The organism is Sphingorhabdus sp. (assembly GCF_035329025.1).
Taxonomy (GTDB): Bacteria; Pseudomonadota; Alphaproteobacteria; order Sphingomonadales; family Sphingomonadaceae; genus Sphingorhabdus_B.
On sequence record NZ_DAOLHN010000020.1, the window covers coordinates 1 to 52,880 of the forward strand.

Genomic DNA, 52,880 nt, shown 5'->3' on the forward strand with positions numbered 1-52,880 from the left:
TGGTAGCGGAGGAGGGACTTGAACCCCCGACCTACGGATTATGATTCCGCCGCTCTAACCAGCTGAGCTACTCCGCCAACCTTGCATGTCCGCGCGGGGCGCTGGACAGGAGGCGGCCTATAGGCATGCGCGTCCGCAGGGTCAATAGCCGGTTTGCAGGCTTGGGGCACAGAATAACACCCCGGCAGGTCGCGCCGCCGGGGTGTCGCTTGTGGGCTTCGCGGGACCAGACAGCGAAGCCCGGTGGGCTCTATGATTAGCGGAGCAGGTTGAGCACGCCTTGCTGGCTCTGGTTGGCCTGCGCCAGCATTGCGGTAGACGCCTGCGAAAGGATCTGTGCTGCCGCCAGCTTGGTCGATTCAGCCGAGAAATCGGCATCGGCAATGCGCGATTTCGATTCGGACAGGTTAGTCGCGGTCGAAGTGAGATTGTTGACCGTGGCGTCGAGACGGTTCTGCACCGCACCCAGATTGGCTCGCTGGGTTGCCACAGTGTCAATCGCCGTGCTGATCGCCGCCATCGAGGTCGAGGCGCCTGCCGTGGTCGACATATCAACGCCGTTTACGCCCAGCCCCGTCGCATTCATCGACACAAAGGCAATCGATACGGTCTGGCCGGTATCGACGCCGGTCTGGATGCTGAACGTACCGGCGGCGTTAAACAGGTTGGTACCGTTAAAATCGGTACGACCGGCAATATCGTCGATCTGGCCGAGCAAGGCAGTCACTTCGGTCTGGATCGCGGCGCGGTCCGATGTGGCCGTGGTACCGTTGGCAGCCTGCACCGACAATTCACGCATCCGGACGAGGATATTCGAAATTTCGCCCATTGCGCCTTCGGCGGTCTGCGCGAGCGAAATGCCGTCATTGGCATTGCGGATCGCCTGATTGAGGCCGCGCACCTTGGCATCCATGCGGGTGGCGATGGCGAGGCCAGCGGCATCGTCCTTTGCGCTGTTGATGCGCTTGCCGCTCGATAGGCGCTCCATTGCAGTGCCAAGCATGTTGCCGGCAACGCGCGAACTGTTCTGCGCCCGAAGCGCGCTGACATTGGTATTGATTACAGTCATCTTGGTTCCTTTCCGGATTAGCTGACCGGACTGCAGCTCTGGGCAGAGCGGCCACGAAAGCTGTAACGGCGCGGGGCAGTGAGGTTTTAGTCGAGCATGTCGATTTTCCGTCAGCCACGATGGCAGTTGGTATAGATTCCTCCACATTCCGTTGTTTTAAATTGCTTTTATGGATGATGGCACAAGCATTGCTTTGGTCAGGCGGAACCAGACCAGGACTAACAATGAACCCGATCGATCAAAACCGCCTGCTGCAAATGCGCTCTGCCATCGTCGCGCAGAACCAGGCACTACAACGCGCCGCAGGGCTGGACGCCCCGTCTCAAACCGAAGGCGCGTCGTCTTTCACGCAGACATTGTCCGACGCCGTACGCGCGGTCGACACGCAACAGGCCAAGGCATCCGACCTGTCAGCAGCCTATGAGCGTGGCGAAACGCACGACATCGTCAGTGTTATGGTCGAAAGGCAAAAGGCCTCGCTCGGTTTCGAAGCGACGCTGCAGGTCCGCAACAAGCTGCTCTCCGCCTATCGCGACATCATGAACATGCCGGTCTAATCAATGAGCGAGCAACAGATCATCCCGGCCGGAGCACCGACCCCTCTCCTCTCCAATGCTTCTTCGGTTTGGGGCGGGCGCATGGGAGGCGCACGCGCATTTCTGCGCCAGCCAGCGGTCGCACGAGCCTTGCCTGCCATTGCGCTCGCTGCGGTGCTTGGCCTTTCCGCCGCCGCATGGCTGGCGCTGCAAAGCCCGGCCCAGACCCCTCTTTATGCAGGGCTGGCGGAAGGCGACAAGGCCGCTGTCGCCGAAGCGCTTCAGGCATCGGGCATTGGCTATAGCCTCGATCCTGCAAGCGGTGCGCTGTCGGTCGATGCCGACAAATTGCACGAAGCAAAGATGATGTTGGCTGGCCAGGGTCTACCCAAGGCACAGCCTAGCGGCGACGCCATGCTCGCCGCACTGCCGATGGGTGCGAGCCGCGCGATAGAGGGCGAAACGCTGCGCGCCGCGCGTGAGGCGGACCTTGCGCGGACAATCGAAGCGATCGACTCTGTCAAGATCGCGCGCGTACATCTTGCACTCGCCGAGCCCAGTGTATTCGTGCGTGAGGAGAAACCCGCTGCGGCTTCGGTATTGCTGACCCTGCAACAGGGCCGTTCAATTGGCGAAGCACAGGTTCGGGCGATCCGCCATCTGGTCGCCTCATCGGTGCCCGGTCTGTCGGCCGAGCACGTGTCTGTCATTGACCAATCGGGCACACTATTATCCGGCGGTGAAAGCGCCAACAGCGCACTGCTGGATCTGCAAGGCCGGATTGAGGCGCGGTATCGCGAAGCCGTGATCAGCCTGCTCACGCCGGTATTGGGACGCGACGCCTTTTCGGTTGAAGTCAGCGCCGATGTCGATGCCAGCGAAAGCCAGGCGACGCGCGAGAATTTTCCCGAGGACAGCCGCGCGCTCACCCGCGAGGAAGGCAGCAATTCGCGCAACAGCAGCGCGGCGACCCCCGCCATAGGTATTCCCGGCGCACTCTCTAACCAGCCACCACCCGCAACCAGCCTGTCCACCACGCCGCCCACGGCTGAACCTTCGACGTCAACCGCGACGCAAGGATCGAGCGAGGCGAATTTCTCGCGCAGCTTTGCGCTGGGACGGGAGATTTCGGTCACGCACCAGCCGCAAGGGCAGTTGAAGCGCCTGTCGGTCGCAGTGGTATTGCGGCAGAAAGGCAAGCCATTGTCGGAAGCCGAAATCGCCAAGATTGATGGACTGGTGAAGGGCGCGGTCGGCTTCAATGCAGAGCGGGGCGATCAGGTCGCCATTTCCGCGCGACCCTTTGCCGAAATAGCGGCGCCCGAAGTTGCACCGTGGGACGAGCCCTGGTTCTGGCCGCTGCTGCGTCAGGCCGGTGCGGTTGTTGGTGCACTGGCGGTATTTCTCGTCGTCGGATTGCCCTTGCGCAAAGCGATGAAACGCCGTGCCGCTGAGGCCGGTGAACGCGCTGCCCTGATCGAAACCCAATTGCTGGAAGCAACCGGTAACGAGGCCAAGGCCTCCGACGGGTCCGGCGGGCAAGACATTACACTTGCGATGATTGAGGCGGCGCCCGGTTATGAGGCACGCGCTCAGCTGGTGCGCGCCTTTGTCCAGCAAGACCCCGAACGTGCCGCGCATATCGTGCGCCACCTGATGCAGGAGCGCGGTCGTGGAAGCTGATGGCGAACCGCAGATCGGAGGGGCTTCGGCGGCCGCAATTCTAATGCTGCTTCTTGAAGAAAAAGAGGCCGCGGATGTGTTGCGCCATCTGGATCCCGATGAAGTGCGCCAATTGGGCAGTGAGATGTTCGGCGCAGCCGAAGCGGACGAGAACAAGGTCGATTTGGCATTGGGCCGTTTCGTTTCGGGCAGCCGGGAAGTTTCGGCTCTAACCCCCGGCGCAAACCGCAAGATCCGCAATGTGATGACCGACGCATTGGGGGATAATCGGGCAGGCTCCTTGCTGTCTTCGATCGCGCCACAACCGCAGCGCGATGCGCTCGAAAGACTGCGCTGGATGGAAACCGAAACCATCGCCGATGTCATTGATGCCGAACATCCGCAAGTTGGTGCTGTCCTCCTTTCGATGCTCGCACCGGACATTGCTGCCGCTGTGCTGGCCGGCTTTTCGGGTGAGCGACAAGCCGATCTTTTGTGGCGTGCGGCGCGGCTGGGGCCGGTGCATACCGAGGCGATCGACGATCTTGAGGCAATCCTGGCCGAAGCCGAAGCGGCATCAGCCAAAGCGGTAACGCTGGAAATTGGCGGGCAAAGCGACGTAGCCAAAATCGTCAACAGCCTCCCTCGCACAGCAGGAGAAGAGCTGCTCAAAGCAATGCGCAAGAAGGATAAGCTGCTCGCAGCCGCCATCGAAGACGAAATGTTCGTGTTCGAAGATCTGAACCAGCTCGACGCCAAGTCGCTGGGTGCTGTGCTGCGCGGGGTCGAAGCGGCGACATTGGCGCTGGCGCTCAAGGGGGCCGGGGGCGCGCTCGCCGACCGCTTCCTCGCCACCATGTCTGCACGCGCCGCCGATATGATCCGCGACGAGCTGGCCGAAATGGCTCCCGTCAAGCGCGAAGAGGTCGACGCCGCACGCAAGGCAATCGTCGCGGTTGCGCGGGCCATGGCGGCTTCCGGAGAGATCTTGCTCGGCGGCAAGGGCGACGATTATGTCTGAACCCGCATTTGTACCGCTGGTTGATAGGGCCTCCGAAACATTTGATGGCTTTCGCAACTGGGCCGAACCGGTGGCCCGCGTTTCCTCGCCACCCGCCGACCCTTATGCGCTTGGATTGGCGGAAGGGCAGTTGCTCGCCGAGACGACCTTTGCCGAAGAGCGTGGCCGCCTTCTGGCGCTGGTCGCAGCAGCAAATGCCTTGCAGCCTGTCGAGCCTGAGGCTGTGCGGACATTGATTTACGAGGCTGTCAACCGGCTGGTTCGCGAAATAGTTGGCGCAACGCCGGTCGATGCCGACCATCTGCACCGTCAAGTTGAAGAGGCCACCGACTTAGCGGGCACCATAGGAACGGGTGCGGTGCTGCGTCTTTCGCCACAGGATGCCGCCTTGTTGGAAGATGCCGGTATCGAACTGCCCATCGTCCCCGATGCAGCGCTAACACCCGGCACGCTGCGTGTTGAAAGCGATGGCTGCACCGTCGAGCATGGCCGGGCTGTTCAACTGGAGGCGCTGGGTCTGCAATTGGGCCTTGCCAAGGAAAGACTATGACGCTGGCAGCAACGCAAGCGCTGTTGCCGTCGATCCGGCTGGACAACATCCCGCCCCGCCCTATCGGCAGGCTGGTCGCGCATGAGGCAATGGCGCTCGAGATCGAGGGCTTTCCTGCCCCGCTCCTCACCCCCATCCGCATAGCGTGCAGCGACGGGACTTCGGTTTCCGGCGAAATTGTCGGATTTCGCGGCCACCGCAGCCTCGCCTTGCCTTTGCAAACGAATGTCCCGCTGGCGGTAGGCGCGCGGATCGTTGCCGACGGCCAGGCAGGGCTTGCGCGATGTGGCCAACCGTTATTGGGACGCGTGGTCGATGCCATGGGGCACCCTCTGGATAGCCTACCCCTACCCCTATTATCCGACGCACAGCCATTGGCGGGGTCCGCTACCAACCCCCTTGATCGCAGCGGCGTCACGCAGTCCTTCGATTGCGGAGTCAGGGCGATCAATGCCCTATTGTCGTTGGGCGAAGGCCAGAGGGTGGCTTTGATCGCCGGTTCGGGCGTAGGCAAATCGGTGCTGTTGGGGCAGATGCTGTCCGGCTCCGATTGCGATGTGGTTGTTGCCGGGCTGATCGGCGAACGCGCCCGCGAAGTCAGCGATTTTGTCGAGGCACGGCTGACAGGTGAGATGCGGCGCCGCACGGTTGTCGTTGCAACCACAGCCGACGAAGCCCCACTGCTACGCCTGAAGGCCGCGATGCGGGCAACGGCAATCGCCGAATATTTCCGCGCGCTGGGCAAGCGTGTGCTCTTGCTGGTCGACAGCCTTACCCGCATCGCGCACGCCCAGCGCGAAATTGGCCTTGCGCTCGGTGAACCCCCGGCGATGAAGGGCTATCCGCCCTCTGCGCTCGGGTTGATCCCGCAACTTGTTGAACGTGCGGGAAATGACCGTCGCAGCGGCGGGTCCATTACTGCGATCTACACCGTGCTCGCCGATGGCGGAGACCTGGATGATCCGGTGGTCGACGCGGCGCGTGCGATAGTCGACGGGCATATCATCCTGTCACGCAGCCTCGCCGAAGCAGGTGTTTACCCCGCCATCGACATTGGCCGATCACTGTCGCGCACGATGGCAGATACCGTCGATGCCGAACACCGCTTGGCGGCGCAGCGCTTTCGCCAGCTCTGGTCGACCTATGAGGAAAATCGGGATCTGATCCTGATGGGGGCCTATGCCCCGGGGAGCGATCCTCTACTCGACGAAGCCGTGGCCCGTCAGTCAGAAATGCGCAGCTTCATTGCGCAGCGGGAGGACGCACTGGTTCCCTATTCCGACAGCCGGGCTGCCCTGATCGAAGGTTTTGGCACATGATCCGGCAATCGCAGCGCCTGCGTCGGCTATTGCGCAAATATACCCTCGACGCGCGCCTCGCCCGCATTGCGCAGATCAAGGCCGAGTGCGAGCGGGCCCATCTGTCAGCGACCGAAGGGCGCATCAAAGCGGCGCAAAGCGCTTTGGCCCGCAACGCGGCCTGTCCGACCGGTGGCGAATTGGCGGCCTTGGGCGAATGGAGTGGCCGACTGGTGCAGGCAGGGGCCAGCCTGCAGCCGGCAATCGAACGCGTCGCGGTCGATTGCAGCGAAGCGGGCTTGGCAGTTCGTCGAGCAAAGGGACGAATGGAGAAGGTCGATGAACGGATTTCGCAAGCCATTCGAACGGAAGAACGGCAATCGTCGGCCCGTTCTGAAGTACGGACAGTCCGGCCGGCAACAGGATGGAGCCAAAAGCGATGAATCCGCTAACGGCGATTTTTGCCATCAAGGCGGAAGCAGCGCTGCCTATCGTTACCGTTGCTCCAACTTTGCAATCTGCGGCGTTTGATGCCCAGATGACCCTGGCGTTCGACGCGAATGACAGCGAATCTGAGACATCTACAGCGCAGGAAACAGAGACTTCAAAAATCGAAATCCCTATAGATTCATCCATTTCGGTGGCCGCCCCACCACCTGTGGTTACAGCACATCTAGCCGTCGATCACAGACCAAAAGCGGCCAAGCCAGATGACATGCCTCCGCCCGCACAATCGGCCAGTCAGCCTCAATGGCTGGCAATTTTTGCTCCATTACCCACAACACCGTCCCCGACAGTTGAAATGGCAGGGCAGCGACAAATCAAAAGCCATGCTGTTGCGGATCTCGCGCCCAACAAGAGCAGGATCAGCCATATTGCTGCTCAGCCGCCCCTTCAGGCGGAAGCAAGGTCGGCGGAACACTTTGCCCCAGCCACCGTTACAGAGGCCCTACCCTTTGAGGCGTCGACCCTGTCCGCCGTAATCGAAGTGGCGCAAAAAACGAAGTTGCAACCTGAACGACCATTGCCGGACCTACGCTCAAACGAATGGGCAACGCGTCTTTCGCACGAAATCCTGCTCGCTCGCGAAAGCGCCAATTCGGAACTCGCCTTCCGGTTGACACCCAGGCATCTTGGAACGGTTGAAGTCGGACTGGCCGACACACCTCAGGGGCTGCTCGTTGAACTGCGGCCGTCAAGCGAGGAGGCCAAGGCTATAGTCGCGCGTGAAGAGCCCCGGCTGATTGAGGAATTACGCCAGCGCGGCGTGACCGTCGCCGACCCCACGCTCCAATCCGGAGCAAGTGGCGATGGCCGACACAGCCGAAACGGTGCAATTCCCCGACCGCTCCTGCCGTTCCCGGAAATAGACCGAAACACGGTCAAGGACGAGGATCAGCAACACGGCCAACCAACCGGCCGATATGCCTGATCCGCATTCGAGGATGTGGGATGAGCAAAACCGAGAAGGACAAGTCAAAGTCGGGCGGCAAGAAAAAGCTGCTGCTGATGGGAGGCGGCGCGCTGTTGCTTGCAGGGGGGAGCGCAGGCGCGGCGATTTATGCCACCGGCGGCTTCACGCCGAAAGCAGCAAAGGAAGACCCGACCCGGCCCAAGCTGGTAGTGCGTAGCGAGGAACCCGCCGAACCCATTGCCGAAGGCGAAGGCGACAAGGAAGCCCCGCTCAAAGAAGGCACAGTCTCGGTTCCCAATGACCGGATCAAGGTAGACCCGGCCAAATATGAAATTACCTATTTCCCGGTCGAGCAGCCCTTCACCGCGAACCTCGCCGATGGATCGGGATTCATCCAGATCGGGATCAGTCTGGCGACCTATTATGACGGCAAAGTCATCACCAATATCAGGCGGCAGAATGTGCCGATCCGTTCCGCGGTGCTGATGGTACTGTCCGAACAGGACCCTGCCGTGCTCTCTACCGCGCAGGGAAAGCAGATGCTGCAGCGCGAATTGACACAGGCGATCAATTCGGTGCTCCGCCAGAAAGAAGGCTTTGGCGGGATCGACAATGTCTATTTCAACAGTCTGGTGATCCAGTGAGCAGGCCCGGCGCCGCCCCTGAAAAGCTGGATTTGCTTGCTGCGCCATCGGGCCGAAAGGTTGCGGATGAAGGTGGCATTTCGACAGCACGGCTCACCGATGGCCTTGCTGCGCTGTTGCGGCGGCTGGCGGTGCAGCCGGAGGGAATCGCAGTTGTACATGCGGCTGCGGGTTGGGCTCCGGATAAGCCATCAACCTGGTTCAACTGCAAAAATGATGCTGGTCGGACGGGTGCTGTTATCGAAATGCCGTTGCAGCTGTTCGAACGCCTGTTCGTACAAATATACGGCGGTGATCGGATTGACACACACCTCGACAAGCCGAGCGGAACCCAGCTACGCTTTGCACAACGGCTCGGAAACCGGCTGTGCGAATGGCTGGAGGGCGCGCTTCCCGGCACAGAAAAGCCGTCGTTCACGCAATCTGAAATGCGCTTTGGTATCAATCCGGAAGGCTTCGATCCTGTTGTTGCCAAAGCACCGATCACATTTGAATTCGATATTGCGCTTTCCGCCGGTGCAACCTGGAAGATGCACGTCAGCGTGGCTGCAGATCTGATCACGGCCCGCGATGCACAACCAACGCAGCGCGAGCAGTCGATCGGCCCAGCCGAACGGGAGAGGCGCATCCTTTCACGCACGAGTCGGGTTCCGCTGCTTGCCCGCTCCGAAATTGCCATCGCCCACATGCCCGCATCCCGCCTGTTGGCGCTGCAGCCGGGCGACGTTCTGCCGATCACGATGCCGGTCTCTATTCCCATGCTCGTCGGTGAACGCCCCTTTGCCAGCGCCAGCATGGGCGAATGGCAGGGTAGCGTCGCCCTTCGTATCGAAACCCTCCATGAAAGCAGCCCCGCATGAGCGACTTGAGCGAAGCCCCGAAAATTGAGCGGGCGCCCAATAGGACCAGCCCCGTCAATCTGCTGGCGGGAATATCGGTTCGTGTATCGGTCGAAGTCGGCTCGACAATGATGACGATTGCTGAACTGGCAACACTCGAGGCGGGCAATGTCGTTGCGCTTGACCGCAAGGTGGGTGAACCGCTCGATATTTGCGCCAATGGCAGCCTGGTCGCACGCGGCGAAATTGTCTCGGTCGACGGTCGCTATGGCATTCGCATCACCGAACTTGTTTCGGCAGAAGGGCGCGGCTGATGCTAGAATATCTGCTGCGTCTGGCGCTTCTGTTGCCGCTGGTAGGCGGGCTCGCCTGGGCCTCGCTCTGGATGTGGAAACGTTTGCAATCCGGCCTGCCCGGTACAGCGCCGCAACAGCGGCTCGTCCGGTTGGTACAGGTCATGCCGGTTGGTGCAGGCAGCAAGCTCGCGGTGGTCGAGTTTGGCGGCAAACTCCATTTGCTCGCGATAGGTCGCGGTGCTGTCACCGCCATAGCCACAGATGACAGGGGTGAATTTGATGCAGGTTAGGCTGCTCTGGCTTACAGCTTTCTGTGCGCTGATCGCTGCCTTACTGCCGGATGCCGCGTTAGCGCAAAACAGCAACGGGGCGATGGACCGTGCATTGGCAGAGGTTGCTGGTAATGGCCGCCCGCTGTCACTGTCGCTGCAGATCCTGCTGCTCATGGGGCTGCTCACCATCTTGCCGTCGCTGGTGCTGATGATGACGAGCTTTACCCGGATCATCATCGTGTTGTCGATCCTGCGCCACGCGCTCGGCCTGCAACAGACGCCGCCCAATCAGGTGCTGGTGGGCCTAAGCCTGTTCCTGTCGCTGTTCGTGATGCAGCCGGTGCTGTCGGACATCAACCGCGCCGCGATCACGCCTTATGGCGAACAGCAGATCGGCATTGAAGAGGCGGTGTCGCGCGCGGGGGCTTCGTTGCATGGCTTCATGCTAGCCCAGACCCGCAAGGGCGATCTGGCGCTTTTCACCAAGCTGGCCAAATCGCCGCCGCTGGCAAGCCCGAAGGACGTGCCCTTTTCCATCCTCCTCCCCGCCTTTGTCACCAGCGAACTCAAGACCGCCTTCCAGATCGGGTTCCTGATCTTCCTGCCTTTCCTGATCATCGACCTGATGGTGGCCTCGGCGCTGATGTCGCTAGGCATGATGATGCTGTCACCCACCATCGTCTCAATGCCATTCAAGCTGCTGCTCTTTGTGCTCGTTGATGGCTGGGCGTTGACAATGGGGACGCTCGCCGCCTCCTTTGCGAGCGGATGAGATGGATCAGGACGCATTCCTCGCCGTGGCACAGCAAGCGTTGTGGGTGCTGGCACTCGCTTCCGCACCGATCCTGCTCCCTGCACTCATCACTGGCGTGTTGCTCGGCATGGTTCAGGCGGCAACGTCGATCAACGAACAGACTCTCAGTTTTGTGCCCAAGCTAATCCTTGTCGCGATTTGCCTGGCGCTGTTCGGCGGCAGCATCATGGTGCTGCTCACCGATTTTACCCGCGACATGTTCGACCAAATTCCACTGTTGCTGCGATGAGGCAATGATCGAATTCGCGTTCGGCAATATCGAGGCAACGTTGCAGCTTTGGTTGCTGGCAATGATCCGTCCGGGAGCCGCCATGCTGGCCGCACCCTTTTTCGGCGCGGCCAATGTGCCGGTGCAGTTGCGGCTGGTGCTGGCGTTGGCACTTGCCCTGCCCGCCGGATCGCTGATTGCGCCCGCAATGCCGGCTGAAGGTCTGGTCTCGATAGCATGCTTCGTAATGATCGCGGGTGAAGTGCTGGTGGGGCTGGCCATGGGTTTCACGCTGCAGATCGGCTTCGCCGCGGCATTGCTTGCAGGCGAGGTCATCAGCAACATGATGGGCATCGGTTTTGCCGCGATGGCTGATCCAGCCACCGGCCAACCCAGCCCGGCGATTGGCCAATATTTGTCAATGCTCGCGCTGGTTCTCTTCCTCGCCGCCGATGGGCATTTGCTGTTTTTCGAGTTGGTCTTCGCAAGTTATCAAAGCCTGCCCCCCGGCGCGGCATGGCTTTCGGCCGCCAGCCTGAAAGCTTTGGTCGATTTTGGTGGGCTGATGTTTGTTGCGGGTCTTGCCATTGCGATGCCAGTGCTTTCGGCCTTGCTTATGGTGCAGGCCGTATTCGCAATGGTCTCACGTTCGGCACCGACGCTCAATCTGTTTGCGGTTGGCTTGCCGGTGACCCTGTCGGCAGGGACCATATTGCTCGCCATTGCGACGCCCGTGATGGCGGAGGCATTGGCGAGGACAATGGTCGAAGCGATGGCAATGTCGGCCATGCTGGTGAAGGGCTGAGCCATGGCCGAGGCTCCCGATCGCGACCATCAAACCGAAGCACCTACCCCCAAAAGGCGCAAGGACGCGGCGGAGGAAGGCGATGTCCTGGTCTCTCGCGAACTGGCATCGGCACTGGTCATGTTGGCCGGGATCGGCTGGCTGGCGCTGGCAGGCCAATGGTTGGTCAATGCCGCCGTGACGATGCTGCGGAACGGGCTTGCCATCGAACGCAGCCATTTTACCGCTTTCGACATCTCCACGCGCCTGACAAACCTGCTGACCCCGCTCATTCTTCCCTTCGCCGCCTTGCTGCTTGCCAGCCTTGCTGCGGCAATTGCCGGGCCTGCCTTGCTCGGCTCGCTCGGCTGGCGCAGCAAGGCTATGGTATTCAAGGCAAACCGGCTGAGCCCGCTTTCGGGTATAAGGCGCATCTTCGGGATGCAGGGCCTGATCGAACTCGCCAAGGCGCTAGCCAAGGCCGGACTGCTGGGTGGTGTTGGCTGGTGGCTGGCAATGGGTGAGTTATCTAAATTGCTTTCGCTGTCCGCAGCCGATCCGCTGACGGCATCGACCAGCGTTGGCAGCAGCCTGATATCGCTTTTGCTGGCGCTGGGCCTGGCGATGCTTTTGATCGCCCTGCTCGATGTTCCGGCACAATATTTCCAACGCACCCGCCGCCTTCGCATGTCACGCGAGCAGGTGAAAGAGGAGATGCGGCAAAGCGAGGGTGCGCCCGAACTCAAGGCACAATTGCGCGCTCGGCAGCAGGCGATCCTCAGCCAGTCGGCCCGCAAGGCGATGACGGAGGCCAATGTCGTACTCAACAACCCCAGCCATTTTTCGGTCGCCTTGCGCTATCGCCCCGGCGCCGATGCCGCTCCGGTCGTGGTCGCACGCGGTCGTGACGACGTGGCGCTCGCGATGCGGGAATTGGCCTGCGAACGCGAGGTGCCGATGCTCGACTATCCGGTGCTGACCCGCGCGCTCTATTTCACCACGCGTGCGGGACAGGCCATCCCCGAGGACCTGTATCAGGCGGTCGCCATAATCCTTGCCTTCGTTTTCCGGCTTGACCGCGAATTGGGCGAGCAGAAGCAACCGCCTGTTGTGGACGTACCTCATTCAAAACGCTTCGACACCTCTGGCAAGCCTGAAGCGAACTAAATCCTCCGCTTTGTGCGTCGTTAAACCGTCCGAAGGAAGACGCACATGATCGGAAATATCGCCAACAGCCTTGGCTTCGGTTCAGGCATCAATGTCAGCCAGCTGGTGAGCGATCTTGCCACCGCTTCGCGCGCACCAAAGGCGGATCGCTTCGATGCGCTTGCAAAGGCTTCACAGGCAAAGATAAGTGCAGTCGCACAGGCGCGAGCCGATCTGGATCGCTTTGCCGATACGCTTGCCAATCTGGTTTCAACCGGCAGTCTGGGTAGCCAACCGACCGTGTCCGATGACAACGCACTCGCGGTTTCAGCACTGCCGAATGCGCAATTGGGAAATCTGGCGGCGGAGGTTGAGATCCGTCAATTGGCGCGCGCGCAAACCATGCGCAGCAGCCTGCTGACATCAGCGAGCAACCCAGTCGGCATCGGCAATCTGACGCTCACCGTAGGCGGAACCACGCATGCGATTACGATCGACGCCACCAACAACAGCCTCACCGGACTCGCCGATGCGATCAACGCGAGCGGGAGCGGCGTTCGCGCCAGTATCGTCGCGGACCAAGGCCAGGTCCGGCTGGTGCTGAAGGGCGAGACCGGGGCCGCAAAAGCATTTGCGCTGTCTGCTGATCCGGGCGCTGATCCGGCGTTGTCCGCATTGGCCACCACGGGTTTGATCCAATCACAGGCGGCATCTGATGCAGTTGTCCGCGTCGACGGCGTCGAGTTCAGCCGACCGTCCAATACGATCACCGATATCGTTCCCGGCGTATCGTCGACCTTGAAAAAGGCCGAGGTCGGTAGCTTTATCGCGCTTGGCAGCGCACGTCCTGCCGATGCGCTCAAACAGACAATTGCCGATTTCGTAACCGTCTTCAATCAATTGCAAACCAGCCTCAAAGAAGCCCGGCAGACCGTTGGCGGAGTCGGCAATTTGCGTGCTCTCGACCGGCAACTGACAGCGCTGGTGAGTAAAGCGCTGACTGGCAATTCAGCCATCAAAAGCCTTTCCGATATTGGCGTCAAAACCGACCGCAGCGGGACACTTGTCCTCGACACCGCCAAACTCGATGCCGCATTGGCGAGCCATCCCGACGCCGTCGAAGCGCTGTTCAATCCGCCACGCGATTCTACCCGCACGGTTTTGACCGACCCCGGCCTTGCCTTTGCGCTGGATGAAATTCGCGACAGTGCGCTGGCACCGGGAGGGACACTGGAAAGTCTGGGCAAAGCGCTGCAAGCAGAGGCAACGACGCTGACCAAAAACCGGGAGCGAATGGAGGCGCGCGAGGGTGCCTATCGTGCAAGGCTGGAGAAGCAATATGCCTCGCTCGACGCTCGACTAAGCGCGTTCAAGGCGACGCAGGCCTATCTTGAACAGCAGATCAAGCTGTGGTCGAACGAGAATTAAGCCGTGCTCCAACCAAATTACAGCAAGGCCAGCGCGCATTACCGGTCACTCGCTTTATCGAGCCAGGCTGAAAGTGCCAATCCGCATGCGCTGGTCGCGATGCTTTATGACGAACTGTTGTTGTGTATCGACGTGCTGACCTTGCGGGCCAGTCGGGTACAATCGTTGGCCGATGATGAACAGGCGCACCGTGCGCGTGGCATCGTCATTGCCCTGCGCGCGGGACTCGATTTTGAGTCGGGCGGGGAACTGGCGTTCACGCTCGACGGTCTTTATGATGCGCTGAGCGCCGAATTCGAGGAGCGGCTGGCCAATCCAGACCCCCAACGCTTCGCCGAACTGCGTGCCGGCATAGAATCGCTCGCATCGGCATGGCGAGCGATCGCAGACCCCTAGGTCAGCAACAACGCCGCCCCATTGTTGATCATATGCGCGATGATGTTGACCCGCAGCGATCCCGTCTTGTGATATAGAATGCCAAACACGGCCCCCATCACCATCAGGGCCGGAAAGGCGTGATAATCCATATGGACTGCACCGAAAATCGCCGATGCCCCCAATATGGCGCCCCAAGCGGGCAGCTTTTTCGCCAGTGCATTTTGCACCAGTCCGCGGAACAGGATTTCCTCAAGCAGTGGCGCAATACCAGCAATGGCGACAAACAGGATGACCGTGTTGAGCGGGGTGTCCGGTAGTGCCGCGAACATCTTGCGCAACGCTTCCTGCACCTTGATGTCGGGGATGACATAGGTCGCGTAAAGATGATTGAAGGCAAGGCCGAGCGCTATAAGACCAATCGCCAGTCCGACCGTCTGGATCAGGCTCAGTCGGCTCCAGCGCATCATGCCGATACGGGCGGCGCGATCCTCCTTGCCCAGATGCAGCCATAACAGGCCAAGCAACACGAGGCTGGAAGCCACCAACGACAGGATCGTCGGCGCAGCGATAAAGCTGGCATCGCGCGCCAGCTCCATCGGATCCCGACCGCTTTTGTCCATCCCGATAGCGATACCCAGCGCCATCACACCGGCTAGCACCTGCAGGAGGAGGAAGACGGCGACCCAGCCCAGCGCACCCCATATAGTTGGAAACCGGTGATCCGGATGGCTGGTGTCGTGCAAATCTTCGGTCATATGTCGCCCCCGTCTATTCAAACCCGCGCCTTGGCTATGCGAGGCTGGAGGCAAAAGCAATCACACCAGCCCCATTTTCATCAATTCGCCCAGCATCTTGGGCGGCATTTCATCGCGCGCGTCGGCATTCGCCCCGCCAAGGTCAGGCGGCGCATCCTTGTTCTCCAGATAGCGCCAACCCTGATGCGCGCGCTTCGGGATGCTTCTGACGGGTATGAGTTCCGGGCGCAGCCTGATCCATGTTCGCCCCTGCCCGTTATCCATGAAACCGAGGATCGGGCTGCGCCCGACCAGCATGTGGTTCAATATCCAGTATAGCGAGCCACCAACCATCTCCTCATGCCGTTTGGGCAGATAGCGGGTGGTCAGCCGGATTTCACCCGCCTCGGCGTAGGTTTCCAGCCGCTGGCGCAAATGTGCTGCGCTTTCGGCACCAAAGGCAATTTTGGTCATGTGCAATGGCATTATGCGTCGAACTTTAACCGTAGCCCTGAGCCTGTCGAAGGGCGCTTGTCTGCTGGGCGTGCTTCGACAGGCTCAGCACTGCGGTCTAAATAGGTCAGGCACCTCAGCCTGCAAGACCGGCAAATACCGCAAGTCCGAGGAAGATGAGGAAACCCATCGAGTCCGTGATCATCGTCACGAAGATTGAGCTCGAAACAGCCGGATCCTGATCGAGTCGGTCGAGTACGACTGGAATGACAACGCCTGAAAGCCCCGCAATCGTGATGTTGAACAGGATGGCAGCACCAATAACGCCCGCCAATGTCCAGTTCGAAAAGATCACCCCTGCCCCCAAACCCGCAATCACCGCCACCGTCGCCCCAATGAGCAGTGCGACACGAATCTCGCGCCAGATCGAACGCACCGTATTCGATTGGGTGAGCTGGTTGGTGGCAAGCGCGCGCACGGTCACGGCCAGCGTCTGTGTCCCAGCATTGCCGCCAATCGAGGCGACGATCGGCATCAGGATCGCGAGCGCAACCATCGTCTCGATGGCGGCGCCGAACTGTGCGATGATGAAACTGGCGACCATCGCAGTGCCCAGATTGGCGATCAGCCAACGCACGCGCGCCTTGTAGCTGTCGGCAATCGGCTCGTTGATGTCGCCCTCGCCCGCACCCGACAGGCGCAGAATATCCTCGCCCGCCTCTTCCTGGACGATGTGGACAACATCGTCGGCGGTGATCACGCCGACCAGCCGACCGGCATCATCGACGACCGCAGCGGAGATCAACGCATATTTCTGGAAACGCAGCGCCACTTCTTCCTGGTCCATATCGACCGGGATCAGCGTCTGCTCGCGCTTCATCACGTCTGAAATCGAAATGTTGCGCGGGGTGCGCAATATCCAGCTCAGCTGGCACGTACCGATCGGGCGATGCGCCGGATCGACGACGAAGATTTCCCAGAATTCGGTGGTCAGATCCTGATTGTCGCGCAGATAATCGATCAACTGGCCAACGGTAATATGTTCGGGCACCGCAACCAGCTCGCGCTGCATGATGCGCCCGGCGGACTCTTCGGGATAGGAAAGCGCGTCTTCGATGACCGCGCGATCTTCGGGATCGAGCTCGGCGAGGACCGCCTGCTGCTCTTCCTCCTCCAGATCCTCGATCATCGCGACCGCGTCGTCGGTCTCCATCTGCTCGGCGAGGTCGGCAATCTGCGCGGCGGGCAGGGCGTCGACGATGTCGTCGCGTACCCAGTCGTTGATTTCCGCGAGCACATCGGCGCTGAGCAGGTCGCCAAGCGCTATCGCAAGATCGGCGCGATCCTCGCGCTTGGTCAGTTCGAACAGGTCGGCAATATCGGCGGCGTGCAACGGCTGCGCGAGGCGATAGGCCTCTTCCCCGTCACCCCGTTCAACCGCATCAAGCACCAGCCGAACAAAGTCAGCCTTCAGGCGATTGTCCTCGTCGAGGGTTTCATCGGCGGTTTCGACTTGGGGGAAATCAGGATCGGATTCGGCAGTCATCGTTCCCCCTTTGCTGCTGATTGATGCGACCGCGCTTCTCCTACGCCCCGCCCGCGAAAATGCAATTTACTTTTGCCCTTTGGAGCCTATTGCGGCGGCAAAGTTTCAACGAAAAGGATTCCCAAATGGCCGAAACACTCACCATGCACCTTTCGACCGGCGATGTCGTAATCAAGCTGCGTCCTGACCTTGCCCCCAACCATGTCGCACGCATTGTCGAACTGGCGCAGGAAGGCTTTTACAATGGCGTGAAATTCCACCGCGTGATCGACGGTTTCATGGCGCAGGGTGGCTGCCCTAACGGTACCGGCATGGGCGGTTCGTCCAAGCCGAACCTGAAACAGGAATTCAACGATGAACCCCATGTGCGCGGCGCCTGCTCTATGGCCCGCACCCAGGATCCGAACAGCGCAAACAGCCAGTTCTTCATCGTGTTCGACGATGCGACTTTCCTCGATCGTCAGTACACCGTGTGGGGTAATGTGATCGAAGGCATGGAAAATGTCGACGCACTGCCCAAGGGCGAGCCGCCGCGCGAACCCGGCGTGATCCAGTCAGTCACGGTCGCCTAAGCCCTCAAATCCGGAAGGTGCCGTCCACGACGGTGACGCAGTCACCACCGACATGGACGGCATCTCGTTCTATCCGTATGCGAACGTGGCCATCGCGGCCAACCTGACGGCCTTGGCTGGCTGTATAGCTGCTGCCTGCGGAAACCTGGCCAGCCTTCATACGAAATGCGGCTACCGCACCATTGCCGCTGCCGCAAACGGGGTCCTCGGCGATGCCGTCGGCAGGCGCAAAGCTGCGGACGATGATGTCGCCATCCGGCTTTTCGGCATAGACGGTAAGCCCGGTGGTCGCTTGGGTGCGGTCATAATCTGCAAGCATCGGCAGGTCGGGTTGCAATTGTTCAACAACCCCCGCCGATGACAGTTCGGCAATCACCCAGCGCGGGCCGACATTGACGATTTCGGGCACGCCCTTGATTGCGCCTTCACCAAGCGCTGCAGCAAGTTTTTCCTGCTCGGGCGCCACTTCATAGGCATAACGCGGCAAGCGGAAGGACAATCCGGTGCCAACAACACTAACCTCGACAAGGCCCACCGCGCATTGCTGCACCACCTTACCGTCTTTGGGAATAGCCAGACCCGCCTCGATCACGGCATGCGCCGTCCCCAACGTCGGATGACCGGCAAAAGGCAGTTCGCTCTTGGGGGTGAATATCCGGACTGCATAGTCCGCCGCTGCGTCGGTTGCGGGTGTGACAAAGGTCGTTTCCGACAGGTTGGTCCAGTTGGCGATAGCCTGCATCTGATCTGTAGACAGCCCTACGGCATCGAGAATCACCGCCACCGGATTTCCCTTCAGTGCGACGGCGGTGAAAACGTCGACCTTTTTGAAGGGTCTAGGGATGGTGATGCTCATGCTCGTCGTCCTGATGCTCGACAGTTTCGCTCGGAATATAGCCCAGCTCGTCCTTATGCCCTTCGGGATCGGGATGAATCAGCACCTCGACTCCGGGAAATTCGCGCATCAGTTCGGCCTCAATCTCGTCCATCACTTCATGCGCCTGCAGCACGGTCATGTTCGGATCGACCCAGACGTGGAACTGGCAGAAATCATGTGCGCCCGCCGAGCGCGTGCGCATGTCGTGAATGCCCTTCAGCTCGGGATGGCGCATCGCGACTTCGATGAACCGCTGTCTTTTTTCGAGCGGCCACTCCTTGTCGAGCAGCTGGTCGAGCGCGAGACTGGCGGCGCGCCAGGCACCCCAGAGCAACCAGAGTGCAATTGCGATGCCGAACAGCGGATCAGCGCCCCGCACATTGAGAAACGCATCGAGCGCGAGTGCTACAATGACCGCGATGTTGAGCAGCAAGTCACCCTGATAGTGCAAATGATCGCCATGAATCGCAACCGACCCGGTTTTCTTGATGACATGCCGCTGATAGGCAAGCAGCCCCAGCGTCGCCGCAATCGCGACCAGCGAGACGCCGATACCCATTTCGGGATGCTCGGTCGGTGCACCGTCGCCAAAACGCACTACGGCGCGCCAACCGATAAACAGCGCCGATACGGTCACCAGCATCACCTGCACCAGCGCCGACAAGGCCTCTGCCTTGCCATGACCAAAGCGGTGATCATCATCCGCTGGTAGCGCTGCGTAGCGAACGCTGAACAGCGTCAACAGCGAAGCCAGCAGGTCGAAGCCGGTATCGGCGAGCGAACCGAGCAAGGCGACCGAACCGGTCTCGACCGCGGCCCAGCTTTTCAAGACCGTCAGGAACAGCGCCATTGCCACACTGGCAATCGCGGCTTTCGCTGTCATCGAACCATGTTCGTGATGATGGTGGTTGTGCTGCAGTCCCATAAGGCGTCAGGGGTACAGCATCTGCGTGCGCCAGCCATCGCCTTCGCCTTCGAACACCCAGCGTTCGTGGAGGCGGAATTCGCGATCCTGCCAAAATTCGATGCGGGTTGGGCTAACGATATTCCCGGTCCAGTGCGGCGGGCGGGGCACATCCCGCCCTTCGAAGCGCGCTTTGACCTCGGCAAAACGCGCCTCGAATGTAGCGCGGCTATCTAGCGGACGGGATTGGTCGGACGCCCATGCACCCAATTGGGAATCGCGTGCGCGGCTCGCGAAATAGGCGTCCGCCGTCGCATCACTGACTTGCGTTATCGGGCCTTCGATACGGATCTGGCGGCGGAGAGACTTCCAATGGAACAGCAAGGCGACATGGGGGTTTGCGGCCAGTTCGCCACCCTTGCGGCTTTCAAGGTTGGTGTAGAAAATGAACCCGCCTTTGCCGTCCGCATCAGGGCCATGGCCTTTGAGCAAGACCATCCGCACCGAAGGATGACCATTCGCATCCGCTGTCGCCAGGGCCATGGCATTGCCGTCATTGAGTTCGCTTTCGCGTGCCTCTTTGAACCAGCTATCGAAAATTACGTAGGGATCTTGGCTTTCCATATCGCCCCGATAGGCTAGACTGCGCCTGCAAGGAAGGGGGGACTGCCATGCAAATGCCGTGGGAGACAATTTTTGAGGTCACCAACATCTATGCGATGGTGTGCTGGCTGATACTGCTGTTGGCACCGAAGCGCGAACAGGTGTTGCCAATGCTGTTCATGGCAGGTTGCGGGCTGCTGGCCGCGACCTACACGGTGCTCATAGTCGGGCTGATGAGCGGGACGCTTGATGCCGCAGGGCCGCGTTCGCAGGATTTCTCCTCGCTCGCGGGCGTGATGGGCCTTTTCGACAGCAAAGGCGGCGCAACAATCGGTTGGATCCATTATCTCGCCTTCGACCTGTTCGTCGGCATCTGGGCCGCGCGTAACGCCGACAGGCGAGGCATAGCACGCTGGATGCAGATCCCGGTTCTGCCGTTCATCTTCCTGCTTGGCCCATTAGGGCTGGTTCTTTATCTGGCCTTGCGCACATTTGCCGGAAAAAGCGTTGAAAATGCTGTAGCGCCGAGTTGACTCGCGGCGCTGTAATGCCAATCTAATACAGAGAGCTTGAACAACAGGGACCAGAATGGCCGATCCATATTCCATATTGGGCGTTTCAAAGGGCGCAGACGAGAAGGCGATCAAGAGCGCCTATCGCAAGCTTGCCAAGGAACTGCACCCCGACAGGAACCAGGATAATCCCAAGGCAGCCGAGCGCTTTGCCGAAATTACCCACGCCTATGACCTGCTCTCTGATCCGCAAAAGCGCGGTCAATTTGATCGCGGCGAAATCGATGAGAACGGCCAGCCGCGCTCGCCTTTCGGTGCAGGCTTTGGCGGTGGCAGCCCGTTCAGCGGTGGCGCGCGACCCGGACAGGGCGGTTTTGAATTTGGCGGTGGCATCGACCTTGGCGATATTTTTGATGGCCTCTTCGGCGGAGGCGCGGGTGCCCGGCCGGGTGGCCCAAGGCCCCAACCGGGACCGCCGCCCAAGGGCGCGAACATTGCCTACGAACATCTCGTCGCCTTTACCGATGCAGCCAAGCTGGAACCCCAGCGGATCACGCTTCGCGACGGCAAGACGGTTGAGTTCAAACTTCCTGCGGGAGCCGTCAGCGGCCAACAGATCCGTATTCCAGGCAAAGGCCAACCCGGCCCGGGCGGCAATGGTGACGCCATGGTCACGCTGAAAATCGGCAAGCACCCCTTTTACGAGCGTGACGGAGACAATATCCGCCTAGAACTGCCGATCAGCCTGAAAGAGGCGATCAAAGGTGCAAAGGTAAAGGTGCCAACCATCGACGGCGCCGTGATGCTAAGCGTGCCTGCTGGCGCACAATCGGGCACCACGATGCGCATCAAGGGCAGAGGTTTTGCGAAAAAGGGCGGAGAGCGCGGCGATCAGTTGGTGACGCTGCACATCCGCTTGCCTGCCGACACGGCAGCGCTCGCAGCCTTGGCCGAAGCTCTGCCCGACGATCCGAACATCCGTTCCGACCTTGGTCTCTGAACACTCCCCTCTCTCGCCCGAGGCACGCGCGCACGATCCGCGCCCACATCCGGAGAGCGAGGATCAGTGGTTCCATCATCTTGACCCCTGGCATCAAGCCAAGGAAGTGGTCCGCCGCGTTGTCGTCGGCGTCTATAGTGACGGCTTCGTCCATGCCGGGAATTTCGCCTATCTGTCGATTGTTGCCCTGTTTGCATTCTGTATCGTCGCCGCCGCCATCGCTGGCAGTTTAGGACAAACCGAATCCGGGCTCGCCCTGATCGATGCCTTTTTCGAAACCGTCCCCAAAAGCGTCGAGGCCGCACTTGCCGAACCTGTGCATGCAGCCATGTCGGCGCGATCAGGACCAATTTTATGGTTGAGCGCGGTTGTCAGCCTGTGGACCACGACCAGCCTCATTGAAACAATCCGCGACGTTCTACACCGCGCTTACGGGACCCAGCCAGAGCGCTGGTTCTGGCAATACCGCCTCGGTAGCTTTGTCGTGATCGTTGCTGCGGTCATTCTGGCGATGATGGCCTTTTCCGCGCAGGTGCTGGTAGTTACCATCGAAGATCTTGTCTATCGCTTCATCCCTGCGGCCGAACGTACAGCGGATTATTTCGCCTGGGGCCGGATCATCCCCTTCGCCATTCTCTTCCTCGCCATTTACACCATCTATCGTGGCCTCGCGCCGCGCAAATATCGCGGGCGGCTTTACCCCAAATGGCCCGGCGCGGTGCTGGTCAGCGGATGGTGGGTCGGCTGCACGATGGTGCTACCCTGGTTCGTATCCTCGATCACCAACTACGATCTGACTTATGGCAGCCTCGCGGGGGTGATGATCGCGCTGATTTTCTTCTATCTTGTCGGCCTCGGCATGGTCACCGGTGCACAATTGAACGCCGCTCTGGCCAACGCCACCGAAAATGGCCTAAAGGATAGCCGGGGATCAGGAAAAGACAATCAGGAGTTCATCCAGACATGACCGGTTTGATGGCAGGAAAGCGCGGCCTCATCATGGGCCTCGCCAATGACAAGTCGCTTGCATGGGGCATTGCGCAGCGGCTGAAGGCCGAAGGTGCGGAGCTGGCAATCAGCTATCAGGGCGAAGTGATGGAAAAGCGCGTCCGTCCGCTTGCCGAGCAATTGGGCTGCGATTTCCTGATCGATTGCGATGTTTCGGACATGGCCAATCTTGATGCGGCGTTTGAGAAACTGGCGGCACGCTGGCCGACGATCGATTTTGTCGTCCACGCCATCGGCTTCACGAACAAGGATGCCCTTCGCGGCAAATATTTCGATGTCTCGCTCGACGACTTCCTGATGACGATGAATATCAGCGTCTACAGCTTCACCGCTGTCGCCAAGCGTGCTGCTGCGATGATGGTTCCCTTCGATCCCGAAACCGGCAAGGGCGGCGGATCGATGCTGACGCTCAGCTATTATGGCGCTGAAAAGGTGGTTCCGCATTATAATGTCATGGGCGTTGCCAAGGCAGCGCTCGAAGCCAGTGTGAAATATCTCGCCAACGACGTCGGCCCCGATGGTATCCGCGTCAATGCAATTTCGGCGGGGCCGATCAAGACGCTGGCAGCTTCGGGCATCGGCGATTTCCGTTATATCCTCAAATGGAACGAACTGAATTCTCCGCTGCGTCGCAATGTCACGATCGACGATGTCGGCGCGTCGGCGCTCTATTTCCTGTCCGACCTGGCAGCGGGTGTCACCGGCGAAACGCACCATGTCGATGCGGGCTATCATACGGTAGGGATGAAGCAGGAGGATGCTCCTGATATAGCATTAGGTTGAGCGCAAATTGGAGGGCGAGTATGTTCGAAGGGCATAGCAACGAACTGGTTCTCCTCCTTGCCGGTGCGACTATCATTGTCGGCCTGTTTGGCTACCTGCATGCAAAGCGTTTCTGGGAAGGCCTGCCGCCAGTGCTTGATGGCTTTGTGTCGGCGGCGGGTTTCCTGTTCGTGGTTGCCGCCTTTGTTTTCGGCGGGCGCTTTGGCGGAGCTTACAATCACCCGCATGCCGGACGGGTGCTTGCGGTCGCCGCAGCCGTCATCATCTACCGAGCCTTGCGCACCTGGATCGGCAAGGAGCAGGTCAAGTATCGAAAGGTCAGGGTGAAGCCATCCGACGACGCATGATCATCCGCCCGATCGGACCCGCCGATTTTGATGTAGTCGATGCCGTCCACCGTGCCGCCTTTGCCAGCACCGCATTCGGCCATCAGGGCGAAGCCGATCTGGTCCGCACGGTCCATGCCGATGGCGATGCGCTGGTGTCGCTGGTTGCCGAAGCGGACGGCCAGATTATCGGCCATGCACTGTTCAGCCGGATGGAGGTTGAAGCCGATGGTGTGGTTCTGAAAGGTGCCGGGCTTGCCCCTGTAGGCGTGCTGCCCGAACTGCACAGCGGAGGTGTCGGATCGGCTTTGATCTGGCGCGGCCTTGAGATGTTGCAAACCAAAGACATCCAGATCAGCTTCGTCCTCGGCCATCCCGACTATTATCCGCGCTTCGGCTATAGCGCCGCAACTGCCCGCCCCTTCGCCTCCCCCTTTGCCGGCCCGCATTTCATGGCGCTTTTGCTGGACAAAAGCGTGCGACTTCCCGAAAGCGGCCGCGCACGCTATGCACCGGCTTTCGGGCCCGAGAGGTAAGATGAGTTTCAACACATTCGGCCATGTTTTCCGTTTCACCACCTGGGGCGAAAGCCACGGGCCGGCGCTGGGTGCGGTGGTCGATGGTTGCCCGCCGGGAATTGCGCTGTCCGAAGCCGATATCCAGCCCTTCCTCGACAAGCGGCGCCCCGGCACCAGCAAATTCACCACGCAGCGACAGGAGCCCGATCAGGTTCGCATCCTTTCCGGAATCTTCGAGGGCCGCACCACCGGCACGCCAATCAGCTTGATGATCGAAAATGTCGATCAGCGGTCGAAGGATTATTCCGAAGTCGCCAAGGCCTATCGCCCCGGACATGCCGATTACAGCTATGACGCCAAATATGGCTTTCGCGACTATCGCGGCGGCGGGCGGAGTTCGGCGCGCGAAACCGCCGCGCGGGTGGCGGCGGGGGCAGTGGCGCGCGCAGTCATCCCCGAGGTTGAAATCCTCGCCTATGTCGTCGAGATTGGTGGCGATGCGATTGATCGCGGCAATTTCGAGAAAAGCCAAATCGACAAAAACCCCTTCTGGTGCCCCGATGAGGCTGCGGCCGGACGGTGGGAGAAGATGGTCGACGAGGCACGCAAGGCGGGATCTTCGCTCGGCGCAGTCGTCGAATGTGTCGCGACCGGCGTCCCGCCCGGCTGGGGCGCTCCACTCTATGCCAAGCTCGACAGTGAGCTAGCCTCGGCGATGATGGGCATCAACGCGGTCAAGGCAGTGGAAATCGGTGCAGGCTTCGAAGCCGCACGTTTTCGCGGCGAGCAAAATGCCGATCCGATGCGCCCCGGAACCAACCAGCCGGTCTTCCTTGCCAATAATGCGGGCGGCATTGCGGGCGGAATTTCAACTGGCCAGGCGGTGGTGTGCCGCGTCGGCTTCAAACCGACCAGCTCGATCCTCACCCCTGTCGACACCGTGACCCGCGAGGGCGAGGCAACCGAGATCGTCACCAAGGGCCGACATGACCCCTGCGTGGGTATCCGCGGGACGCCGGTTGTCGAAGCGATGATGGCGCTGGTGCTGGCGGACCAGAAGCTGCTCCACCGCGCGCAGTGCGGCTAGACCGGTCGTCGCGCAAAAATCTCTCAATATCGCGCAGTGATAGACACGCGATTTCAGCCGTTTCAAACTTGCACGAACATCTGACAGTCGCAGGGGCGGGAATGAAAACGGTATTTTTCAGCGCACTGTTGCTCGCTGCCCCATTTGCGGCCCAAGCCACCGCCGATGCTGATCTGGGCAGCGGCCATGCCAGCTATTATGGCAATGAACTAGCCGGACGCCGCACCGCCAGTGGAGAGATGTTCAACCCGTCTGATTATACCGCTGCGCACCGGACGGTTGCTTTTGGCACGCGTGTGAAGGTAACGCATCTGGGCAATGGCCGCGAAGTCATCGTACGCGTCAATGATCGCGGACCGTGGGGACGAGGCCGGATTATCGACCTGTCCTATGCTGCCGCCAAGGAACTGGGCATGCACCGCAGCGGCACTGCCCAAGTCAAATTGACGATGGTTCGCGATTGACCCGACCGGTCAGATAACGGTTTTTGCAAGCACCTTGTCGGTAAGACCGGCATCTTCCATCGAACCGACGATCGCCACATGCCCGTTTGCATCCCGTCGCGCGACCAGAACTACAAACTCGTCATTCCCATGTGCAAATTCGATGAGATCGCGGGCTCGTGCGGCGCGCAAGCGCGGACGTGGATCGAGCTCGACAGGTTTGACATGCTCGCCCTTTTGGACCTTGCGAGCGCGCCGTTCGGCCTGGACAATGCCTTTGAGACCGCCGTCATGCTTTGACAGCAGATCGGCAAATTGGCCGGCCGTTACACTGTTGCGATGCGCATAATCGAGCGCCGCAGCAAATTCGGTCAGGCGAGTCTTGTCATAGCCCGCGCCGAAAATCAGCTTCACGATCGGCGTCATCGGCGCACGTTCCTGCACCGTTATGCCGTTGTCAGCGAGCATTTCTGCATAGTCCGCCGGATAGCGTTCCGCCGCCAACGAGAAATCATAGGCACGACCAATCGCGCGATAGAGCGTATCGCGACTGCGCGCATCGGCATCGCGCGCGATATCGGCACTGTCACGCGCGACCTGCAACCAGTCAGCAAGGCTGGAGCCTTCGTCCGGTTCGACTTCTTCAATCAGCGCGGGGGCATATGCGGCATCTGCGAAGCTGGCGTCGAGGACAAGCTCGTCCTCATTCTGAGGCTCTTCCAGAGAGGTATCAATGTCCGCGTCGGTTGCTGCCGGACCGTCAGCCCATACCGGCACATGATCCTTGCGAACGGGCACCGCAGCCAGCGCGGCTTCCACTTCAGCCGCCAGCGGTGCAGCGATCTCCGCCGGCGCACCCTCTTTCCAGTTGATGACACCATAGATGAAATCGATCGTGTCATCGTCCGACGAGTAAGGCAGCAAGATGCCGCGATACATGATGTTCACGCCGCGCTCGTTCACAAACTCGGCTTCAAAACCGATCGGTGCGCGGTTGGCGATAATCTGCAAATAATGGTCGGTAATGCGGGAGAGCAATGAGCGTGGCGGGACCTGATCAAGATAGGTAATATCGTCGGTTAGCCCGCATTCGTTACGCAGCGCTTCGCCCAGATATTGGATCGAAGGGTTTTCTACGCCCGAGGTAAAGTCGAGCAGTACTGAAAAGTCCCGGAAATCCTCGACATTTTCGGGCTCAAGTTCTTCGATATTGGGATAGTTGCCCTCACCCAAATGTGACGTCCAGAAATTATAGGCGCGCACCTGCATGCGGCGTTCGTCACCAGATATAACTGGCGGCGGCTCGATTGCGGCGTCTTCCTGCTCTTCAAAACTGGCATAAGACGGCGCATCGGAATCATAATGGCCATAGCCTTCCTGGCTATCTCCAAAAGGCCCAAATCCGCGCAAATTGTCCATATACTGGTCCTAAAATCAGGCTTGTGCCCGTTGCTTCCCGCTCCTCTATGCGCCGAGATGGTTAATATGCCGTTAGCGGCGTTACACGGCGAAACAACGTTTCAGATAAGGTCTGAAAGTGTGATCCGGAGCTGCGCAAGCGCGGCTTTTTTGATTTGGCAAACTCTCGGCGCTCCAATTCCCAAGACAGCACCAATTTCGTGCAGGTTCATTTCCTCAACAAAGAAAAGCTGCAGCACCATGGCCTCGCGCTCGGGCAATTCGGAAAGCTGTTGTGCAAGCAAAGCGCTCAGTTGCTCACGCTCCAATCGCAAATCAGTCGCTTCAGCTGAATCACTAAACAAGGGGTCCAGGTCGCTATAGTGATCATCTATGCTGGCTTGCTCAATAGGCTGGCTTCCGGTTTCAAGGTCAAGATATGCCGACAGAGACAGTCCCATGGCTTCGGCCATTTCGATACTGTCGGGGGTACGCAGGAAAGTTTGTTCAAGCCTCGTGCGGGTATCCGCAATCTTTCGACGGCTTGCCATCGCTGTGCGGCTCATCTTTGCCTCGCGCCGCAACTGGTCGATCATCGCCCCGCGTACACGCATCGAGGCATAAGTGGCAAAGGCATGGCCGCGATCTTCATAGCTGCGCGCAGCCTCAATCAAGGCGATCAGGCCGATCTGTATCAGGTCTTCCAGTTCCGCAGATGCCGAGACGCGCGAATGCACGTGCCAGGCGATGCGACGCACCATCGCGCCATGGCTGGCAATCAGTTCTTCAGCCCGGTTGCTGGCATAGCCGATTTGCGCACTGTCGCGCCGACCGAATTTTTCGGGAGGTATATGCAACATCGATCATTGGTCCTTTTCAGTCTGGTCCGGATGGGGAAGCGCGGGCTCTTCGTGCCGACCACCGACGGTGGCGATGATTTCGACCGCCTTTGCGTCAGGGATTTCGAGGAAGGAGAGCACCGCAACGTCGGTGAATTGCGTCCGCAAAAGCCGCGCCAACGCAGGGCGGCAAAGCGGCGAGACAATGACGGCAAAAGCGCGCGCAGCCAGCAGCAGCGGCTCCACTGCCTCGCCAATCGCGGCCACGATCTTGCGCGCCAAATCGGGCTCGATCGGCCAGGCAGCATCGGGTGCGGCGCGAACCGACTGGTTGAGCAATGCTTCCAGTTCAGGGTCGACGGTTACCGCAGGCAGTGGCATCTGCGCGGGAACAATGGTCTGCACAATCAGCCCGCCCAGTTGCCGCCGCACCGCCTCGACAAGTTCGGGGACCGGCATGTCGGGCCGACCGGCCGATATCATCGCGGAAGCCAGCGCGCGGAAATCCCGCAAAGGTACGCGTTCGGAAAGCAAGGAGCGGCAGAGTGCAGAAATCGTCGCAAGCGGATAAGGCTGCGGTGTAAGGCCCTGCGCCAGTTGCGGATAGCCGGACTTCAACGTGCCAACCAGCGCCTGCGCCTCGTCGAGGCCGAAGAGGTCGGCTGCCGACCGCGCGAGCAGCTGGTTGAGATGCGTTGCGATCACCGTTGCCGGATCCACGACGGTATAACCATTGGCGATGGCATCGACCTGCCGCTCCGCTGCGATCCAAAGCGCATCGAGGCCGAAGCTGGGGTCTTTGCAGGCGCGCCCCGGAATCGGCTCCAGCGTATCCCCGGCGGCAAGGGCGAGCAGTTCATTGGGCCAGACCTGACCATTCCCGACCACGACGCCGCCAATCCGTATCCGATAGCTGTTCCCGTCGAGCGCAAGATCGTCGGACACCTTGACCGGGGGCAGGACGAAGCCGAGTTCACGCGAAAGCTGGCGACGTACCGCGGTGATCCGTGCCATCAGCGGAGCGCGTTTCCGCTCGTCCACCAGCCCGACCAGCGCATAGCCAAGTTCCAGCGAAACCGGCGCCGTATCGCAGACATCCTCCCATGCGATTTCATGCGGTTCCGGCGTTGCTGCAATTTTTGGCGGTGCGGCCTGAGCGTGCAGTTCGCGGCGGCGCAAGAGCCAGCATATCCCGCCGGCAATCGCCGCAGTCGGCAGCACGACAGACTGCGGCATGGCCGGAATCAAGCCGAGGAGGCCCAGTATCGCCGCGACCGGTGCCCAGGCTCGCCACTGGCCGAACTGGCTGCCAATCTGGCCGCTGAGATCGAACGGTGATGCAACGCGGGTGACGATCGCGGCGGCGGCGATCGACAGCAGCAACGCCGGGATTTGCGCAACCAGTGCGTCACCGATTGCCAGCGCAATATAAGTCCGCGCCGCTTCGCCGAGCGAAAGATCATGGCTGATGACGCCAAGTATAAGGCCGCCGATTATGTTGACGAACAGGATCAGCAGGCCTGCGACTGCATCGCCCTTCACGAATTTGGACGCACCATCCATCGATCCGTAAAAGTCGGCCTCGGTCGCAACCTCCTGCCGCCGTGCTTTGGCCTCGTCTGGGGAAAGCAACCCGGCGTTGAGATCAGCGTCGATCGCCATCTGCTTGCCGGGAAGCGCATCGAGCGTGAAGCGCGCCGAAACCTCCGACACGCGGCCCGCGCCTTTGGTGATCACAACAAGATTGATGATCATCAGCACAGCGAAAACGAACAGCCCGACGACATAATCGCCGCCGATCAGGAATGCCCCGAAGGCCTCGATCACATGCCCCGCCGCCGCCGCGCCCTGATGGCCGTCAACGAGCACGACGCGGGTCGAGGCGACGTTGAGTGCGAGGCGGAATAGCGTTGCCAGCAACAGCACAGTTGGGAAGGCCGAGAAGTCGAGCGGTTTGGCCGCCGACAGCGCGACCATCAACACAGCGAGACTGATCATGATATTGGTGATGAAACCGATGTCGAGCAGCAGCGCCGGAACAGGCACCACCATCAACAGCACCAGCGCAAGGATGGCGGCAGGCAAGGCCGCGCCAGTCGCGAGCGATTTCCAGAGCGGCTGGTTCATGTGCCCGCGCCCCGCATCGCTGCCAGCTTGCGATAGGCTTCGCGGGCGAAATCGAGCGATAGGCTTTTGGGCATGGGGTCGATGCTGCGGAGCGGGGGCGGAGTGTACGCGGGTGCGATTGATGCCACCGCATGGCTACGCAAAACTCTTTGGGTGCTGGCTAGGGTAACGCCATTGCCATCAAGCTTTTGGGCAAAGGAGCGACGGATTTCGTCGAGCGAACGCGCGCCCCCATTGGCGTCAAAGAATATCGATCGGTTTGCCGCCGCTGCTTTTGCGAAAAGCGGCGCTGCAGCTTGATCAGGGTTTGCCGCCCAAGCTTTCAGGAAATCGCTCGCCCCTGCAGCTCCCAGAAAGTGCGCGAGATAGAGATCGACCGGTTCGGGCGCGCGGCCGAGTGTATCTGCAAGATGCGCATGATTGTCACTGGCGAGTTCGCCTGCCATCACCGCCGCAGCATCGGGGTCGGAGCGGAGGCCCAGGACGGCCTGGCGCAGCCCGGCATCGGCAACCTTGTATGTCCCGCGTCCACCAGGCTCGATAGCTTCGGCTGCCCAGCCATAACCATGCGCTGCACCATGGCGTTTCAGGGTGGCAAGCCAGGTTTGGGTGGTGAACTGGTACAGGCCAGTCGCGCTGGACGTCGCGGCACGGGCATCAGCGCGAAAGCCGCTCTCGATGCGCGCCTGATCGAGCATATAGTCGAAATCTACTCCCGTGCGATGTGAGGCACGTTTAATTGCGCGCAACACGGGCGTTGAAATCGCGGATGTCGGGCTGGTCTGGTCCATGCGGTTGCTACAGCAATGGCCGTGCCATTTTGCGGAAATGGCCAACTAAGCATATATATTACAGCTATTTATACCTGCTTTGATGCGCCCGTTGTCCGCGTAGATCGGCCAAGCGGTCAATTTTCTGACGCGTCCAGTGCGCCATCAGGTTGATCCGGATCGCAGCTGCCTGGTTCTGGCGCAGGGCGACGCGCAGCCGTTCGGCCGCCAATGGATCGGCGGGCCAATTATCGACATATCGGAGTTTTGAAACCGCCGCCGCCAGCGCCTCGCTCGCACGAACAATGGCGCCAGCGTCCTGTGTATCAATCGCGGTGATCAGGTCGGTCTGGCAATCGAGGACAGCCTCGATGCTCTCGGCGCTCATGCCCTTGTCCAGCCGAAATGGTCGATCATGGCACCGGTAATCATTTGGACATCGACTCGATAGTCGCCTGAAGCGATTGCCTGCCTGAGCTGTGCGATCCGGGCGTGGTCCACCGGCGGCGGCTGCAGCGCCAAATCATGGACAAGTGCGGTCAGCTTCGCAACCGGAACCGGTGGCGCGGCATCTGTTCTATCCCGCTGCGCCAACTGTGTAGCTGCCGATTTCGCGACAGACTGGCTGGCACGGAGCGGGTTGAAACCAATGGGCTGCGTCATCATCCTTACCCCACAATGCGCCGTCAATTGTCCAACGGCTTCACAAGAGGCAATAACGGCGATCGGCACCAGAGATTTAGAAAGGGCAGGCCCTAATCAATGATCTGCGCTTTGCCGTTGCCCGCGACGGTTGCGGCCATCAGACGGTTGGAACCGACGAATTTGACGCGCACAATGTCACCGAGCCGCCCTGCTTCTGTCGCGACCGCTTGATACTGGACAGTAAAGTCATCGCCGATAATCGCCACCTGCACGCTCTCCCCGCGGTGCACCAACACGGGTTGTGTTGGGGCTGCGTCGCTATTTCCGGAAGCAAGCGGAACACTTAGCCGCCATCCGCGCGACGGACAGGCAATTTCCAGCGTCGATTTGGCGGCGGGCTCAATCGTCGGCGACACCGGACAGCGCATGAGCCGCAGGCGCCGGTCCAGCGGCGCTACGCTTCCATCGCTCGCCTTGGCCAATCGCGCATCCAGCGCGTCAAGGTCCTCAAGCACCGGCTGGGTCGCGAGCAAAAGGGGCAGCATCGTAATCAAAATGGGCATGAAAATGGTCCTTTCCTGATCAGCCTTTCCCACAGCAACGCCCGTGCCATCTTGCGTTGGCCGTCGGATTATTGAGCAATGGAGCCGGGCCGTGAGGATGGCTGTCGGAATTCTGGCAGGTGCCAATCTGATTGCGGCCATACGGCACTTACCATCTGAATTCACGTCGCATTTCTACAAATGGCACGGCCATTGCTCTTCTTTCGCCGAGGCCCGCTTTGGGTAAGCAACCGAAAGGAATGCGCAATGGCAACGGCAGATATCTTTGGTATCCATGCGACGGCGCTGCACCTGCGCAGCCAGCGCATGGCAATGCTCGCCTCGAACATCGCCAATGCCGCAACGCCCAATTACAAGGCGCGGGATATTGATTTTTCAAAGGCGCTGGCGCTGGCCGAACAAGGCCAGTCGACAGAAAGCGCCATTGCCTATCGCGTTCCGCTTCAGCCGTCGCTCGATGGCAACACTGTCGAAATGGCGACCGAGCAGACCGCTTTCGCAGAAAACGCCATCGCCTATCGATCAAGCCTTGCCTTCCTCAATGGCCGCATCGGCACACTGTCGCGCGCGCTGAAGGGAGAATGAAGATGGCCAACACTCTTTCAATTTTCGACATCAGCGGCCGCGCCATGGCGGCGCAGCTGGTACGGCTGAACACCACTGCCTCCAACCTGGCCAATGCCGGATCGGTATCGGGTAGCGAAGCGAGCGCCTATCGCGCAATGAAACCTGTCTTCCGCACGATTATGGGCGAAGCCGGCACCGCAACTGTTGTGGTGGACCAAGTGACCCAAGCGACCACCGCACCCACCAAACGCCACGCCCCGTCGCACCCGCTTGCCGACAAGGACGGCAATGTCTGGGAGGCTGCGGTCGATAATGCGGCGGAGCTCGTCGAGATGGTCGAAACCGCGCGCCACTATCAAAACAATGTGCAGGTGCTTTCGACCGCAAAGGGCCTGATTTCCGAAACCCTCAGACTGGGACAATGACGATGACCGCAATCCAGCCAACCAACGCCCGCAACATGCCGGTAATGCCCAAGGGCACGGCCGAAAAGAAACTTGGGCAGAGTGATTTTCTGCAGCTGATGACCACCCAGCTCAAGCATCAGGATCCGTTCGATCCGGTCGATAACCAGGCAATGGTCGCGCAAATGGCGCAATTTTCAAGCGTCGCCGGAATTTCAGAGATGAGCACTTCGCTCAAATCGATCGCCGACCAGATCAAGGTGCAGACCCAATTGCTGACCGACATTCGCGCGGCAACGTTGCCCGCCGCCTGACAAGGAGAATAGCCCATGTCTTTCTACACGTCCCTATCCGGCCTGAAGGCCGCGCAAACCGACCTTTCGGTAACCTCGAACAACCTTGCCAATGTCGGATCGACCGGCTTCAAGAAGAGCCGCGCACAATTTGGTGACCTGTTCGCTAGTGCGCCAACGCAAACCACGAAGATGGTTGCCGGACAAGGCGCACGCCTCAACGCAGTCGTCCAGCAGTTCAAACAAGGGACACTGGAAGGAACCGACCGGACGCTCGACCTGGCCATCGCCGGGGAAGGCTTTTTTGTAACCCAAGGTGATCCCCCACGGGCAGCGGTTACCTATACGCGCAACGGCGCCTTTCAGGTCACTCCCAGCCGTCAGGTGGTCGATACCATCGGCTCAACGCTGCAGCTGTTGCCCGTTGACGCATCCGGTAATGTCACCGGCAACACTTTGGCGGACGCGTTTGATTTCGTCTTGCCTGCCAATGCTCCGGGTAATCCCACGGTTGCGCTGGCCAATGTCTCGATCGGGATCGACGGGCTGGTGACGGCCACTTATGCCGATGGTTCGGATGAAGTGCTGGGCAAGATCGCAATGGCGAGCTTTACAGCGCAGGAGGGGCTACGCCCTGTAGGCGATGCGCATTGGCAATCGACCGGCGACAGCGGCCCGCCCGCCATCGACGCCGCCACCAACGGCCCGCTGGGCACGATCCGCTCGGGGGCGCTTGAACGCGCCAATGTCGATGTGACCGAAGAACTGGTCGCGCTGATTTCCGCGCAGCGCAATTTCCAGGCCAATGCCAAGGCAATCGAAACCGCGTCGAACATGACGCAGGCGATTGTCAGCATCCGGTAAGGGTGGGGCACATGAGCTTCAAATGTAACCGTAGCCCTGGGCCTGTCGAAGGGCATCTCTCAGTCAGACACCAAGGCTTAAACCTTGGTCCGTGCTTCGACAGGCTCAGCACTACGGTTTTGGAGAACAGGAGGATCACCGAATGGACCGCCTGATCTACACAAGCCTCACCGCGCTTCGCGGCGCACAGGCGCGGCAGACCGCGACGGCGAACAATCTCGCCAATGTCTCGACGCCCGGTTTCCGTGCCGAAATGGCCGAAGCACAGGCGATCTGGTTGCGCGGGCCGCAGGTCGTTGGGCGTGCGGTGACCAGCGAAGAGGTGATCGGGGCCGATATGCGCGCCGGGACGGTGATCGCAACGGGCCGAGAGCTAGACATATCCATCGAAGGCAATGCCCTGCTCGGCGTGCAAGCCCCCAATGGCGATGAGGCCTATACCAAGCGCGGTGATCTACAGCTCGCCGAAAGCGGGCTGTTGACGACAGGCGACGGGCATCCGGTGCTCGGCACGCAAGGCCCGGTGATCGTGCCACCTGCCGACAGCTTGCGCATCGACCGCGAAGGCCGCGTCTGGATTGTGCCGCAGGGCGGCGATCCGCAATTGCCGCAGGAAGTGGCCAAACTGAAACTGGCCAGCCCGGTCGGATCGACGGTGCTGAAGGGCCTCGATGGGCTATTCCGCGTTCCCGATGGCGGCATACTGCCTGAAGACCTGGAGGCTCGCGTCAAAAGCGGCGCGCTCGAAGGATCGAATGTCAATTCCACGCTGGCGCTCACTGAAATGATAGAGGCGAGCCGCAGCTGGGATGTGCAACTCAAGATGATCGGCGATGCCCGCGACCTCGACGCCGCGACCGCAGAGCTGATGCAGCTTCCGCAATAAGGAGATAATTTATGGGTATCGGCGCTCTTCATGTCGCCCGCACCGGGCTCGACGCGCAGAATTTCCGCATGCAGGTGATCGCGAATAACCTCGCCAACGTCAACACCACCGGGTTCAAGCGCGACCGGGCGAATTTCGAGACGCTGGCCTATCAGGCGATGCTGACTCCGGGAGCGCCCTCCTCGTCGCAAAACCTCTACGCGGTCGGCTTCAACCTTGGCACCGGGGTGCAGATGACCGGCACGGCGCGAATAGACCTGCCGGGAACCGTATCGACCACAGGCAATGGCCTCGACGTCGCCATCGAAGGCGCTGGATTTTTTCAGATCGAAATGCCCGATGGTCGCATTGGCTATACCCGCGCGGGCAATTTCAGCCTGTCGGCGGAAGGCAATATCGTCACACCGGACGGCATGCCTATCCAACCGCAAATTCAAATTCCCGATGGCGCGAGCGCGATAGCCATTGCCGCCGATGGTACCGTTTCCGCCGCTGTTCCGGGGCAGGCCGAAGCGACCGTGCTCGGCCAAATCGAAATCGCGCGCTTCGTCAATCCTTCGGGGTTGCAGGCCATCGGCAACAACCTGTTGGTTGAAACTGCTGCATCGGGCGCGCCGCAAGTTGGCGCCGCCGGAATTGAAGGCCGTGGCACGCTGCGCAGCGGCGCACTTGAAAGCTCCAACGTCAATGTCGTCGAGGAACTGGTCGACATGATCGAAACCCAACGCGCCTATGAGGTCAATTCGAAGATGATCCAGGCGGCAGACGAAATGATGCGCAATGCGGCACAGAATTTGTAAACTTGGTGTCGTAGTTCACCGCAGCCCTGAGCCTGTCGAAGGGCGGCTCTCAGCCTTGCGCTGTTCCTTGAGGCGTGCTTCGACAAGCTCAGCACTACGGTTCTTGGTAGCAGCTTTGGCACTATCCTCCCCCGCCATCGCCAAGCCCAAAACTGCACCCGATTCCTTTGCACCTGCCGCGCCGGGCGCACCCGCGGCAACTGTCGCCAACGGCGCAATCTTTCAGGGTGATGGTTATACCCCATTGACCTCTGGAAACAGGGCCGGTGCGGTCGGGGATATTGTTACCATCCAGCTCGTCGAGCGGATTTCAGCTTCAAAAAGCAACAGCGCCAGCACGGGCCGCAACGGCTCGATCGGCCTGACACCACCCGCTACCGGACCGCTCGGCCTTTTTTCACCCACAGATATAAATATGGGTGGCGATCAGTCGTTCAAGGGAAAGGGCGAGGCCGCCCAGACCAGCGCTTTGAACGGAGAGGTCAGTGTGACGATCACTGCCGTCTTTCCCAATGGAACCATGCTCGTTCGGGGCGAGAAGATGCTTACCCTCAATCGAGGCGACGATAGGGTTCAATTCTCAGGCCTCATCCGCGCTGCTGATATCTCTGCGGACAACCGTATCCTTTCCAGCCGGGTCGCCGACGCGCAAATCCGCTACACCGGCAAGGGCGAAATCGCGCGCGCCAGCAAGCAGGGTTGGCTGCAGCGTTTCTTCTCAAAGATAAGTCCGTTCTGATGAAGCGGCTGTTTTGCCTATTTGCCGCCATGGCCACGCTATATTCCGATCCAGTATATGCCGAACGGATCAAGGATCTTGGTCAGTTCCAGGGGCTGCGCGCGAACCAGCTGACGGGCTATGGCATCGTCGTCGGCCTTGCCGGCACCGGTGATGACAGCCTGATCTACGCAACACAGGGCGTGCAGGGTGCTGTCTCGCGCTTTGGCCTGACAATCCCGCCAGGGGTGAACCCCAGCCTGAAAAATGCCGCCGCCGTGCTGGTCACCGCAGAGCTGCCGCCATTTGCCAAACCGGGCCAGCGCCTCGACATCACCATTTCCGCAATGGGTAAGGCGAAATCCTTGCGCGGCGGCACGCTGGTGATGGCGCCGCTTTATGGAGCCGATGGCCGCATCTACGCGATGGCGCAGGGAAACCTTGTCGTGGGCGGACTGGGTGTCGATGCCGCCGACGGCTCCAAGCTGTCGATCAACATCCCTTCAGCGGGGCGGATCGAGGGCGGAGCGACGGTTGAACGTTCAGTCGACACCGGCTTTACTGCAGGAGAGCATTTGCTGTTCAACCTGCACCAGTTCGATGCGACCAATGCTGGCCGGATTGCCGATGCCATCGACACGACCTTTGGTCCCGGAACAGCCACTGTGCTGGACGGGGCTACGGTTCAGATCCGTGCGGCGCAGGGCGGCAATGCCCGCACCCGGATGATTGCGCTGATCGAAGCGCTGAATATCGATGCCGCAGAGCCGCGCGCGCGCGTTATCGTAAACGCCCGCACCGGCACTGTCGTCATCAACGGTGCGGTTCGCGTGGGTGCTGCAGCAGTCACACATGGCAAGTTGACGGTCAGGGTCGATGAGGCTCCAGCCCTCGTTCAACCGACCCCGTTCAGCCGCGGCGAAACCGCCGTTGAGCAATCGAGCGACATCAAGGTTGAGGAGCCTGCCAACCCCGCCTTCCTGATCAAGGGCGGCGCAAACCTTGCCGAAATTGTGGATGCAATAAACCGTATCGGCGTTCCCCCCGGCGATCTGGTCGCGATCCTCGAAGCGCTCGACCAGGCGGGTGCGCTGACAGCCGAATTGGTAATCATATGATACAGCCTGTTTCATCGAGCCCCTCCCCCAGCGCAGCTCCGGTCAATCCGGAGCTGCGTAAAGCCGCGATTGCGTTTGAAGCCGTCATGCTTCGCCAGTTGATCGGCGAAATGCGCAAAGGTGCGTTGGCGGACGACATTTTTGGTTCATCGGCAAACTCAACCTATCGCGAGCTTGCCGATGCCCGGACGGCAGACGCCCTCGCACAGCGTGGGGCAATAGGTATTGCCGCGATGATCGAGCGGCAACTCGCCTCTCTCCCTCTCCCTTCAGGGGAGGGCCAGGGGGTGGGGTCTCTCGATCTAGCGCCAAAACTGATACACCCCACCCCAACCCCTCCCCTGAAGGGGAGGAGCTTTAGGAGTGCTTTATGAGCGACCTCCTCAACATCGGCGCATCGGGGCTGGGCGCCTATTCGCGGGCCCTGGCCACTGTCGGTGACAATATCGCCAATGCCCAGACCCCCGGCTATGCGCGCCGCACTATCGAATTGCGTGAGGCCCCGGCAGCCGGTGAAATCGTCCTTTCACGCAACAGCATTCGCCCCGGCGGGGTCGAGACAGCAGGCGTCCGTCGCTCGGTCGACCCATGGCTGATCGAGGATGCGCGCACGGCATCGGGCGAAGCCGATCGCAGCAGTGCGCGGCTGGACGCGATCGACGCTACCGAAAGGGCGCTCGACGACGGAATCGGCGGGATTGGCGAAAGCATGACCCGCATCTTTACGACCGCAGACCAGCTTGCCGCCGATCCTGCCAATGCCACCTTGCGCGCCCAATTCCTGCAATCTGTTGACGATAGCGCAGCGGCCTTTCGCAGGACGGCCGCTGCTTTGGGTTCGGCGGCCAATGGCGTAGCCCAGTCCGCCAGTATCACTGTCGACAGCCTCAATACCGATCTCACAGCGCTGGAAGCAGTCAATCAGGGGCTCCGGCGCGCGCGCGCGGGTTCGGCCAATGAGGCAAAGCTGCTTGATGAGCGTGACCGCCTGCTCGACAGGATTTCGTCCGCCTTGCCGGTAACCGCCAGCTTTGACGCGCGTGGCGCCGTGACGCTTTTGGCTAGCGATGGTGCCCTGCCATTGGTTGCCAATGGTTCGGTGTCGACGCTTTCGGTTTCAATACTGGCCAATGGTCAGCTTGCCTATGCCATCGCACCCGGAGGCACTCTGGCGCCCAGCGGCGGAACACTTGCCGGACTGTCGCAAGGTGCCAACCATATTGCCATGCAAACTGCATCACTCGATGTACTGGCCGCCCAATTCGCGAGCGACCTTAACGGTTGGCACCAGTCCGGCCTCGACGCCAATGGCAACCCGGGCTCGGCGCTGTTGTCTGGAACCAGCGCCGCGACTTTGGTGGCCGTGGCGCTGACCGCCGACGCGGTTGCAGCCGCCGATGCGTCCGCATCGAATGGTAATTCGTTGCAACTGGCCAATCTGCGTGGGAGCACTGGTGTCGAAGCCGGATGGGCGGCTTTGGTTGGCCAGCAGGCGCAACAGGCCGCCAGTGCGCGCGCCCAGGATGCCGCCGCTTCGACGCGGCGAGACGGGGCCTTTGCCGCGCGCGACATGGTCGGCGAAGTCGATCTCGATCGCGAAGCTGCAGAATTGCTCCGTTTCCAACAAGCCTATGAGGCTGCAGCGCGCACCGTGCAGGTGGCGCGCGAAACCATGCAGTCCATTCTCAACATTTTCTGACGGACCACAGCGATGATCAACGCCACCGGTAACCGCATGACCCGCGAAATCGCCGGCCAGTCAAGACTGGCGCAAGATATTGCGCAAACGCAGATTCAGGTTTCTACGGGCAAGCGCATCCAGCGCGCATCAGACGATCCCGTAGCTGCAACCAGAGTGGCCGCGCTCCGGACAACGCAAGCGAATGCCGTCGCTTGGGGGATCAATATGAATGTCGCCCGCACATTGACGGCCCAGGCCGAAGGTGTGCTGAAGACCGCATCCGACCTTCTGGGGAGAGCCAAGGAATTGGCCCTGTCCGCCTCAAACGGAACATTGACGGTGGCCGATCGGGCGGCCGTTTCGCTCGAACTATCGGCGATTGCGGATGAGCTTGATGGGATTGGCGCAACCGAATCGAGTTTGGGTGAACCGTTATTTGCGACCGGAAGCGCGCGCCTCATGCGGTTTGATAATGATGCGCTTTTCGCGCCTGTTCCCACCAGAGCAGCCCTATTCGACAGCGGCGGGCAAACGGCGGCGCAGCATGTACGCGACGCAGCAAGCGCGATCGGCGCGGGCAACAGCGCTGCCATCGCAACCTCGCTCACTGCCCTCGATGGTGCCATCGACCAATTGGCGACAGCGCAGGCACAGATCGGAATCAATGCCGCCCGGCTGGATCGGCTCGCTGAAGTGCATGCGGAAAGAGGCATTACGATTGCCGCGGAAAAGTCCTCACTTGAAGATACCGACCTGCCAACGGCAATTGCACGGCTGAACGCACAGTCCATCACGCTGGAGGCGGCCCAGGCTGCCTTTGCCCGCATCAACCGGCGGACATTGTTCGATATTTTGGGCTAGGGAACCTCAACTTTGGGCGCCAAGTGCCGTTAACTAAGCATATTGTCTGCCGCTTATCTTCGTCACCCCCCGCAAAGGCGGGGGTCCATCGCCGATGGTATAAATTTGAGCGTCGGGTGATGGATTCCCGCCTTCGCGGGAATGACGAATTGGTGGGACGGTGAAAGGGCTTTAAACAAGATGTTCGCGATTGTCGGTATCCTTGTCTTGATCGCGATGGTCTTTGGCGGCTTTGCACTGACGGGCGGCAATCTCGGGCCGGTGATGCACGCGCTGCCGCATGAGATGCTTATTATTGGCGGGGCCGCCATCGGTTCGCTGATCATTGGCAATTCGGGGAAGGAATTGAAGGCGCTCGGCGGTGGCCTGACCAAGGTGTTCAAAGGGCCCCGCTTTGGCAAGCAGGACTATCTTGATTGCATCCTTCTGGTCGGCAAGCTGATGAAGCTGTTGCGAAGCGAAGGCCCGGTCGCGCTCGAACCGCATATCGAAAATCCGAAAGAATCCGCGCTCTTCGCCGAATATCCCAAATTGCTTGCCGACCAGACGCTCATTCACCTGATCTGCGATACGCTGCGGCTGGTGGTTGTCTCGTCGGGAACACTCGATCCGCATGCGGTTGAGGAGGTGATGGATAATGCCATCAAGAACCACCACCATCATGCCATCAAACCCGCTGATGGTTTGCAAAATCTGGCCGACGCCCTGCCCGCGCTCGGAATCGTGGCGGCGGTGCTCGGTGTAGTCAAAACCATGGGGTCGATCGACAAGCCACCCGAGATATTGGGCGGGATGATCGGATCGGCTCTGGTCGGCACCTTTCTCGGTGTGCTGCTCGCTTATGGTCTGGTCGGGCCCTTTGCCAACCGGGCCAAGCAGGTGATCGAAGGCGATGCCGCGATCTACCACACGGTCAAACAGATCATCATCGCTTCGCTCCATGGCCATCCGCAGCCGCTGGTCATCGAGGCTGCGCGGTCTGGCATCGAACATTCGAACCAGCCGAGCTTTGCCGAAGTGTTTGACGGGATGCGGGCGCGATAATGGCTGCGAACGCCAATCAGGTCGTCCGGCCAGTGATCGTCAAAAAAGTGTATGAAGCACCGCATGCTGCGCATCATGGCGGGGCGTGGAAAGTGGCCTATGCCGATTTCGTCACGGCTATGATGGCCTTCTTCCTGCTGATGTGGCTGCTGGGCGCGACGACAGAGAAGCAGCGCAAGGCACTCGCAGATTATTTCGCGCCGACTTTGGTCAAGACCAAGCAGGAAAGCGCTGGGTCGAACGGCATGTTCGGCGGGGATTCGATCGTTTCGGCAGATGATTATCCGCACCGCGCGGCGCAGACAGGAACCAAAGCGATCACTATCCCGCGCGATGCCAAGGGCGGGCTCAAGGAAGCCTCGGGCAAGGAGCGTGACAAGGCGCGGTTCGAGAAACTGAAGCAGGCGCTGGCGAAGAAGATGCAGGCCAGCCGCGAATTGCGCCGCCTCGCCAAAAATGTCCGCTTCACCGAAACGCGCGAGGGGCTGCGCATTGATCTGGTCGATGAGGCGGACTTCAGCATGTTCGTTTCAGGCACCAATCAGATGACGCCCGATGCGATGCGGTTGCTTGATGAGGTGTCGTTGCTGGTTCGCGATCTGCCCAACGGCTTGATCATTCGAGGCCATACTGACGCCACCCCTTATGCCCGCGGGCAGGGGATGAACAACTGGAAGCTATCTGCCGAGCGCGCCGAAATCACCCGCGCCATCTTTGCGCAAAAGGGGGTGGGGCCGGATCGCTTCCTGCGAATCGAAGGGGTTGCGGATCGCGAACCTTATGTTCCCAAGAACCGGTTCGACCCGCGTAATCGGCGGATGTCGATTACTTTGGGATGGGCGCGCGAATAGAGTTGGTCCGTATTGGATCATCCCGAAACATCTGACCTACGTTTTTCTGCCCCTGCTTTCCTCCATATTGGATATATCCTTTGTTATTCAATATGTTATGAGACTTTTCGAAATCAGTCGTTAACCATTTACGTCGCAGTTCGAGGCCATCGGAAAGGCGGGGCAGCCCGCATGGCTTCGGGGGCAAATATGGTTATTTCGACGGCAGAGTGTGAACGTACAATTGCTGCATTGGTGATCGGCACAAGCCCCGCCGTGCAAAGGTTGCGGGCGATGATCGCCCGTGTGGCGGCGTCGGAAGTGTCGGTGCTCCTTGCCGGGCCTTCCGGCTCTGGCAAGGAACTGGTAGCACAGGCCATCCACGCCGCCAGTAATCGCTGTGCCAACCCGTTTGTCGCAATCAACACCGGGGCGATTCCGGGCGAGCTTATCGAATCCGAACTATTCGGGCATGAAAAAGGCAGCTTCACCGGCGCACACAATCGGCGGACCGGCCATTTCGAAAATGCGCATAAGGGTACGCTGTTCCTAGACGAGATTGGCGACATGCGCTTCGACATGCAGGTCAAGCTGCTCCGCGTGCTGGAGGAACGCTTGGTCACACGGGTCGGCAGCAGTGTCGGCACCCCGGTCGACGTCCGCATCATTTCCGCGACGCATCGCGACATGGATCATGCAATCGCCGATGGCCGTTTCCGGCAAGACCTGTTCTTCCGCTTGGGCGTGGTGCTGGTGCATGTGCCCGCATTGGCCGAACGGGCCGAGGACATCCCGTTATTGATTCGCCATTTCCAGAAAGGCAAACCTGCAGGCGCGATTGCGCATTTTGATGAAAGCGCACTCAAAAAGCTGATGGCGCATGACTGGCCCGGAAATGTCCGCGAACTGCGCAACGTCGTCGAACGCGCGGGCGTACTTTATGGCGGCGAGATACTAAACGCAGAAGATGTCGCCCTGTTGCTGACCAACGCGGCTCCACCACTCGAAAGCCGCCGCGAACGGGTTGCGGTTGCGCCGGTTTCCTTCGTCCCTGCAGCGCCTGCACCTGGCAAGGATCAACCGATCGACCTGCGGCAGGAGATTGAGGCAATCGAACTGGAACGCATCAATATGGCGTTGGAGTTGGCCGACGGAATTGTTTCGGAGGCGGCGCGGTTGCTGACGTTGAAGCGCACCACATTGATCGAGAAAATGCGCAAATATGGCGTTCAGGCGGTTGCCTAGCCCCCCTCCCGCTTGCGGGAGGGGCTGGGGGAGGGCCTGAGAGGGCGATTGGCTCGCTTCGCTCGCCCCCTCCCCTAACCCCTCCCGTGAACGGGAGGGGGATGATTGGGCTCAGGCCGTCCGTTTCGCCAAAACCTTGCCAATCACCTGCGCAAAGGTCTCCGCACTCTGCGCTCCGGGGACCATATATTTGCCGTCAAAAATGATAGCAGGCACGCCAGCGACATTTTCGTTGATCCAATAGCTTTCCTCGCCGCGCACTTCGCGCCCGAGCACCTCGTCAGCGAGCCATGCTTCGCAAGCCGCTCTGTCGAGACCAACGCTTTCCGCAACATCGAGCAGTACGGCCCGGTCACTGACATCCTTGCCCTGCTGGAAATAGGCTGAAAAGAGCGCGAGCTTCAGCTCGGTCTGCTTTTGCCAACCATGTTCGGTGCCAGTGCGCGTTAGCAATTTGTGGGCGTCAAACGTATTGTACAGCCGCCGCGCGCCCATATCGCCAAAGGTGAAACCCAAATCAGCTGCGGTGTCCTTGATCCGTTCGCGCACCGCCTTGCCTTCGTCGGGTGAGCGGCCATATTTGCGCGCGATATGCTGGCCGGCATCCTCGCCTTCGGGCGGCATGTCGGGGTTGAGCTCGAACGGGTGCCAGTGGATCTCAGCCTCAACTGGCTCCGACAACAAAGTCAGTGCTTTTTCGACCTGCTTATAGCCGATGATGCACCAGGGGCAGACGACGTCGGAGACGATATCGATGCGCAATTTTTCCATGCCTACATCTCCACCCAACGCCGCAAAAGGGTGTGCGCAATCGCAAAGGGCGGCGGCGCGCCAAAGCGTTTGTCGGGAGCATCGGCGAGTGCGGCGCGCGCCTCTTCCTTCGTCACCCACATCGCATCTTCCAGCTCGTTATAGTCAATCGTCAGCTGGTCGCCATCGGCGTCGGCAACACAGGCGATCATCAGTTGCGATCCGCCAAAGGGCCAGGGCTGGCTGGTGACATAGCGCACTGCTCCGCAGCTGATTCCGGCCTCTTCCATGATCTCGCGCCGCACCGCTTCTTCGATGCTTTCGCCGGGCTCAAGAAAACCGGCCAGTGCTGAATAATTGCCCGTCGGCCACGCCGATTGCCGCCCGAGCAAAGCCTTGCCCTCATATTCGGCGATCATGATGACAACAGGGTCGGTGCGCGGGAAATGTTCGGCATCGCAGGCGGTGCATTGGCGGCCCCAGCCCGCGCGGAATAGCTTGGTCGAACCGCCGCAGCGACCGCAATATTTGTGGTTGTTGTGCCAGTCGATCAGGCTGCGCGCGATGCCGTAAATCGCAGCATCCTCTGCAGGCAGCATCGACAGTGCGCGCCAGACAGCGGGCGAGCGGGCCATGCCGCCTGCGCCTTCGACCAAAGGCACGAAATGCGGCTTGCCATTTGCGAGTCCGAGCAGGATCAGTTCGACCGAAACGTCGACCTCGGCCATCGACACCCATTTGAGCCCGCCTTCGCTGGCAACTACCGGGTCCAGCCCGTCGAGCCCCAGAACGCGTGCGCGCCAGTCATTGAGTGCAGCGTTGAAGCCTTCGACATCATTGCGCAGCCGGTCTGCACGGTCGAGCGGAGAGCCTGTGAAGCCGGGGTTCATATACCTGCCTTTAAGCAAGATGACGCTAATTCAAACCGTAGTGCTGAGCCTGTCGAAGCACGCCCAGCCGATAAGCCCCCTTCGACAGGCTCAGGGCTACGGTTTTGCGTGAATTCATATTGTGTCATCGCAGTCTAACCCTGCAAATCGGCAACAAGCCATTCACCGAACCTGTCCTGAAAATCATGCGCATTGGACGGCATATATTGCAGCATGCCGGTCGCGCGAATCTTGCGGCTGGTATCGACGAAAGCGATAGTTCCAGCTGCGCCGCCCCAACCGAATATGCCCTTTTGCGCACCTTTGCCGACGCGTCCGCCCGCGCCAAAATCCGCGCCATTTGCAAATGTACCGTCCGTGCTGACTCCGGCCGGTAACAGGTTCGACATTCCCAAGGTTACAGTTTCGGGAGCCATGATTTCGGCACCGTCTAGGCTGCCGCCATTGAGCAACATGGCGAGGAAGCGGTCATAGTCGCGCGCGGAGCAGACCAGTCCCGCGCCACCAAAAGCAAAAGCGGGTTTGTCGAGATAGATGCTGGTCGCCGCCGGATCGATGGGGATCAGCGCGCCGCCAAACACTGCATAGTTGGTGGTAAAGCGTTTCACCTCGCTTTGCGGAACCTGAAAGTAGGTGCTGGTCATTTTGAGCGGATCGAAGAGCCGCGTCTGAAGGAAAGCGTCGAACTCCATCCCGCTCGCCACCTCTATCACCCGGCCCAAAAGGTCGAGGCTGATCGAATAGCTCCATTTGGTTCCCGGCTCTGCGATCAGCGGCAATTTGCCCAAACGCTCCGAAAATGTCTTCAAATCGGGGGTCGGCGCACCCGGCTCAAAGCCAGGGATCGGCATGCGGCTGATCTGTCCGGGGGTGATGCCATTATCCATATAGGCCTTGAGCAAAGGTCCCTTGGTAATGATCGAATAGCCAAGCCCCGCCGTGTGCGTCAGAAGATGGCGGACGGTGATCTGTGTCTTCGCCGGTACCGAATCCAGACTGGTTTCGGGGCTGGTCAGCACACGCATTTCGGAAAATTCGGGCAGAAAATCGGCGATCGGCTGATCCAGCTTCATCTTGCCTTCGCCGATCAGGATCATCGCTGCCATCCCCGCCACCGGCTTGGTCATCGAATAGATGCGGAACAGCGTGTCGATGTTGACCGGTGTCGGATCGCCAATTGCCTGCGTTCCCGCCGCTATCACTTCCAATTCACCCAAACCGTGGCCGATAGCAGCAACGACGCCCGATGCCTTCCGGTCGGCAACATAGCCCTCAACCTGCGATTTGAGCGTCGGATATTCCTGCGCGAGGAGGCTCCAGGCAGGCGTCGGCAGCATCGTCGCCATCGCGCCCAATCCGGCCATCGAAAGGAAACCACGGCGGCTGGGATTCATCATTGCAGTCTCGGTTGCGGACATGCTCACTCCTCTAGATTTTCTGTCTTGCTCTAATGGCAAGCTTGGCTGCCTTGCTGAATAAGGTTGGCAAACCGGCGCTGTCCAATGATTTCAGCGGCCACCATTCGCCGGGCGGCAAGCTGCTTTCGTCGATCGGCGCTGCCGTAGCGGCAAGCCGCAGCGTCAGGCGGAAATGGGTGAAGACATGCGCGACTTCGCCCGGCACAGCATTCCAGTTGGCCGCAAAAGGCGGCTGCGAGTCGCCATCGGTGCGGGCATTCCAGCCATCATCGGGCAGGCTGCGCATCCCGCCGAGCATGCCGCGATCAGAACGACGTATCAGCCAAACATGGCCTTCACGCTCAATCCAAAAGGCCGTTCCGGTGCGGTCGGGCTTCGCTTTTTTGGCAGCCTTGCGGGGTAGTGTTTCGGTCAATCCTGCTGTCTGCGCCGTGCAGTGCATCTGCAGTGGGCAGATCAAACATTGCGGATTGCGGACCGAACAGAGGCTTGCCCCCAGATCCATCATCGCCTGCGCAAAATCTCCGGGCCGCTCAGCGGGCGTGATTGCGTCGACCGCCGCCCGGATCTCCGGCTTGGCGGCGGGCAGCGGCGTTTCGATGGCGAACAACCTTGCCGTCACCCGCTCAACATTGGCGTCGACCACCGGGACGCGCTCGCCAAAGGCAATCGCGGCAATGGCAGCTGCGGTATAGGCACCGATGCCGGGAAGTTTGGCAAGCTCGACCGACGTTTCCGGCAGTTCTCCGCCATATTCGGCGACAACGACACGCGCGCATTTGATCAGGTTACGCGCCCGGCTGTAATAGCCGAGCCCCGCCCAAGCCGCCATGACGTCGGCATCGTCGGCCGACGCCAAAGCGGCGAAATCCGGCCACCTCTCGGTGAACTTTTCGAAATAGCTGAAAACAGCCGCAACAGTCGTCTGTTGCAGCATGATTTCGGACATCCAAACACGGTACGGATCGGGTGGCGGCGTTCCCGGCGGCGAACGCCAGGGGAGGTCGCGCGCATGGCGGTCATAATGGCCGAGCAAGGCGCTGGCGATATCCCCAGAAAAGTCATCACGCTGTTGGACGGAAGCCATGCAAAATGCGATAACCGGCTGATGGAGGAAGGCAAGCCATCAACCGCCGCCAAAAAGGCAAAAGCTGCCGCAAAGCCCGTTTTTGAACGGCGGCGCGGGGGCGAAGCGCGCGCGGTTTCCGATCTTGTCCCCGACATTGGCCGCGCAGCATTCCGCCGCTTCGGCTTTGTACAAAGCTCTGTCGTCAGCCGCTGGGATGAAATTGTCGGCCCGCGCTATGCCGATGTCACCGCCCCCGAAATGATCCGCTTTCCCGCTGGCCAAAAAGCAGGCGGCACGCTCGAACTGGTCGTTGAAGGCGCGCATGCCGTGATGATCCAACACGTCGTCCCTGAAATCATCGAGCGGGTGAACCGCTTTTTCGGCTATGATGCCGTGGCCAAGGTGAAGATGCGCCACGGGCAGGTGCAACGCGCCGAACCCAGGCCGAAAGTCAGCGCAGCACCAGTGCTGCGCGCACCGTCTGCCGAGTTGGGGGATTCTCTTCGCGAAATTGCCGACCCGGAATTGCAGGCAGTCCTCCAAAATCTGGCAAAAAGCCTTGCCAAAGAGGGCGAGTAAATGCAGATGCATCGGTCCAATTCAGAGGCAGATATGGCCACCCGATTCCCGACTATATTCCGAAAATCGCTGACCCTTTTCGCCATAGCCTCTGCGCTTGGCGGCGGTGCACTGATCGCTGCACCGGCAAAGACCAACTGGCTGCTGACCTTCAGCACGACGGCCAAGGGCAGCCATGTCATCGGCAACCCCGCCGCGCCCACCAAGCTGGTCGAATATGCCAGCTACACCTGCGGCCATTGCGCGCATTTCGAGATCGACGACGTCCCGCAAATCAAGAACCAGTTTGTCGCATCCGGCAAGGTCAGCTTTGAAATCCGCAACCTGGTGCGCGATCCGATGGATCTGACCGCCGCGATGCTCGCGCGCTGCGGCGGCAAGGGGCGCTTTTTCGGCAATCACCGGCATCTGATGGCAACACAGTCGCAATGGGCCAATGGCAGCAAACTCGGCAAGGCGACGATTGACCTGTTGGAGGCAAAGAATATCGTCGGCTTCATGCAGGGCGCCTATACCGAATTGGGGCTGGACAAGATCATGGCACAGCGGGGCGTTACCGCCGCGCAGGCCAAGGTCTGTCTTGCAGACAAGGCGGCGTTCAATACCGTCATTGCGATGACCGACGAAGCCACCGAAAAACTGAAAATCAACTCGACGCCAACCTTGCTGGTCAATGGCAAGGTCATCGAAGGTCACGACTTCGCGACCATCAAACCCCATATCGCTCCCTGAATTTCAACGACGCAAAGGACATCAAAATATGCGCAGTCTGAAAATCCTTACCGCTTCCATCGCCGCGCTGGCCCTTGCATCCTGTGGCGGCAGCGAAACCGGCGAAGCGCCCAAGGGCGAACCGGTAGCTGCCGTCGCGCCACCCGCTGGCAAGCAATGGATCGATGTAGTCAGCAAGACGGCCGAGGGCGGCTATCTGATCGGCAACCCGGATGCGAAGATCAAGCTGGTCGAATATGCCTCGCTCACCTGCCATGTCTGTGCACAGTTCAGCAACGATGCCGGATCGGACCTGCACGACAATTTCATCAACAATGGCAAGATTTCTTACGAATTCCGCAATTTCGTGCGCGATGAATTTGACCTGATGGCGGCGCGCGTTACCCGTTGCGGCGCTAATGAGGCGATGTTGCCTTTGACCGAACAGTTCATGGGTTTCCAGGAAACCCTGTTTGAAAATGCCAACAAGATCGGCACCGACAAGGCACTGGAAGCGAAAATTACTTCGCTGAAAGGTGGCGAGCGCTTCTTTGCCCTGGCCGATGCCGTAGGTATCGTCGAATTCTTCGCCCAGCGGGGTGTTTCGCGCGACCAGAGCAAGGCCTGCCTCTCCGACACCGCCGAAATGCAAAAGCTGGCCGACCTGACCGCCGAATATGGCAAGAAATACACCATTCAGGGCACGCCGACCTTTTATCTCAACGGTGTCCGCCTTGACGTGACGGCCTGGCCGCAGGTCAAAGGCAAGCTGCAGGAGGCGGGCGCGCGGTAAGCCTTCAGGGCACCGCGTCGGGGGACATATGCGGATCAAGCGGCTCAAACTCACAGGCTTCAAAAGCTTCGTCGAGCCAACCGAGCTGCATATCGAAGCCGGGCTGACAGGCGTCGTCGGCCCCAATGGTTGCGGCAAGTCCAACCTTCTCGAGGCGCTGCGCTGGGTGATGGGCGAAAATTCGCCCAAATCGATGCGCGGCGGCGGGATGGAGGATGTGATCTTCGCCGGCACCGCGCAGCGCCCGTCGCGTGATTTCGCCGAAGTCACCCTGCTCGCCGAACATGACGCACACGAGAATATCCCCGGCATCATCGCCAATGACGATGATTTCGAATTGGAGGTCGTCCGCCGAATCGAGCGCGGTGCAGGGAGCGCCTATCGCGCCAATGGCCGCGACGTGCGCGCAAAGGATATCGCGCTGATCTTTGCCGATGCGGCGACCGGCGCGCATAGCCCGGCGCTCGTCAGTCAGGGGCGTATCGGATCGATCATCTCCGCCAAGCCGCAAGAACGGCGGATGATGCTTGAAGAGGCAGCAGGGATTTCGGGCCTGCATGTGCGCCGCAAGGATGCCGAGCAGAAACTGCGTGCGGCCGAAACCAACCTCAACCGTCTGGCGACGATATTGGGCGATATGGATGCCCGCGCGCAGAGCCTTAAAAAGCAAGCGCGACAGGCCGAGCGTTATCGCAAATTGTCGGGCGAGATCACGCAGGCCGAAGCGCGTCTGATCTTTGTGCGCTGGCGAGAGGCCAAAGCAGCAGCGGAAGCTGCACGCACGGAAGCCGATGAAGCGGGCACGGCAGTCGAGGAAGCTTCGGTCCGCCAACGCACCCTCGCAGAGCAGCAACAATCGGCTGTCCGCAAACTGGCTGATGACCGTGCGGCCGCTATGGCAGCGCGGGATGCGGCGAGCGATCTTTCAAACAAGCTCGTCCAACTGACCGGCGAGCGTGACCGGCTGATCCAGCGGCAGGCTGATCTGGCCGCACAAGCGCGGCGCATCGAAGAAGATGGCGCGCGCGAAGGCAAGCTGACCCATGATGCCGCCGAGGCGCTGGCGCGCTTGCAGGTCGAAGCTGCCACATTGGCCGAGACTATCAAGTCGAGCGAGGATGAACGCCCGCGCTTGACCCGTGCCCTAGACGATGCCGAACGTGCAACGCGTGAGGGTGAGGTCAAGCTGGCCAAGGCAGTGGCCGAACAGGCGCGCGCAGAAGCCGAATTGCGGGTTGCCGAAGCCGCGCTCAACAATGCCCGCGCCCGCGTCGAGCGCGCCGAGCGCGACAAGGCGCGGCTCGAAGCAGAAAGGGCCGCGCTCGGCGATGAGGCAGAACTGGCAACTGCCCGCGATGCGGCACGCGATGAAGCGGCGCGCCTGCAGGTGGAGCTTGAACAACAGGCGACGGCGATTGATGCCGCCGAGAGTGCACGCGCAACTTTGGTCGCAGAACGCGATAGTGCGCAAAGCGCGCTCGCGAGTGCCAAAGCGGATCTGGCGGCGCTCGTCAGCGAGAAGAACGCACTCGAACGCGCAACAGCTAAAGGCAGCGACAACCGCGCGCTCGACCGGATCAAGGTCAAGCCCGGCTATGAACGCGCATTGGCGGCGGCGCTGGGCGACGATCTGAACGCGGCGGTCGGCGGGGTGACCGGACGGCGCTGGCAGGGCTTCACGTCGGTTCCACCAAAATTATCGGGCGAACGCCTCTCCGATGTGGTTGAGGCACCGAGCGAATTGGCACTGCGCCTCGCCATGGTGCGCGTGGTCGAGGCTGACGATGGCGCGATGCTGGAGATAGGCGAGCGACTGGTTACCCGCGATGGCAAGCTGCGCCGCTGGGATGGCTTTGCCGCCGAAGATGATGGTGCAGCGGCCGCCGAACAGCTCGAACGGGCTAATCGTTTGGAAGCGCTGCTCGAAGCCATTCCGGTGGCAGAGTCCAAGGTCGGCGACCATGCAACTGCTCTCGATGCGCTGGGCGAACGCATTATGGCGGCGCAGGATGAGGCGCGGCGGCTGGCTTCGGCACAGGCGGCAACCGAAGCCGCGCTGCGTCAGGCACTGCGCGATGCAGATCGGGCTGAAGATGCCCTGACGCGCGCACAGCAGGCGGCGACGGCACTGGCCGAGCGGAGCGGATTGGCCGAACAGGAAGCCACGCAAGCCCGACTCGAATTTGAGTCAGCCGAAAAGGCGCGCGCCGAACTGCCCGATGGCGAGCAACAACGCGCGCTTGTTGCCGCGCTGACCAGCGAAGGGGAGTCGCTACGGCAGTTGTTCGTGCGGGCGCAGGCCGACCTTTCCGGCCTCGACCAGAAAATCGCCCAGCAGCGCGAACGGCGTGCGGTGGCGCAGGCCGAAATTCGCGGCTGGCAGGACCGGGCTGGCGAGGCCGAACGGCGCATCGCCGAAATGAACAAGCGCAGCGCCGAGATTGCCGGAGAGCTTGAAGCTATTGCAGGCAAACCGGACGTTATCACGCACGAATTGACGACATTAGAGGCAGACAAGGCGGCTATTGGCGAAAAACTCGCCGCGCTTCAGGCCGCTGAACAGGCTAGCGAAACCTCGCTGAAGGCACTCGAAGCCCAATTGGCCGCTGCTGCGGAGGCGGTTTCTTCTGCCCGCGAACAGCGCGCCGGAGCCGAGGCGCGCGCTGAAAATCAGGATGCCCGCCGCCGCGAAATGGCGGGGATTTCGGGTGAACGATTCGAATGCCCACCGCCGCTGCTGCCTGAAAAGCATGGCTTTGAAGAAAGCGAACTCGGCGATGCGTCGGTGGAATCAAGCCGCCTTGAAAAGCTGCAATTCGACCGCGAACGCATCGGCCCGGTCAATCTGATCGCCGCCGACGAGCTGGTCGAACTCGAAACCGAAATCGAAAAGGGGCAGAGCGAGAGCGAGGAACTGACGCAGGCGATCAACCGGCTGCGCGGCTCGATTGGCAGCCTCAACCGCGAAGGCCGCACCCGCCTGTTAGCCGCGTTCGAAACGGTCGATCAGCATTTCCAGCGGCTGTTCAGCACGCTGTTCAACGGCGGACAGGCGCACCTCGCATTGATCGACAGCGACGATCCGCTCGAAGCAGGCCTCGAGATTTTCGCCCAGCCGCCGGGCAAGAAGCTGCAGTCGCTGACGCTGCTGTCGGGCGGCGAACAGGCGCTGACCGCAGTCGCGTTGATCTTCGCTTTGTTCCTGACCAACCCTGCGCCGATCTGTGTGCTCGACGAAGTCGATGCGCCGCTCGACGATGCCAATATCGAACGCTTCTGCGACCTGCTCGAC

Annotated in this window: 62 protein-coding genes and 1 tRNA gene; 44 read left to right on the forward strand and 19 right to left on the reverse strand. The window is 60.5% G+C overall.

Going from position 1 to position 52,880, the window contains the following annotated elements; all coding sequences use genetic code 11:
* Both PKC81_RS07210 and PKC81_RS07215 read right to left on the reverse strand, forming a co-directional pair.
* A tRNA-Met gene (locus PKC81_RS07210) sits at positions 1-77 on the reverse strand.
* A 179-nt stretch (positions 78-256) separates the two neighbouring features.
* A complete protein-coding gene (locus tag PKC81_RS07215) occupies positions 257-1,069 on the reverse strand; it encodes a flagellin (RefSeq protein ID WP_324334548.1) in 813 nt (270 codons plus the stop codon).
* A 224-nt stretch (positions 1,070-1,293) separates the two neighbouring features.
* On the opposite strand from PKC81_RS07215, the gene fliE reads away from it, so the two are divergent.
* Genes fliE through PKC81_RS07300 form a run of 17 tightly spaced genes read left to right on the forward strand, consistent with a single transcriptional unit; the run spans position 1,294 to position 14,377 of the window.
* Complete coding sequence (gene fliE / locus PKC81_RS07220; RefSeq protein ID WP_324334550.1) at positions 1,294-1,626, forward strand: flagellar hook-basal body complex protein FliE; 333 nt, start codon at positions 1,294-1,296, stop codon at positions 1,624-1,626.
* Between the two features lie 3 nt (positions 1,627-1,629).
* Positions 1,630-3,288: a flagellar basal-body MS-ring/collar protein FliF gene (gene fliF / locus PKC81_RS07225; protein WP_324334552.1), complete on the forward strand. Its 1,659-nt coding sequence runs from the start codon at positions 1,630-1,632 to the stop codon at positions 3,286-3,288.
* The gene (gene fliG / locus PKC81_RS07230; RefSeq protein ID WP_324334554.1) at positions 3,278-4,288 is read left to right on the forward strand and encodes a flagellar motor switch protein FliG; all 1,011 of its coding nucleotides are present in this window, start codon (positions 3,278-3,280) and stop codon (positions 4,286-4,288) included. Before fliF ends, fliG begins: the two co-directional genes overlap by 11 nt.
* Positions 4,281-4,838, forward strand: coding sequence for a flagellar biosynthetic protein (locus PKC81_RS07235; RefSeq protein ID WP_324334556.1), 558 nt, complete (start codon positions 4,281-4,283; stop codon positions 4,836-4,838). Before fliG ends, PKC81_RS07235 begins: the two co-directional genes overlap by 8 nt.
* Entirely contained in the window at positions 4,835-6,157 is a 1,323-nt protein-coding gene (locus tag PKC81_RS07240; RefSeq protein WP_324334559.1) for a FliI/YscN family ATPase, read from the forward strand. Before PKC81_RS07235 ends, PKC81_RS07240 begins: the two co-directional genes overlap by 4 nt.
* Positions 6,154-6,579, forward strand: coding sequence for a hypothetical protein (locus tag PKC81_RS07245; RefSeq protein ID WP_324334561.1), 426 nt, complete (start codon positions 6,154-6,156; stop codon positions 6,577-6,579). Before PKC81_RS07240 ends, PKC81_RS07245 begins: the two co-directional genes overlap by 4 nt.
* The gene (locus PKC81_RS07250) at positions 6,576-7,568 is read left to right on the forward strand and encodes a flagellar hook-length control protein FliK (protein ID WP_324334563.1); all 993 of its coding nucleotides are present in this window, start codon (positions 6,576-6,578) and stop codon (positions 7,566-7,568) included. The genes PKC81_RS07245 and PKC81_RS07250 overlap by 4 nt, the downstream gene beginning before the upstream one ends.
* Before the next feature lie 20 nt (positions 7,569-7,588).
* Positions 7,589-8,194: a flagellar basal body-associated FliL family protein gene (locus tag PKC81_RS07255; RefSeq protein ID WP_324334565.1), complete on the forward strand. Its 606-nt coding sequence runs from the start codon at positions 7,589-7,591 to the stop codon at positions 8,192-8,194.
* Entirely contained in the window at positions 8,191-9,054 is an 864-nt protein-coding gene (locus tag PKC81_RS07260; RefSeq protein ID WP_324334567.1) for a FliM/FliN family flagellar motor switch protein, read from the forward strand. The genes PKC81_RS07255 and PKC81_RS07260 overlap by 4 nt, the downstream gene beginning before the upstream one ends.
* A complete protein-coding gene (fliN, locus tag PKC81_RS07265; RefSeq protein ID WP_324334569.1) occupies positions 9,051-9,347 on the forward strand; it encodes a flagellar motor switch protein FliN in 297 nt (98 codons plus the stop codon). Before PKC81_RS07260 ends, fliN begins: the two co-directional genes overlap by 4 nt.
* Positions 9,347-9,619 carry a flagellar biosynthetic protein FliO gene (locus PKC81_RS07270; protein ID WP_324334571.1) on the forward strand — a complete coding sequence of 91 codons (273 nt, stop codon included), beginning with the start codon at positions 9,347-9,349 and terminating at the stop codon, positions 9,617-9,619. The genes fliN and PKC81_RS07270 overlap by 1 nt, the downstream gene beginning before the upstream one ends.
* Positions 9,609-10,373 carry a flagellar type III secretion system pore protein FliP gene (fliP, locus tag PKC81_RS07275; protein ID WP_324334573.1) on the forward strand — a complete coding sequence of 255 codons (765 nt, stop codon included), beginning with the start codon at positions 9,609-9,611 and terminating at the stop codon, positions 10,371-10,373. Before PKC81_RS07270 ends, fliP begins: the two co-directional genes overlap by 11 nt.
* Before the next feature lies 1 nt (position 10,374).
* Entirely contained in the window at positions 10,375-10,644 is a 270-nt protein-coding gene (fliQ, locus tag PKC81_RS07280) for a flagellar biosynthesis protein FliQ (RefSeq protein ID WP_324334574.1), read from the forward strand.
* 4 nt (positions 10,645-10,648) lie between these two features.
* The gene (gene fliR / locus PKC81_RS07285) at positions 10,649-11,428 is read left to right on the forward strand and encodes a flagellar biosynthetic protein FliR (RefSeq protein ID WP_324334576.1); all 780 of its coding nucleotides are present in this window, start codon (positions 10,649-10,651) and stop codon (positions 11,426-11,428) included.
* 3 nt (positions 11,429-11,431) lie between these two features.
* Positions 11,432-12,574, forward strand: coding sequence for a flagellar type III secretion system protein FlhB (locus PKC81_RS07290; protein WP_324334578.1), 1,143 nt, complete (start codon positions 11,432-11,434; stop codon positions 12,572-12,574).
* 45 nt (positions 12,575-12,619) lie between these two features.
* Positions 12,620-13,981 carry a flagellar filament capping protein FliD gene (fliD, locus tag PKC81_RS07295; protein WP_324334580.1) on the forward strand — a complete coding sequence of 454 codons (1,362 nt, stop codon included), beginning with the start codon at positions 12,620-12,622 and terminating at the stop codon, positions 13,979-13,981.
* A gap of 3 nt (positions 13,982-13,984) precedes the next feature.
* The gene (locus tag PKC81_RS07300; protein ID WP_324334582.1) at positions 13,985-14,377 is read left to right on the forward strand and encodes a flagellar export chaperone FliS; all 393 of its coding nucleotides are present in this window, start codon (positions 13,985-13,987) and stop codon (positions 14,375-14,377) included.
* On the opposite strand, the gene PKC81_RS07305 is transcribed toward PKC81_RS07300, so the two are convergent.
* From PKC81_RS07305 to mgtE, 3 genes are all read right to left on the reverse strand, one after another.
* A complete protein-coding gene (locus PKC81_RS07305; protein ID WP_324334584.1) occupies positions 14,374-15,114 on the reverse strand; it encodes a CPBP family intramembrane glutamic endopeptidase in 741 nt (246 codons plus the stop codon). The genes PKC81_RS07300 and PKC81_RS07305 overlap by 4 nt on opposite strands.
* Before the next feature lie 60 nt (positions 15,115-15,174).
* The gene (locus tag PKC81_RS07310; protein WP_324334586.1) at positions 15,175-15,579 is read right to left on the reverse strand and encodes a DUF1489 domain-containing protein; all 405 of its coding nucleotides are present in this window, start codon (positions 15,577-15,579) and stop codon (positions 15,175-15,177) included.
* 103 nt (positions 15,580-15,682) lie between these two features.
* Positions 15,683-17,092, reverse strand: coding sequence for a magnesium transporter (mgtE, locus tag PKC81_RS07315; RefSeq protein ID WP_324334589.1), 1,410 nt, complete (start codon positions 17,090-17,092; stop codon positions 15,683-15,685).
* 125 nt (positions 17,093-17,217) lie between these two features.
* Between mgtE and PKC81_RS07320 the strand changes: the two genes are divergently transcribed.
* Positions 17,218-17,664, forward strand: a complete 447-nt coding sequence (locus PKC81_RS07320; protein WP_324334590.1) for a peptidylprolyl isomerase — start codon at positions 17,218-17,220, stop codon at positions 17,662-17,664.
* A 4-nt stretch (positions 17,665-17,668) separates the two neighbouring features.
* Here PKC81_RS07320 and PKC81_RS07325 read toward each other — a convergent pair whose 3' ends face one another.
* The 3 genes from PKC81_RS07325 to pdxH are packed head-to-tail and all read right to left on the reverse strand — an operon-like array spanning position 17,669 to position 20,069.
* Entirely contained in the window at positions 17,669-18,520 is an 852-nt protein-coding gene (locus PKC81_RS07325; RefSeq protein WP_324334593.1) for a PhzF family phenazine biosynthesis protein, read from the reverse strand.
* Entirely contained in the window at positions 18,501-19,466 is a 966-nt protein-coding gene (locus PKC81_RS07330; RefSeq protein ID WP_324334595.1) for a cation diffusion facilitator family transporter, read from the reverse strand. The genes PKC81_RS07325 and PKC81_RS07330 overlap by 20 nt, the downstream gene beginning before the upstream one ends.
* A gap of 6 nt (positions 19,467-19,472) precedes the next feature.
* Positions 19,473-20,069, reverse strand: a complete 597-nt coding sequence (gene pdxH, locus PKC81_RS07335) for a pyridoxamine 5'-phosphate oxidase (RefSeq protein WP_324334597.1) — start codon at positions 20,067-20,069, stop codon at positions 19,473-19,475.
* Between the two features lie 47 nt (positions 20,070-20,116).
* Here pdxH and PKC81_RS07340 point away from each other — a divergent pair, with 47 nt between their 5' ends.
* The 8 genes from PKC81_RS07340 to PKC81_RS07375 all read left to right on the forward strand — a co-directional run bounded on the left by PKC81_RS07340 (position 20,117) and on the right by PKC81_RS07375 (position 25,746).
* Positions 20,117-20,581, forward strand: a complete 465-nt coding sequence (locus PKC81_RS07340) for an ABA4-like family protein (RefSeq protein ID WP_324334599.1) — start codon at positions 20,117-20,119, stop codon at positions 20,579-20,581.
* Between the two features lie 55 nt (positions 20,582-20,636).
* Positions 20,637-21,560, forward strand: coding sequence for a DnaJ C-terminal domain-containing protein (locus PKC81_RS07345; RefSeq protein WP_324334601.1), 924 nt, complete (start codon positions 20,637-20,639; stop codon positions 21,558-21,560).
* Positions 21,550-22,527, forward strand: coding sequence for a YihY/virulence factor BrkB family protein (locus tag PKC81_RS07350; protein WP_324334603.1), 978 nt, complete (start codon positions 21,550-21,552; stop codon positions 22,525-22,527). The genes PKC81_RS07345 and PKC81_RS07350 overlap by 11 nt, the downstream gene beginning before the upstream one ends.
* Positions 22,524-23,351, forward strand: a complete 828-nt coding sequence (gene fabI / locus PKC81_RS07355) for an enoyl-ACP reductase FabI (protein WP_324334605.1) — start codon at positions 22,524-22,526, stop codon at positions 23,349-23,351. Before PKC81_RS07350 ends, fabI begins: the two co-directional genes overlap by 4 nt.
* Before the next feature lie 20 nt (positions 23,352-23,371).
* Positions 23,372-23,698 carry a hypothetical protein gene (locus PKC81_RS07360; protein ID WP_324334607.1) on the forward strand — a complete coding sequence of 109 codons (327 nt, stop codon included), beginning with the start codon at positions 23,372-23,374 and terminating at the stop codon, positions 23,696-23,698.
* Complete coding sequence (locus PKC81_RS07365) at positions 23,695-24,213, forward strand: N-acetyltransferase (RefSeq protein WP_324334609.1); 519 nt, start codon at positions 23,695-23,697, stop codon at positions 24,211-24,213. The genes PKC81_RS07360 and PKC81_RS07365 overlap by 4 nt, the downstream gene beginning before the upstream one ends.
* A gap of 1 nt (position 24,214) precedes the next feature.
* The gene (gene aroC, locus PKC81_RS07370) at positions 24,215-25,282 is read left to right on the forward strand and encodes a chorismate synthase (protein ID WP_324334612.1); all 1,068 of its coding nucleotides are present in this window, start codon (positions 24,215-24,217) and stop codon (positions 25,280-25,282) included.
* 101 nt (positions 25,283-25,383) lie between these two features.
* Entirely contained in the window at positions 25,384-25,746 is a 363-nt protein-coding gene (locus PKC81_RS07375) for a septal ring lytic transglycosylase RlpA family protein (protein ID WP_324334614.1), read from the forward strand.
* A gap of 9 nt (positions 25,747-25,755) precedes the next feature.
* Here the strand turns inward: PKC81_RS07375 and PKC81_RS07380 are convergent, their stop codons facing one another.
* The 7 genes from PKC81_RS07380 to PKC81_RS07410 all read right to left on the reverse strand — a co-directional run bounded on the left by PKC81_RS07380 (position 25,756) and on the right by PKC81_RS07410 (position 32,067).
* Entirely contained in the window at positions 25,756-27,144 is a 1,389-nt protein-coding gene (locus PKC81_RS07380) for a hypothetical protein (protein WP_324334616.1), read from the reverse strand.
* A gap of 101 nt (positions 27,145-27,245) precedes the next feature.
* Entirely contained in the window at positions 27,246-27,983 is a 738-nt protein-coding gene (locus PKC81_RS07385) for a FliA/WhiG family RNA polymerase sigma factor (RefSeq protein WP_324334618.1), read from the reverse strand.
* A 3-nt stretch (positions 27,984-27,986) separates the two neighbouring features.
* A complete protein-coding gene (gene flhA, locus PKC81_RS07390) occupies positions 27,987-30,089 on the reverse strand; it encodes a flagellar biosynthesis protein FlhA (RefSeq protein ID WP_324334620.1) in 2,103 nt (700 codons plus the stop codon).
* A complete protein-coding gene (locus PKC81_RS07395) occupies positions 30,086-30,880 on the reverse strand; it encodes a lytic transglycosylase domain-containing protein (RefSeq protein WP_324334622.1) in 795 nt (264 codons plus the stop codon). Before PKC81_RS07395 ends, flhA begins: the two co-directional genes overlap by 4 nt.
* Positions 30,881-30,944: 64 nt before the next feature.
* Positions 30,945-31,247 (reverse strand): hypothetical protein, encoded by a 303-nt coding sequence (locus PKC81_RS07400; protein ID WP_324334624.1) that lies wholly within the window; start codon positions 31,245-31,247, stop codon positions 30,945-30,947.
* Positions 31,244-31,525 carry a flagellar biosynthesis anti-sigma factor FlgM gene (gene flgM, locus PKC81_RS07405; RefSeq protein WP_324334626.1) on the reverse strand — a complete coding sequence of 94 codons (282 nt, stop codon included), beginning with the start codon at positions 31,523-31,525 and terminating at the stop codon, positions 31,244-31,246. The genes PKC81_RS07400 and flgM overlap by 4 nt, the downstream gene beginning before the upstream one ends.
* Before the next feature lie 89 nt (positions 31,526-31,614).
* Positions 31,615-32,067 carry a flagella basal body P-ring formation protein FlgA gene (locus PKC81_RS07410; RefSeq protein ID WP_324334628.1) on the reverse strand — a complete coding sequence of 151 codons (453 nt, stop codon included), beginning with the start codon at positions 32,065-32,067 and terminating at the stop codon, positions 31,615-31,617.
* Positions 32,068-32,313: 246 nt separating this feature from the next.
* Here PKC81_RS07410 and PKC81_RS07415 point away from each other — a divergent pair, with 246 nt between their 5' ends.
* From PKC81_RS07415 to PKC81_RS07480, 14 genes are all read left to right on the forward strand, one after another.
* Complete coding sequence (locus tag PKC81_RS07415; RefSeq protein WP_324334629.1) at positions 32,314-32,652, forward strand: flagellar basal body protein; 339 nt, start codon at positions 32,314-32,316, stop codon at positions 32,650-32,652.
* Between the two features lie 2 nt (positions 32,653-32,654).
* Complete coding sequence (gene flgC / locus PKC81_RS07420; protein ID WP_324334631.1) at positions 32,655-33,059, forward strand: flagellar basal body rod protein FlgC; 405 nt, start codon at positions 32,655-32,657, stop codon at positions 33,057-33,059.
* On the forward strand, positions 33,056-33,352 hold the full coding sequence (locus tag PKC81_RS07425; RefSeq protein ID WP_324334633.1) for a flagellar hook capping FlgD N-terminal domain-containing protein: 297 nt from the start codon (positions 33,056-33,058) through the stop codon (positions 33,350-33,352). The genes flgC and PKC81_RS07425 overlap by 4 nt, the downstream gene beginning before the upstream one ends.
* 15 nt (positions 33,353-33,367) lie before the next feature.
* On the forward strand, positions 33,368-34,195 hold the full coding sequence (locus PKC81_RS07430; protein ID WP_324334635.1) for a flagellar hook-basal body complex protein: 828 nt from the start codon (positions 33,368-33,370) through the stop codon (positions 34,193-34,195).
* Between the two features lie 142 nt (positions 34,196-34,337).
* Complete coding sequence (gene flgF / locus PKC81_RS07435; RefSeq protein ID WP_324334637.1) at positions 34,338-35,081, forward strand: flagellar basal body rod protein FlgF; 744 nt, start codon at positions 34,338-34,340, stop codon at positions 35,079-35,081.
* Between the two features lie 11 nt (positions 35,082-35,092).
* On the forward strand, positions 35,093-35,881 hold the full coding sequence (flgG, locus tag PKC81_RS07440) for a flagellar basal-body rod protein FlgG (protein WP_324334639.1): 789 nt from the start codon (positions 35,093-35,095) through the stop codon (positions 35,879-35,881).
* A 115-nt stretch (positions 35,882-35,996) separates the two neighbouring features.
* The gene (locus PKC81_RS07445; protein WP_324334641.1) at positions 35,997-36,620 is read left to right on the forward strand and encodes a flagellar basal body L-ring protein FlgH; all 624 of its coding nucleotides are present in this window, start codon (positions 35,997-35,999) and stop codon (positions 36,618-36,620) included.
* Positions 36,620-37,717 (forward strand): flagellar basal body P-ring protein FlgI, encoded by a 1,098-nt coding sequence (locus PKC81_RS07450; RefSeq protein ID WP_324334643.1) that lies wholly within the window; start codon positions 36,620-36,622, stop codon positions 37,715-37,717. Before PKC81_RS07445 ends, PKC81_RS07450 begins: the two co-directional genes overlap by 1 nt.
* Complete coding sequence (locus tag PKC81_RS07455; protein ID WP_324334645.1) at positions 37,714-38,091, forward strand: rod-binding protein; 378 nt, start codon at positions 37,714-37,716, stop codon at positions 38,089-38,091. The genes PKC81_RS07450 and PKC81_RS07455 overlap by 4 nt, the downstream gene beginning before the upstream one ends.
* Positions 38,088-39,416: a flagellar hook-associated protein FlgK gene (gene flgK, locus PKC81_RS07460; protein WP_324334647.1), complete on the forward strand. Its 1,329-nt coding sequence runs from the start codon at positions 38,088-38,090 to the stop codon at positions 39,414-39,416. Before PKC81_RS07455 ends, flgK begins: the two co-directional genes overlap by 4 nt.
* Positions 39,417-39,428: 12 nt before the next feature.
* Complete coding sequence (locus PKC81_RS07465) at positions 39,429-40,259, forward strand: flagellin (protein ID WP_324334649.1); 831 nt, start codon at positions 39,429-39,431, stop codon at positions 40,257-40,259.
* Between the two features lie 180 nt (positions 40,260-40,439).
* Positions 40,440-41,303 carry a flagellar motor stator protein MotA gene (gene motA, locus PKC81_RS07470; RefSeq protein ID WP_324334670.1) on the forward strand — a complete coding sequence of 288 codons (864 nt, stop codon included), beginning with the start codon at positions 40,440-40,442 and terminating at the stop codon, positions 41,301-41,303.
* Positions 41,303-42,154, forward strand: a complete 852-nt coding sequence (locus PKC81_RS07475; RefSeq protein WP_324334651.1) for a flagellar motor protein MotB — start codon at positions 41,303-41,305, stop codon at positions 42,152-42,154. Before motA ends, PKC81_RS07475 begins: the two co-directional genes overlap by 1 nt.
* Positions 42,155-42,325: 171 nt before the next feature.
* The gene (locus PKC81_RS07480; protein ID WP_324334654.1) at positions 42,326-43,378 is read left to right on the forward strand and encodes a sigma-54 dependent transcriptional regulator; all 1,053 of its coding nucleotides are present in this window, start codon (positions 42,326-42,328) and stop codon (positions 43,376-43,378) included.
* Between the two features lie 111 nt (positions 43,379-43,489).
* Here the strand turns inward: PKC81_RS07480 and PKC81_RS07485 are convergent, their stop codons facing one another.
* The 4 genes from PKC81_RS07485 to PKC81_RS07500 all read right to left on the reverse strand — a co-directional run bounded on the left by PKC81_RS07485 (position 43,490) and on the right by PKC81_RS07500 (position 47,523).
* Positions 43,490-44,149, reverse strand: coding sequence for a DsbA family oxidoreductase (locus tag PKC81_RS07485; RefSeq protein ID WP_324334656.1), 660 nt, complete (start codon positions 44,147-44,149; stop codon positions 43,490-43,492).
* 2 nt (positions 44,150-44,151) lie between these two features.
* The gene (gene nudC / locus PKC81_RS07490) at positions 44,152-45,018 is read right to left on the reverse strand and encodes an NAD(+) diphosphatase (protein WP_324334658.1); all 867 of its coding nucleotides are present in this window, start codon (positions 45,016-45,018) and stop codon (positions 44,152-44,154) included.
* A gap of 134 nt (positions 45,019-45,152) precedes the next feature.
* Positions 45,153-46,436, reverse strand: coding sequence for a serine hydrolase domain-containing protein (locus PKC81_RS07495; RefSeq protein WP_324334660.1), 1,284 nt, complete (start codon positions 46,434-46,436; stop codon positions 45,153-45,155).
* 10 nt (positions 46,437-46,446) lie between these two features.
* Positions 46,447-47,523: an A/G-specific adenine glycosylase gene (locus tag PKC81_RS07500; protein ID WP_324334662.1), complete on the reverse strand. Its 1,077-nt coding sequence runs from the start codon at positions 47,521-47,523 to the stop codon at positions 46,447-46,449.
* A 21-nt stretch (positions 47,524-47,544) separates the two neighbouring features.
* Between PKC81_RS07500 and PKC81_RS07505 the strand changes: the two genes are divergently transcribed.
* The 4 genes from PKC81_RS07505 to PKC81_RS07520 all read left to right on the forward strand — a co-directional run.
* On the forward strand, positions 47,545-48,084 hold the full coding sequence (locus tag PKC81_RS07505) for a DciA family protein (protein ID WP_324334664.1): 540 nt from the start codon (positions 47,545-47,547) through the stop codon (positions 48,082-48,084).
* Entirely contained in the window at positions 48,085-48,816 is a 732-nt protein-coding gene (locus PKC81_RS07510) for a thioredoxin domain-containing protein (RefSeq protein WP_324334666.1), read from the forward strand. It begins immediately after the preceding gene.
* A gap of 28 nt (positions 48,817-48,844) precedes the next feature.
* Complete coding sequence (locus PKC81_RS07515) at positions 48,845-49,588, forward strand: thioredoxin domain-containing protein (protein WP_324334667.1); 744 nt, start codon at positions 48,845-48,847, stop codon at positions 49,586-49,588.
* 28 nt (positions 49,589-49,616) lie between these two features.
* The coding region (locus tag PKC81_RS07520) for an AAA family ATPase (RefSeq protein ID WP_324334668.1) at positions 49,617-52,880 on the forward strand (3,264 nt) is incomplete at its 3' end.

Coding starts and splice junctions, on each gene's coding strand:
- PKC81_RS07290 (WP_324334578.1), top strand. CDS start 11,432: ATGGCCGAGGCTCCCGATCGCGACCATCAAACCGAAGCACCTACCCCC.
- PKC81_RS07495 (WP_324334660.1), bottom strand. CDS start 46,436: ATGTCCGCAACCGAGACTGCAATGATGAATCCCAGCCGCCGTGGTTTC.
- fliF (WP_324334552.1), top strand. CDS start 1,630: ATGAGCGAGCAACAGATCATCCCGGCCGGAGCACCGACCCCTCTCCTC.
- PKC81_RS07455 (WP_324334645.1), top strand. CDS start 37,714: ATGATACAGCCTGTTTCATCGAGCCCCTCCCCCAGCGCAGCTCCGGTC.
- PKC81_RS07500 (WP_324334662.1), bottom strand. CDS start 47,523: ATGGCTTCCGTCCAACAGCGTGATGACTTTTCTGGGGATATCGCCAGC.
- motA (WP_324334670.1), top strand. CDS start 40,440: ATGTTCGCGATTGTCGGTATCCTTGTCTTGATCGCGATGGTCTTTGGC.
- PKC81_RS07505 (WP_324334664.1), top strand. CDS start 47,545: ATGGAGGAAGGCAAGCCATCAACCGCCGCCAAAAAGGCAAAAGCTGCC.
- PKC81_RS07245 (WP_324334561.1), top strand. CDS start 6,154: ATGATCCGGCAATCGCAGCGCCTGCGTCGGCTATTGCGCAAATATACC.
- PKC81_RS07360 (WP_324334607.1), top strand. CDS start 23,372: ATGTTCGAAGGGCATAGCAACGAACTGGTTCTCCTCCTTGCCGGTGCG.
- PKC81_RS07400 (WP_324334624.1), bottom strand. CDS start 31,247: ATGAGCGCCGAGAGCATCGAGGCTGTCCTCGATTGCCAGACCGACCTG.
- PKC81_RS07485 (WP_324334656.1), bottom strand. CDS start 44,149: ATGGAAAAATTGCGCATCGATATCGTCTCCGACGTCGTCTGCCCCTGG.
- flgK (WP_324334647.1), top strand. CDS start 38,088: ATGAGCGACCTCCTCAACATCGGCGCATCGGGGCTGGGCGCCTATTCG.
- flgF (WP_324334637.1), top strand. CDS start 34,338: ATGGACCGCCTGATCTACACAAGCCTCACCGCGCTTCGCGGCGCACAG.
- PKC81_RS07450 (WP_324334643.1), top strand. CDS start 36,620: ATGAAGCGGCTGTTTTGCCTATTTGCCGCCATGGCCACGCTATATTCC.
- PKC81_RS07380 (WP_324334616.1), bottom strand. CDS start 27,144: ATGGACAATTTGCGCGGATTTGGGCCTTTTGGAGATAGCCAGGAAGGC.
- PKC81_RS07215 (WP_324334548.1), bottom strand. CDS start 1,069: ATGACTGTAATCAATACCAATGTCAGCGCGCTTCGGGCGCAGAACAGT.
- flgG (WP_324334639.1), top strand. CDS start 35,093: ATGGGTATCGGCGCTCTTCATGTCGCCCGCACCGGGCTCGACGCGCAG.
- fliN (WP_324334569.1), top strand. CDS start 9,051: ATGAGCGACTTGAGCGAAGCCCCGAAAATTGAGCGGGCGCCCAATAGG.
- PKC81_RS07415 (WP_324334629.1), top strand. CDS start 32,314: ATGGCAACGGCAGATATCTTTGGTATCCATGCGACGGCGCTGCACCTG.
- fliP (WP_324334573.1), top strand. CDS start 9,609: ATGCAGGTTAGGCTGCTCTGGCTTACAGCTTTCTGTGCGCTGATCGCT.
- fabI (WP_324334605.1), top strand. CDS start 22,524: ATGACCGGTTTGATGGCAGGAAAGCGCGGCCTCATCATGGGCCTCGCC.
- aroC (WP_324334612.1), top strand. CDS start 24,215: ATGAGTTTCAACACATTCGGCCATGTTTTCCGTTTCACCACCTGGGGC.
- PKC81_RS07515 (WP_324334667.1), top strand. CDS start 48,845: ATGCGCAGTCTGAAAATCCTTACCGCTTCCATCGCCGCGCTGGCCCTT.
- mgtE (WP_324334589.1), bottom strand. CDS start 17,092: ATGACTGCCGAATCCGATCCTGATTTCCCCCAAGTCGAAACCGCCGAT.
- PKC81_RS07250 (WP_324334563.1), top strand. CDS start 6,576: ATGAATCCGCTAACGGCGATTTTTGCCATCAAGGCGGAAGCAGCGCTG.
- PKC81_RS07375 (WP_324334614.1), top strand. CDS start 25,384: ATGAAAACGGTATTTTTCAGCGCACTGTTGCTCGCTGCCCCATTTGCG.
- PKC81_RS07425 (WP_324334633.1), top strand. CDS start 33,056: ATGACGATGACCGCAATCCAGCCAACCAACGCCCGCAACATGCCGGTA.
- fliD (WP_324334580.1), top strand. CDS start 12,620: ATGATCGGAAATATCGCCAACAGCCTTGGCTTCGGTTCAGGCATCAAT.
- flgM (WP_324334626.1), bottom strand. CDS start 31,525: ATGATGACGCAGCCCATTGGTTTCAACCCGCTCCGTGCCAGCCAGTCT.
- fliE (WP_324334550.1), top strand. CDS start 1,294: ATGAACCCGATCGATCAAAACCGCCTGCTGCAAATGCGCTCTGCCATC.
- PKC81_RS07385 (WP_324334618.1), bottom strand. CDS start 27,983: ATGTTGCATATACCTCCCGAAAAATTCGGTCGGCGCGACAGTGCGCAA.
- PKC81_RS07365 (WP_324334609.1), top strand. CDS start 23,695: ATGATCATCCGCCCGATCGGACCCGCCGATTTTGATGTAGTCGATGCC.
- PKC81_RS07270 (WP_324334571.1), top strand. CDS start 9,347: ATGCTAGAATATCTGCTGCGTCTGGCGCTTCTGTTGCCGCTGGTAGGC.
- PKC81_RS07310 (WP_324334586.1), bottom strand. CDS start 15,579: ATGCCATTGCACATGACCAAAATTGCCTTTGGTGCCGAAAGCGCAGCA.
- PKC81_RS07430 (WP_324334635.1), top strand. CDS start 33,368: ATGTCTTTCTACACGTCCCTATCCGGCCTGAAGGCCGCGCAAACCGAC.
- pdxH (WP_324334597.1), bottom strand. CDS start 20,069: ATGGAAAGCCAAGATCCCTACGTAATTTTCGATAGCTGGTTCAAAGAG.
- fliQ (WP_324334574.1), top strand. CDS start 10,375: ATGGATCAGGACGCATTCCTCGCCGTGGCACAGCAAGCGTTGTGGGTG.
- PKC81_RS07330 (WP_324334595.1), bottom strand. CDS start 19,466: ATGGGACTGCAGCACAACCACCATCATCACGAACATGGTTCGATGACA.
- PKC81_RS07255 (WP_324334565.1), top strand. CDS start 7,589: ATGAGCAAAACCGAGAAGGACAAGTCAAAGTCGGGCGGCAAGAAAAAG.
- PKC81_RS07510 (WP_324334666.1), top strand. CDS start 48,085: ATGCAGATGCATCGGTCCAATTCAGAGGCAGATATGGCCACCCGATTC.
- PKC81_RS07320 (WP_324334590.1), top strand. CDS start 17,218: ATGGCCGAAACACTCACCATGCACCTTTCGACCGGCGATGTCGTAATC.
- flhA (WP_324334620.1), bottom strand. CDS start 30,089: ATGAACCAGCCGCTCTGGAAATCGCTCGCGACTGGCGCGGCCTTGCCT.
- fliR (WP_324334576.1), top strand. CDS start 10,649: ATGATCGAATTCGCGTTCGGCAATATCGAGGCAACGTTGCAGCTTTGG.
- PKC81_RS07305 (WP_324334584.1), bottom strand. CDS start 15,114: ATGACCGAAGATTTGCACGACACCAGCCATCCGGATCACCGGTTTCCA.
- PKC81_RS07240 (WP_324334559.1), top strand. CDS start 4,835: ATGACGCTGGCAGCAACGCAAGCGCTGTTGCCGTCGATCCGGCTGGAC.
- flgC (WP_324334631.1), top strand. CDS start 32,655: ATGGCCAACACTCTTTCAATTTTCGACATCAGCGGCCGCGCCATGGCG.
- PKC81_RS07480 (WP_324334654.1), top strand. CDS start 42,326: ATGGCTTCGGGGGCAAATATGGTTATTTCGACGGCAGAGTGTGAACGT.
- PKC81_RS07325 (WP_324334593.1), bottom strand. CDS start 18,520: ATGAGCATCACCATCCCTAGACCCTTCAAAAAGGTCGACGTTTTCACC.
- PKC81_RS07465 (WP_324334649.1), top strand. CDS start 39,429: ATGATCAACGCCACCGGTAACCGCATGACCCGCGAAATCGCCGGCCAG.
- PKC81_RS07475 (WP_324334651.1), top strand. CDS start 41,303: ATGGCTGCGAACGCCAATCAGGTCGTCCGGCCAGTGATCGTCAAAAAA.
- PKC81_RS07410 (WP_324334628.1), bottom strand. CDS start 32,067: ATGCCCATTTTGATTACGATGCTGCCCCTTTTGCTCGCGACCCAGCCG.
- PKC81_RS07345 (WP_324334601.1), top strand. CDS start 20,637: ATGGCCGATCCATATTCCATATTGGGCGTTTCAAAGGGCGCAGACGAG.
- PKC81_RS07395 (WP_324334622.1), bottom strand. CDS start 30,880: ATGGACCAGACCAGCCCGACATCCGCGATTTCAACGCCCGTGTTGCGC.
- PKC81_RS07235 (WP_324334556.1), top strand. CDS start 4,281: ATGTCTGAACCCGCATTTGTACCGCTGGTTGATAGGGCCTCCGAAACA.
- nudC (WP_324334658.1), bottom strand. CDS start 45,018: ATGAACCCCGGCTTCACAGGCTCTCCGCTCGACCGTGCAGACCGGCTG.
- PKC81_RS07340 (WP_324334599.1), top strand. CDS start 20,117: ATGCAAATGCCGTGGGAGACAATTTTTGAGGTCACCAACATCTATGCG.